The sequence below is a fragment of the Bacillus sp. 1NLA3E genome (genome assembly GCF_000242895.2).
Lineage (GTDB): Bacteria > Bacillota > Bacilli > Bacillales > Cytobacillaceae > Bacillus_BU.
In genome coordinates this window covers 3229600-3286362 of sequence record NC_021171.1, presented here as the reverse complement: position 1 = coordinate 3286362, position 56763 = coordinate 3229600, and the positions used below count along the sequence as shown (strand labels likewise).

64 protein-coding genes and 2 pseudogenes (2 of these 66 cut by a window edge) are annotated in these 56763 nt (G+C 37.2%); 55 read left to right on the top strand and 11 right to left on the bottom strand.

The window, feature by feature from the left end; translation table 11 throughout:
- Both B1NLA3E_RS15700 and B1NLA3E_RS15695 read left to right on the top strand, forming a co-directional pair.
- On the top strand, positions 1 to 331 hold the 3' portion of the coding sequence (locus tag B1NLA3E_RS15700; RefSeq protein WP_015594817.1) for an APC family permease. Its footprint begins 1493 nt before the window's first position; the window shows 331 of its 1824 coding nt (coding positions 1494-1824); its start codon lies beyond the left edge, outside the window; the stop codon is at positions 329 to 331.
- 485 nt (positions 332 to 816) lie between these two features.
- The gene (locus B1NLA3E_RS15695; RefSeq protein WP_015594816.1) at positions 817 to 1182 is read left to right on the top strand and encodes a GNAT family N-acetyltransferase; all 366 of its coding nucleotides are present in this window, start codon (positions 817 to 819) and stop codon (positions 1180 to 1182) included.
- On the opposite strand, the gene B1NLA3E_RS15690 is transcribed toward B1NLA3E_RS15695, so the two are convergent.
- On the bottom strand, positions 1183 to 1713 hold the full coding sequence (locus B1NLA3E_RS15690; protein WP_015594815.1) for a DUF309 domain-containing protein: 531 nt from the start codon (positions 1711 to 1713) through the stop codon (positions 1183 to 1185).
- A gap of 148 nt (positions 1714 to 1861) precedes the next feature.
- The gene (locus tag B1NLA3E_RS24190) at positions 1862 to 1951 is read right to left on the bottom strand and encodes a YjcZ family sporulation protein (RefSeq protein ID WP_083935117.1); all 90 of its coding nucleotides are present in this window, start codon (positions 1949 to 1951) and stop codon (positions 1862 to 1864) included.
- 199 nt (positions 1952 to 2150) lie between these two features.
- Here B1NLA3E_RS24190 and B1NLA3E_RS15685 point away from each other — a divergent pair, with 199 nt between their 5' ends.
- The 5 genes from B1NLA3E_RS15685 to B1NLA3E_RS15665 all read left to right on the top strand — a co-directional run bounded on the left by B1NLA3E_RS15685 (position 2151) and on the right by B1NLA3E_RS15665 (position 5534).
- Positions 2151 to 2897 carry a segregation/condensation protein A gene (locus B1NLA3E_RS15685; protein WP_015594814.1) on the top strand — a complete coding sequence of 249 codons (747 nt, stop codon included), beginning with the start codon at positions 2151 to 2153 and terminating at the stop codon, positions 2895 to 2897.
- Between the two features lie 4 nt (positions 2898 to 2901).
- Positions 2902 to 3489 carry an SMC-Scp complex subunit ScpB gene (gene scpB, locus B1NLA3E_RS15680; protein ID WP_015594813.1) on the top strand — a complete coding sequence of 196 codons (588 nt, stop codon included), beginning with the start codon at positions 2902 to 2904 and terminating at the stop codon, positions 3487 to 3489.
- A 107-nt stretch (positions 3490 to 3596) separates the two neighbouring features.
- On the top strand, positions 3597 to 4016 hold the full coding sequence (locus B1NLA3E_RS15675) for a hypothetical protein (protein WP_015594812.1): 420 nt from the start codon (positions 3597 to 3599) through the stop codon (positions 4014 to 4016).
- 27 nt (positions 4017 to 4043) lie between these two features.
- Positions 4044 to 4532: a YpuI family protein gene (locus B1NLA3E_RS15670; RefSeq protein WP_015594811.1), complete on the top strand. Its 489-nt coding sequence runs from the start codon at positions 4044 to 4046 to the stop codon at positions 4530 to 4532.
- A gap of 111 nt (positions 4533 to 4643) precedes the next feature.
- Positions 4644 to 5534 (top strand): superoxide dismutase, encoded by an 891-nt coding sequence (locus tag B1NLA3E_RS15665; RefSeq protein WP_041580601.1) that lies wholly within the window; start codon positions 4644 to 4646, stop codon positions 5532 to 5534.
- Here the strand turns inward: B1NLA3E_RS15665 and B1NLA3E_RS25390 are convergent.
- The gene (locus B1NLA3E_RS25390; protein WP_041580600.1) at positions 5514 to 5957 is read right to left on the bottom strand and encodes a hypothetical protein; all 444 of its coding nucleotides are present in this window, start codon (positions 5955 to 5957) and stop codon (positions 5514 to 5516) included. The genes B1NLA3E_RS15665 and B1NLA3E_RS25390 overlap by 21 nt on opposite strands.
- Before the next feature lie 682 nt (positions 5958 to 6639).
- On the opposite strand from B1NLA3E_RS25390, the gene B1NLA3E_RS15655 reads away from it, so the two are divergent.
- The 12 genes from B1NLA3E_RS15655 (at position 6640) to B1NLA3E_RS15600 (ending at position 18991) form a co-directional block, all read left to right on the top strand.
- Positions 6640 to 7788: a D-alanyl-D-alanine carboxypeptidase family protein gene (locus tag B1NLA3E_RS15655; RefSeq protein ID WP_015594808.1), complete on the top strand. Its 1149-nt coding sequence runs from the start codon at positions 6640 to 6642 to the stop codon at positions 7786 to 7788.
- Positions 7781 to 8374, top strand: a complete 594-nt coding sequence (locus tag B1NLA3E_RS15650; RefSeq protein WP_015594807.1) for a nucleoside recognition domain-containing protein — start codon at positions 7781 to 7783, stop codon at positions 8372 to 8374. Before B1NLA3E_RS15655 ends, B1NLA3E_RS15650 begins: the two co-directional genes overlap by 8 nt.
- A 1-nt stretch (position 8375) precedes the next feature.
- Positions 8376 to 8912: a spore maturation protein gene (locus B1NLA3E_RS15645; RefSeq protein WP_015594806.1), complete on the top strand. Its 537-nt coding sequence runs from the start codon at positions 8376 to 8378 to the stop codon at positions 8910 to 8912.
- Between the two features lie 203 nt (positions 8913 to 9115).
- Positions 9116 to 9844, top strand: coding sequence for a pseudouridine synthase (locus B1NLA3E_RS15640; RefSeq protein WP_015594805.1), 729 nt, complete (start codon positions 9116 to 9118; stop codon positions 9842 to 9844).
- A 108-nt stretch (positions 9845 to 9952) separates the two neighbouring features.
- Complete coding sequence (gene resA, locus B1NLA3E_RS15635; protein WP_015594804.1) at positions 9953 to 10477, top strand: thiol-disulfide oxidoreductase ResA; 525 nt, start codon at positions 9953 to 9955, stop codon at positions 10475 to 10477.
- 20 nt (positions 10478 to 10497) lie between these two features.
- Positions 10498 to 12126: a cytochrome c biogenesis protein ResB gene (resB, locus tag B1NLA3E_RS15630; RefSeq protein WP_041580599.1), complete on the top strand. Its 1629-nt coding sequence runs from the start codon at positions 10498 to 10500 to the stop codon at positions 12124 to 12126.
- 34 nt (positions 12127 to 12160) lie between these two features.
- Positions 12161 to 13345: a c-type cytochrome biogenesis protein CcsB gene (gene ccsB, locus B1NLA3E_RS15625; RefSeq protein ID WP_015594802.1), complete on the top strand. Its 1185-nt coding sequence runs from the start codon at positions 12161 to 12163 to the stop codon at positions 13343 to 13345.
- Positions 13346 to 13567: 222 nt separating this feature from the next.
- Entirely contained in the window at positions 13568 to 14284 is a 717-nt protein-coding gene (locus B1NLA3E_RS15620) for a response regulator (protein WP_015594801.1), read from the top strand.
- Complete coding sequence (locus B1NLA3E_RS15615; protein ID WP_015594800.1) at positions 14281 to 16071, top strand: ATP-binding protein; 1791 nt, start codon at positions 14281 to 14283, stop codon at positions 16069 to 16071. The genes B1NLA3E_RS15620 and B1NLA3E_RS15615 overlap by 4 nt, the downstream gene beginning before the upstream one ends.
- A 226-nt stretch (positions 16072 to 16297) precedes the next feature.
- Positions 16298 to 16831 carry an RNA polymerase sigma factor SigX gene (gene sigX / locus B1NLA3E_RS15610; RefSeq protein WP_015594799.1) on the top strand — a complete coding sequence of 178 codons (534 nt, stop codon included), beginning with the start codon at positions 16298 to 16300 and terminating at the stop codon, positions 16829 to 16831.
- Complete coding sequence (locus tag B1NLA3E_RS15605; protein ID WP_015594798.1) at positions 16824 to 17990, top strand: GerMN domain-containing protein; 1167 nt, start codon at positions 16824 to 16826, stop codon at positions 17988 to 17990. The genes sigX and B1NLA3E_RS15605 overlap by 8 nt, the downstream gene beginning before the upstream one ends.
- A 215-nt stretch (positions 17991 to 18205) precedes the next feature.
- Positions 18206 to 18991 (top strand): peptidoglycan DD-metalloendopeptidase family protein, encoded by a 786-nt coding sequence (locus tag B1NLA3E_RS15600; RefSeq protein WP_041580598.1) that lies wholly within the window; start codon positions 18206 to 18208, stop codon positions 18989 to 18991.
- Between the two features lie 163 nt (positions 18992 to 19154).
- On the opposite strand, the gene serA is transcribed toward B1NLA3E_RS15600, so the two are convergent.
- Together serA and B1NLA3E_RS15590 are read right to left on the bottom strand one after the other, a co-directional pair.
- Entirely contained in the window at positions 19155 to 20729 is a 1575-nt protein-coding gene (serA, locus tag B1NLA3E_RS15595) for a phosphoglycerate dehydrogenase (protein WP_015594795.1), read from the bottom strand.
- Between the two features lie 383 nt (positions 20730 to 21112).
- Entirely contained in the window at positions 21113 to 21361 is a 249-nt protein-coding gene (locus tag B1NLA3E_RS15590) for a ferredoxin (protein ID WP_015594794.1), read from the bottom strand.
- A 286-nt stretch (positions 21362 to 21647) separates the two neighbouring features.
- On the opposite strand from B1NLA3E_RS15590, the gene B1NLA3E_RS15585 reads away from it, so the two are divergent.
- The 5 genes from B1NLA3E_RS15585 (at position 21648) to B1NLA3E_RS15565 (ending at position 26335) form a co-directional block, all read left to right on the top strand.
- Positions 21648 to 22712 carry a helix-turn-helix domain-containing protein gene (locus B1NLA3E_RS15585; protein WP_041580597.1) on the top strand — a complete coding sequence of 355 codons (1065 nt, stop codon included), beginning with the start codon at positions 21648 to 21650 and terminating at the stop codon, positions 22710 to 22712.
- A complete protein-coding gene (locus B1NLA3E_RS15580; RefSeq protein ID WP_015594792.1) occupies positions 22703 to 24199 on the top strand; it encodes a RecQ family ATP-dependent DNA helicase in 1497 nt (498 codons plus the stop codon). Before B1NLA3E_RS15585 ends, B1NLA3E_RS15580 begins: the two co-directional genes overlap by 10 nt.
- A 13-nt stretch (positions 24200 to 24212) precedes the next feature.
- The gene (locus B1NLA3E_RS15575; RefSeq protein WP_015594791.1) at positions 24213 to 24821 is read left to right on the top strand and encodes a CPBP family intramembrane glutamic endopeptidase; all 609 of its coding nucleotides are present in this window, start codon (positions 24213 to 24215) and stop codon (positions 24819 to 24821) included.
- Positions 24814 to 25557 (top strand): LysM peptidoglycan-binding domain-containing protein, encoded by a 744-nt coding sequence (locus B1NLA3E_RS15570; protein ID WP_015594790.1) that lies wholly within the window; start codon positions 24814 to 24816, stop codon positions 25555 to 25557. The genes B1NLA3E_RS15575 and B1NLA3E_RS15570 overlap by 8 nt, the downstream gene beginning before the upstream one ends.
- A 319-nt stretch (positions 25558 to 25876) precedes the next feature.
- Entirely contained in the window at positions 25877 to 26335 is a 459-nt protein-coding gene (locus tag B1NLA3E_RS15565; RefSeq protein ID WP_015594789.1) for a YpbF family protein, read from the top strand.
- Between the two features lie 75 nt (positions 26336 to 26410).
- Here B1NLA3E_RS15565 and B1NLA3E_RS15560 read toward each other — a convergent pair whose 3' ends face one another.
- The 3 genes from B1NLA3E_RS15560 to B1NLA3E_RS15550 all read right to left on the bottom strand — a co-directional run bounded on the left by B1NLA3E_RS15560 (position 26411) and on the right by B1NLA3E_RS15550 (position 27582).
- A complete protein-coding gene (locus tag B1NLA3E_RS15560; protein WP_015594788.1) occupies positions 26411 to 26980 on the bottom strand; it encodes a manganese catalase family protein in 570 nt (189 codons plus the stop codon).
- Positions 26981 to 27094: 114 nt separating this feature from the next.
- The gene (locus B1NLA3E_RS15555; RefSeq protein WP_015594787.1) at positions 27095 to 27355 is read right to left on the bottom strand and encodes a spore coat protein CotJB; all 261 of its coding nucleotides are present in this window, start codon (positions 27353 to 27355) and stop codon (positions 27095 to 27097) included.
- Positions 27352 to 27582 carry a spore coat associated protein CotJA gene (locus B1NLA3E_RS15550; protein ID WP_015594786.1) on the bottom strand — a complete coding sequence of 77 codons (231 nt, stop codon included), beginning with the start codon at positions 27580 to 27582 and terminating at the stop codon, positions 27352 to 27354. Before B1NLA3E_RS15550 ends, B1NLA3E_RS15555 begins: the two co-directional genes overlap by 4 nt.
- A 187-nt stretch (positions 27583 to 27769) precedes the next feature.
- Here B1NLA3E_RS15550 and B1NLA3E_RS15545 point away from each other — a divergent pair, with 187 nt between their 5' ends.
- From B1NLA3E_RS15545 to ypeB, 8 genes are all read left to right on the top strand, one after another.
- Positions 27770 to 28402, top strand: coding sequence for a CBS domain-containing protein (locus tag B1NLA3E_RS15545; RefSeq protein ID WP_015594785.1), 633 nt, complete (start codon positions 27770 to 27772; stop codon positions 28400 to 28402).
- 451 nt (positions 28403 to 28853) lie between these two features.
- Positions 28854 to 29633 carry a metallophosphoesterase gene (locus B1NLA3E_RS15535; protein ID WP_041580595.1) on the top strand — a complete coding sequence of 260 codons (780 nt, stop codon included), beginning with the start codon at positions 28854 to 28856 and terminating at the stop codon, positions 29631 to 29633.
- A gap of 84 nt (positions 29634 to 29717) precedes the next feature.
- Positions 29718 to 30296 carry a genetic competence negative regulator gene (locus B1NLA3E_RS15530; protein ID WP_015594783.1) on the top strand — a complete coding sequence of 193 codons (579 nt, stop codon included), beginning with the start codon at positions 29718 to 29720 and terminating at the stop codon, positions 30294 to 30296.
- A gap of 95 nt (positions 30297 to 30391) precedes the next feature.
- A complete protein-coding gene (locus B1NLA3E_RS15525) occupies positions 30392 to 31669 on the top strand; it encodes a Glu/Leu/Phe/Val family dehydrogenase (RefSeq protein ID WP_015594782.1) in 1278 nt (425 codons plus the stop codon).
- Between the two features lie 252 nt (positions 31670 to 31921).
- Positions 31922 to 32893 carry a YpdA family putative bacillithiol disulfide reductase gene (locus tag B1NLA3E_RS15520; RefSeq protein WP_015594781.1) on the top strand — a complete coding sequence of 324 codons (972 nt, stop codon included), beginning with the start codon at positions 31922 to 31924 and terminating at the stop codon, positions 32891 to 32893.
- Between the two features lie 307 nt (positions 32894 to 33200).
- The gene (gene prsW / locus B1NLA3E_RS15515; RefSeq protein ID WP_015594780.1) at positions 33201 to 33890 is read left to right on the top strand and encodes a glutamic-type intramembrane protease PrsW; all 690 of its coding nucleotides are present in this window, start codon (positions 33201 to 33203) and stop codon (positions 33888 to 33890) included.
- Positions 33891 to 34059: 169 nt separating this feature from the next.
- Positions 34060 to 34992, top strand: coding sequence for a spore cortex-lytic enzyme (gene sleB, locus B1NLA3E_RS15510; protein ID WP_015594779.1), 933 nt, complete (start codon positions 34060 to 34062; stop codon positions 34990 to 34992).
- 14 nt (positions 34993 to 35006) lie between these two features.
- Entirely contained in the window at positions 35007 to 36356 is a 1350-nt protein-coding gene (gene ypeB, locus B1NLA3E_RS15505) for a germination protein YpeB (protein ID WP_015594778.1), read from the top strand.
- Positions 36357 to 36539: 183 nt separating this feature from the next.
- On the opposite strand, the pseudogene B1NLA3E_RS26040 reads toward ypeB, so the two are convergent.
- Positions 36540 to 36665: pseudogene (locus tag B1NLA3E_RS26040) on the bottom strand (transposase); the annotation flags it as partial.
- 226 nt (positions 36666 to 36891) lie between these two features.
- Positions 36892 to 37077, bottom strand: a pseudogene (locus tag B1NLA3E_RS25685) (IS5/IS1182 family transposase); the annotation flags it as partial.
- Positions 37078 to 37448: 371 nt separating this feature from the next.
- On the opposite strand from B1NLA3E_RS25685, the gene B1NLA3E_RS15500 reads away from it, so the two are divergent.
- The 5 genes from B1NLA3E_RS15500 to fni all read left to right on the top strand — a co-directional run bounded on the left by B1NLA3E_RS15500 (position 37449) and on the right by fni (position 41401).
- Entirely contained in the window at positions 37449 to 37628 is a 180-nt protein-coding gene (locus B1NLA3E_RS15500; RefSeq protein WP_041580594.1) for a YpfB family protein, read from the top strand.
- Between the two features lie 161 nt (positions 37629 to 37789).
- A complete protein-coding gene (cmk, locus tag B1NLA3E_RS15495) occupies positions 37790 to 38464 on the top strand; it encodes a (d)CMP kinase (protein WP_015594776.1) in 675 nt (224 codons plus the stop codon).
- Between the two features lie 3 nt (positions 38465 to 38467).
- A complete protein-coding gene (locus B1NLA3E_RS15490) occupies positions 38468 to 39049 on the top strand; it encodes a lysophospholipid acyltransferase family protein (protein ID WP_015594775.1) in 582 nt (193 codons plus the stop codon).
- A gap of 148 nt (positions 39050 to 39197) precedes the next feature.
- A complete protein-coding gene (gene rpsA / locus B1NLA3E_RS15485) occupies positions 39198 to 40337 on the top strand; it encodes a 30S ribosomal protein S1 (protein ID WP_015594774.1) in 1140 nt (379 codons plus the stop codon).
- Positions 40338 to 40348: 11 nt separating this feature from the next.
- Positions 40349 to 41401, top strand: coding sequence for a type 2 isopentenyl-diphosphate Delta-isomerase (gene fni, locus B1NLA3E_RS15480; protein ID WP_015594773.1), 1053 nt, complete (start codon positions 40349 to 40351; stop codon positions 41399 to 41401).
- Between the two features lie 39 nt (positions 41402 to 41440).
- Here the strand turns inward: fni and B1NLA3E_RS24170 are convergent, their stop codons facing one another.
- Positions 41441 to 41584 carry a YpzI family protein gene (locus B1NLA3E_RS24170; protein WP_015594772.1) on the bottom strand — a complete coding sequence of 48 codons (144 nt, stop codon included), beginning with the start codon at positions 41582 to 41584 and terminating at the stop codon, positions 41441 to 41443.
- 110 nt (positions 41585 to 41694) lie between these two features.
- On the opposite strand from B1NLA3E_RS24170, the gene B1NLA3E_RS15475 reads away from it, so the two are divergent.
- From B1NLA3E_RS15475 to hisC, 18 genes are all read left to right on the top strand, one after another.
- Positions 41695 to 42303, top strand: a complete 609-nt coding sequence (locus B1NLA3E_RS15475; protein WP_015594771.1) for a YphA family membrane protein — start codon at positions 41695 to 41697, stop codon at positions 42301 to 42303.
- Entirely contained in the window at positions 42300 to 43181 is an 882-nt protein-coding gene (locus B1NLA3E_RS15470) for a YIEGIA family protein (protein ID WP_041580593.1), read from the top strand. Before B1NLA3E_RS15475 ends, B1NLA3E_RS15470 begins: the two co-directional genes overlap by 4 nt.
- A gap of 30 nt (positions 43182 to 43211) precedes the next feature.
- Entirely contained in the window at positions 43212 to 43397 is a 186-nt protein-coding gene (locus tag B1NLA3E_RS15465) for a capping complex subunit for YIEGIA (RefSeq protein ID WP_015594769.1), read from the top strand.
- 346 nt (positions 43398 to 43743) lie between these two features.
- Positions 43744 to 45054 carry a ribosome biogenesis GTPase Der gene (gene der, locus B1NLA3E_RS15460; RefSeq protein WP_015594768.1) on the top strand — a complete coding sequence of 437 codons (1311 nt, stop codon included), beginning with the start codon at positions 43744 to 43746 and terminating at the stop codon, positions 45052 to 45054.
- Between the two features lie 17 nt (positions 45055 to 45071).
- Positions 45072 to 46124, top strand: a complete 1053-nt coding sequence (locus B1NLA3E_RS15455) for an NAD(P)H-dependent glycerol-3-phosphate dehydrogenase (protein ID WP_041580592.1) — start codon at positions 45072 to 45074, stop codon at positions 46122 to 46124.
- A gap of 223 nt (positions 46125 to 46347) precedes the next feature.
- Positions 46348 to 46548, top strand: coding sequence for a DUF2768 domain-containing protein (locus B1NLA3E_RS15450; protein WP_015594766.1), 201 nt, complete (start codon positions 46348 to 46350; stop codon positions 46546 to 46548).
- Positions 46549 to 46575: 27 nt separating this feature from the next.
- A complete protein-coding gene (locus B1NLA3E_RS15445; RefSeq protein ID WP_015594765.1) occupies positions 46576 to 47286 on the top strand; it encodes a hypothetical protein in 711 nt (236 codons plus the stop codon).
- Positions 47287 to 47757: 471 nt separating this feature from the next.
- Positions 47758 to 49236 carry a stage IV sporulation protein A gene (spoIVA, locus tag B1NLA3E_RS15435; RefSeq protein ID WP_015594764.1) on the top strand — a complete coding sequence of 493 codons (1479 nt, stop codon included), beginning with the start codon at positions 47758 to 47760 and terminating at the stop codon, positions 49234 to 49236.
- Positions 49237 to 49653: 417 nt separating this feature from the next.
- Complete coding sequence (locus B1NLA3E_RS15430) at positions 49654 to 49926, top strand: HU family DNA-binding protein (RefSeq protein ID WP_015594763.1); 273 nt, start codon at positions 49654 to 49656, stop codon at positions 49924 to 49926.
- 274 nt (positions 49927 to 50200) lie between these two features.
- Complete coding sequence (mtrB, locus tag B1NLA3E_RS15425) at positions 50201 to 50437, top strand: trp RNA-binding attenuation protein MtrB (RefSeq protein WP_015594762.1); 237 nt, start codon at positions 50201 to 50203, stop codon at positions 50435 to 50437.
- Positions 50438 to 50651: 214 nt separating this feature from the next.
- Positions 50652 to 51473 (top strand): heptaprenyl diphosphate synthase component 1, encoded by an 822-nt coding sequence (locus B1NLA3E_RS15420; RefSeq protein WP_041581150.1) that lies wholly within the window; start codon positions 50652 to 50654, stop codon positions 51471 to 51473.
- Positions 51474 to 51476: 3 nt separating this feature from the next.
- Positions 51477 to 52181, top strand: a complete 705-nt coding sequence (locus tag B1NLA3E_RS15415) for a demethylmenaquinone methyltransferase (protein WP_015594760.1) — start codon at positions 51477 to 51479, stop codon at positions 52179 to 52181.
- A 75-nt stretch (positions 52182 to 52256) separates the two neighbouring features.
- On the top strand, positions 52257 to 53219 hold the full coding sequence (gene hepT / locus B1NLA3E_RS15410; RefSeq protein WP_015594759.1) for a heptaprenyl diphosphate synthase component II: 963 nt from the start codon (positions 52257 to 52259) through the stop codon (positions 53217 to 53219).
- A 91-nt stretch (positions 53220 to 53310) separates the two neighbouring features.
- Positions 53311 to 53757: a nucleoside-diphosphate kinase gene (ndk, locus tag B1NLA3E_RS15405; protein WP_015594758.1), complete on the top strand. Its 447-nt coding sequence runs from the start codon at positions 53311 to 53313 to the stop codon at positions 53755 to 53757.
- A 233-nt stretch (positions 53758 to 53990) separates the two neighbouring features.
- Positions 53991 to 55163: a chorismate synthase gene (gene aroC, locus B1NLA3E_RS15400; protein ID WP_015594757.1), complete on the top strand. Its 1173-nt coding sequence runs from the start codon at positions 53991 to 53993 to the stop codon at positions 55161 to 55163.
- Positions 55163 to 56233 carry a 3-dehydroquinate synthase gene (aroB, locus tag B1NLA3E_RS15395; protein WP_015594756.1) on the top strand — a complete coding sequence of 357 codons (1071 nt, stop codon included), beginning with the start codon at positions 55163 to 55165 and terminating at the stop codon, positions 56231 to 56233. Before aroC ends, aroB begins: the two co-directional genes overlap by 1 nt.
- A gap of 20 nt (positions 56234 to 56253) precedes the next feature.
- Positions 56254 to 56625, top strand: a complete 372-nt coding sequence (gene aroH / locus B1NLA3E_RS15390) for a chorismate mutase (protein WP_015594755.1) — start codon at positions 56254 to 56256, stop codon at positions 56623 to 56625.
- A 90-nt stretch (positions 56626 to 56715) separates the two neighbouring features.
- A protein-coding gene (hisC, locus tag B1NLA3E_RS15385) for a histidinol-phosphate transaminase (protein ID WP_041580590.1) crosses the window boundary here: on the top strand, positions 56716 to 56763 show its beginning. The gene runs 1059 nt beyond the window's last position; only the first 48 of its 1107 coding nucleotides appear in the window; the start codon lies at positions 56716 to 56718; the stop codon falls past the right edge of the window.

Here is a 56763-nt window from a genome sequence, read left to right as displayed (position 1 = left end):
GGACCAAGTCATCGCAGTATATGTTTCCTTTGACAGAGAAGATGAAAAGTTGTTTGAACAAAAATGGAAAAATTGGCAACCTGATGTTAGGTTAGTGACGTTGCATTCTCATTATCGGAGTATTATTCATCCATTGACAAAGTTCATTGATACGGTAGAGCATAAGGCAAGGGAGTCTAATTACTGGGTGACAGTATTAATTCCACAATTTATTCCAAAAAAGAGCTGGCACAACATTCTTCATAATCAATCTAGTATCCTGATTCGAACTTTCTTGTTATATAAGAGAAATGTCGTTGTATCAACCGTTCCCTATCATTTTAGAAAATAGTTTTTAAAAATAAGGCTGTGTTAAAGCTCAATGTTGATTGGAGTGGAAGGCGCGAAGACTCCTGCGGGAGCAGCGGGACAGGTGAGACCCCGCAGGCGCTTAAGCGCCGAGAAGGCTCACCGCCCGCCCCGCCGGAAAGCGAAGCGTCTGGAGCGGAAATCAACATTCTAGTTTATCAGAGCCAAAAAAGAATGGAATCGTTACATCATAAACCCATGCCAGTTAATTACCCTTTGCATGGGTTTTACATGTGATAAAGAATTTTTGCCGGTCAATGGCATAAATGTGGAGTTTAGTGTAGAATAGGTTTTATTAGATTTTTTGTTGAAGAAAACGAACGAATTTTGTATGATGAGAACAATGATGTTTGTTTGCAACAAACAACAACTGATTACATATAATGTCAAGAAAATAAAATGGATGACGTGGGTTGCTGATCAAAATTTATTGTCTGGACATGTTATTTAATTAATGAGGGATACTTTATGTTGATTCGCTATAAAAAAACGTTTGAGAAAATAGCAATGGGTTTATTATCATTTATGCCAGCTGAAAAAGATTTGAAAAAGTTACAACAAACCATGAAACAGTATGAGACGGATGAGCATTGGCAGCTCTTCTTATGGAAAGAGGAAGATATCATCGGTTTAATAGGTGTTATTATTGAAGAGAGTTGTTTGAGAATTCAGCATATCTCTGTCAATCCTTCCCATCGCCATCATGGAATCGGTAAAAAAATGGTAGCGGCTTTAAAAGAAATGTACCCAGAAAAAGGATTAATACCAAATGAATATACATCTTCTTTTATTGAGAAGTGTATAAATTGCGAAGGCGCAAAAGGCGGGGAATGATTATTCCTCGCCTTTTTTATGTGCTTTTTCTTTTTTTGCAATTTCCCGTTCTTGGATAACTTCACTTCTGTCACGTAATAAATGACGATGTATCAAATTGTCCTCTTCTAGATTACTTTCCATACCCCAGGCATGCCCTTTCTCCTTACAAATCGTTTTACATTTAGCAAGTAAGTTTTGATCTATTAATGGGATGTTAAAGCTTGTGTATGGTAAACCAGAGTGTATATGTATGACTCTATTTGGTAAAAAAATTAATAATTCATCCATATCAATTCCAAGAGTGCAACCTTCCTTTTTTTTGTTCTCGAAAATGGATATAGCTTTTTGCAAGGTTCGTTGAGCGCCACTGTTGTTGTTCCTTCTAAAATGATAATTGGAGACGGCAAGCATTATTAAACCTACCCAAATTGATTGTTTATCCCCTTTGATGGTTTCTTTCCAGTATTCTTCTAATATTTCATGACATTCAAAATAATCACGGTCCCCGTGAAAATGAACTAAAAATTGAATGTAGGCGTCTGGATACATATCATACCTCCTTCGTTCACTAAATTAAATGTAACATAAACGATGTTCATATGAATATTCATAAGAAAGCCCAGCTAATTGCTGGGCTTTTTTAATATTAGATGAATCATTGGAAATCATAATATTGTGTCATGGGCGCTTCTTTTTTTTATAACCAAGCAGCCCCGACAATGATTAATAAAATAAATAGGACAACAATTAACGCAAATCCTCCACCGTAACCAAATCCACCGGACATGAATCATTCCTCCTCTAAGCTGAGTTTTACTTATTACATTGTCATCATATGTGGGGGATATCTAAGACGTTTGGGCGTTTGTCACCATTTTTGTTAACAAAATTCAACAGGTCTAAATTTCTATTGGATAACTTATCTTAATCCTCTATACTAAATATAGTCATTTTTGATATAGACTTAAGAAATTTTGGTGAGAACAATGCAATATAATGTTAAGATAGACGCTTTTGAAGGACCACTTGATCTACTACTTCATCTAATTAATAGTCTTGAAATAGATATTTATGATATCCCTGTTTCAGAAATTACGGAACAATACCTTTTGTATATCCATGCGATGAAAGAACTACAGTTAGATCTGGCCAGTGAGTTTTTAGTAATGGCTGCGACCTTATTGGCAATTAAAAGCAAAATGCTTTTGCCAAAGCATGAGGAAGAAATGTTAGATGAAAACTTTGATATCGATTTGGAAGAAGACCCGCGTGAGGAATTAGTCGAGAGACTAATTGAGTATCGAAAATATAAAGAAGCAGCTCAGGATTTAAAATCTTTAGAAGAAGAGCGTAGCCTTATTTATACAAAGGCCCCAAGTGATCTTTCTGATTACATCAATAAAGGGAAGCCGGATATAAAAGATCTAGATGTTTCATTGTATGATATGCTTGGAGCTTTTCAAAAACTGCTTAGAAGGAAAAAACTACAGAAGCCTTTAGCAACAAAAATTACAAAACAAGAAATTCCAATCCAAACAAGGATGACCGAGATTTTAGCGGAACTTAAACACTTAAAAGGTCGGAGAAGTTTTTATGATTTGTTCCCATACCTCGATCGAGGTCATATAGTTGTGACTTTTTTGGCTATATTGGAATTAATGAAGCAAAAGGAAATTTTTGTAGAGCAAGAACAAAATTTTGCAGATATCTTTGTCTCGGTAGGGAAGGAGTGACTGATTGGATATGATTCAATTAAAAGGAATCGTTGAAAGTCTAATGTTTGCAGCAGGAGACGAAGGACTGACCATTAAACAGGTAGCGGAAGTGTTAGAAGTTACTGAACAAATGGCATTGAATTTGGTTGAGGAAATGAAGCAAGAATACGATAATGATTCAAACAGAGGCATTTCAATCGTTCAGCTTGCAGGTACGTTTCAGTTAGCAACGAAGAAGGAAAATTCTCAGTATTTAAAAAAGCTTGTTGAATCACCAGGGACGAGCCATTTATCGCAAGCTGCGCTTGAAACCTTGGCCATTATTGCATATAAACAACCAATAACTAGGATTGAAATTGAGGAGATTCGTGGAGTAAAAACAGAGCGTCCACTGCATACCTTAGCTGCAAAAGCACTGATAAAAGAAATTGGTAGAGCGGAAGGGCCAGGGCGAGCTTTTTTATATGGAACAACAAAAGAATTTCTCGATTATTTTGGTTTGAGGAGTCTTGATGAATTACCACCGCTTCCTGACCGGGTAGAGGATGAATTTATTCAGGAAGAGGCTGATTTATTTTTTGGGAATTTCCAAGAAGCCATTGATTCGTAACTTTTCTGTCACATTTTATTATAGGATATGTTAAAATAAAATTGTTATTTCAATAATGATATTTTTTACTATTTTCTGATGTGTGATGTTTAGAGGAGGGAGCAATTTTGCTTTTAAAAAAATGCAAAGGCTATGAATTGGAAAAAGAAAAGCCTAATACTTCGGAGGATTTTTTTAACCGTAGTGAAGTTGTCTATATTGAAAATGGTGAAGAAAAAACCTTACATGTCTTATATGTCCGATTCTTTGATGAACAGATCAGTGAATTCACACCATATAGTAAAGACCCAATTTTTCATGTAGGTTCAAAGGAAATAAGTTTTAAAGATATTGTTGCACTTGCCTGTATTATAAAAAATCCTGGCTTTCGCCACCGGAAACGAGTATACATAAATAATAGGGTTGAGTTTGCATCCTACTTTCAGGATATTGATTTTGCGAAATTGCCAGAAATTTTTCAATCAATCGAAGAAAAACAGGGATATGAACTAAAATCTCCCTTGGAGTTTATCGTTCAACCTCAATAAAAATAAAAACTAATAAGGGGGATATACATGGGAAATACAATTGTTAAAGCTCAAGTAGAAGATATTAAGCATTTTTTAGCAAAAGCAATCGTTGGACTTGAGGAGTATTTAAATGAAAACACTCTTTCTAGTTTATTGGAAGAAAAACCAGGTAACCGTGAATATTATAAGCTTCTTCTAGGTAACATTCGGAAGTTACTTGTTTATAGTGAAGAAAGTTTAGATGCTTGTAAAGTTATTTTACAAACGGAAACTTTTCCTAAAGCAGCAGCTGAAAAGGCACTTTATCGCATCTACCATCAGTGTATTGAAGAGTTTTTCTCTCCAAAAAGTGATGTTTGGTTTGAAGATAGCCGTTCTGCATACACGGGTAAAAATTCGATTAAGCTACGCCAAGAGGCTCCAGAAAATTTAGTTCGCCTTCTTGCAAGTCTTGAGGGTGAGTTCCAAAGAGTAAGAGAAGAGTTACAGTACTATGAAACAGATTATCGAACAAAAATGATGCAATCGAAATAAAAGGAATAGTAGAAGGGGTGGCCATTAAATTGGTCACTCCTTTTTTTATGGGTCACTTTTGACTTTTTGTTCATATGATAGAAACAATAGCAAGGAAATTGGGGGGATATGATGACAAAGTTCGAAGGCTATGTGAGGGATATTATGGGCTGGAACAAGCAACTAATGAGTTTCTTGGAATCTGAACAGGTTGAAAAAAACGAGGAAATATGGGGGAAACTTGAACGTTTTACAAATATAGTAGAAACCCTATCCTCATCACCAAACCAGAACCAGCTTTCAGACATACAATCACAAGCAGAAACCCTTCAAGCGGAAATGGAAAGCTATTTTTCAGCGAGACAACAACTTGGGTCAGTTTGGATGAAGGAACCAGTCATCCATGTAGGAGGGCATTCCCTTCCACCATTACCATACCCTTACGATGCACTTGAACCATTTATTTCTAAGGAAATAATGGAACTGCACCATGATAAGCATCATCGCTCCTATGTTGAAGGCCTGAATAAAGCAGAAAATATGCTAAAGAAAGCCCGTGAAACAAATGATTTCTCCCTTGTAAAACATTGGTCAAGAGAATTAGCCTTTCATGGATCAGGCCATTATTTGCATACAATCTTTTGGAATAATATGAAGCCTAAAGGGGGGGGGAAGCCTTCAGGAAAACTTGTAGCGGCGCTTGAATCTTATTTTGGAACCTTCGAAGCCTTTAAAAAACAATTTACCGAGGCGGCTAAACAAGTTGAAGGCAGTGGCTGGGCAATTCTTGTGTGGTCTCCTAGGTCACTTCATCTTGAGATTCTACAATCTGAAAAGCATAGTAACCTAACTCAATGGGACACGGTTCCTATTCTCGTTCTTGATGTTTGGGAACATGCCTATTATCTTCAATATAAAAACGACAGAGGAGAATATTTAAAAAACTGGTGGATGGTTGTGAATTGGAAGGATGTAGAAAAAAGATTTGAGGAAGCCAGCCAATTAAAATGGAAGCCTTATTGATATTTTTAATATAAGATTGTCCATGCTAAGGGCCTGTTGATCTCCGCTCCAGGTGCTTCGCTTTCCGCGGGGCGGGCGGTGAGCCTCCTCGGCGCTAAAGCGCCTGCGGGGTCTCACCTGTCCCGCTGCTCCCGCAGGAGTCTTCGCACCTTCCGCTCCAATCAACAGGGCGCTTCCATACAGATCTTCCACTTCACCAATAAATAATAAAAAAAGTGGTGAAATCAATGTTTTTTTCGTTTCTTCTTGAAAAAGTCCTTCCTTATTATAGCGATGATAAGGGAATTGTAGAAGGGCTCTTTTCGTGATTTTTTGTTGCTCTCCGAACTTATTTCTTCCAATTAAGCTGCGATTTCGTACAGCAATAGTGAATTCATGGGCAGTCTTGGGGAAATGGGAATCAAAGAGCTTCAATGATGCCAAAAAATTCAAGAGTCACGAAAAATGGGAATCAAAGAGCAGCTATGATCCCCAAAATCCGATGAGTCGTCCGAATGAGTGACGTATTCGGACAGCTTTGGTGATTTCGAAGAAGGACGTGCCCAAATCCGAGGTTGCTAGGTAAAAACAATTAAATTTGTTCGAAAAACAACAATCTTTGTGAAAACAGCATTTAGAAAAGAAAAAATTGAGCGAAGGATTGAAGAATGTAAGTGAACAGGTTCTCCTTATTGCAGCCTGCCAAAATATAAAAAAATTGCAACACATTTAGCCAGGTTGGATAAGGTGTGTTGCAATTCTTTAGGTTGATTTGCCCCCTGTTGATTGGAGTGGGGCGCGAAGACTCCTGCGGGAGCAGCGGGACGAGACCCCGCAGGAGCGTTAGCGACGAGGAGGCTCACCGCCCGCCCCGCGGAAAGCGAAGCGCCTGGAGCGGAAATCAACAGGTTGATTAGTATAGACAAGCCCATATTAAAAATCGTCATTTAATGTTCTGAGAAAATGGAAAATTGCCGAGAAAATAACCTTTCTCGAAAATCTGAACACACAGCACTATGTGTGTTTTTTTAGGTCAGATCTGTGAGTAGCCTTCCTTATTTCTAGTCATATTGGTTTTGAAGTTGCATAAACTTGTACAAACCCTTAAAGGAGACGAGGTTTCTATATGAAAAAGATTTGTAAGCTTGTGCTCTTTGTCTTCATACTTTCAATATTTTTAATAAATCTACCGCCCACAGCCGAAGCTTCTGTTTCCGTTAGCGCAAGAAGTGCTATATTAATTGAACAAAATTCTGGGCGTATTTTATATCAGAAAAACGCATTTGAGATCAGTAAGATTGCAAGTATCACCAAAATCATGACAGCCATTTTAGCGATTGAATCTGGAAAAATGGATGAAACAGTGACCGTTAGCGATCGGGCGGTGAGAACAGAGGGATCATCTATTTATTTAAAGCCTGGAGAGAAAATTAAACTAAAGGACCTCGTCTATGGGTTAATGCTTCGGTCTGGGAACGATTCTGCTGTAGCAATTGCAGAGCATGTTGGTGGCAGTTTAGAAGGGTTTGTTTTTTTAATGAACCAAAAGGCCGAGGAAATCGGAATGAGAAAAACTCACTTTGATAATCCACATGGACTCGATGACTCAAAGGACCATTATTCTACCGCTTATGATATGGCTAAATTAACGAGATATGCAATGATGAACAGTACATATCGAACAATAGCTGGGACTAAAGTCCATCGTGCCCATAATCCAAACGAAGGCTGGGACAGAGTGTGGAAAAATAAAAACCGCTTGCTAACAGAAAAATATAAATACTGTACGGGAGGGAAAACTGGTTATACCAAAATCGCCAAGAGGACACTTGTAACCACTGCCACAAAAGGTGATATGAACCTAATTGCAGTTACTTTGAATGATGGAGATGATTGGAATGATCATATTTCGATGTATGAAAATGCCTTCAAGCAGTATGATCTCGCCGAAATTATTTCGACTGGAAACATTCCAGCGATTAAGAGTTCGTTTTATAAAAAGAATATTTATTTTAAAAAACCCTTTTTATATCCTATTTCCTCAAATGAAGAAAGTAAAATTAACATTCAATATAAAATGGTAAAACCCGAAAAGGAATGGCGTCACGTGGAAGATATTCCAGATGTGGTAGGTCATGCTACGATTTATTTTGACGGCGAAAAAATTAAGAGAGTCCCAATCTATTATCTTCATAAACAAAGTAAAGAGGATTCAATTTTCAAATTGTTTGAAGATGTATTTATGTCATTCGTTGGCCTGAAATCAGATGGTTAACTATATTTGGGTAGGAATGACACTGGTGGGAATTATTTTTGCCTTTATCAATGGAACGATAAATGAAGTAAATGAAGCTATATTTAATGGTGCAAAGGAGGCGGTTACCTTATGTATCGGATTAATCAGCATTTTAGTTTTTTGGTTAGGGATGATGCGAATTGCTGAAGATTCAGGGTTATTGTCTAAACTGTCCGCACTATTTCGCCCCATCATTGTAAGATTGTTTCCAGAAGTTCCTCCAAATCATCCAGCGATGGGTTATATTTTATCAAATATGATGGCGAATATGTTTGGCTTGGGAAATGCGGCAACCCCGTTAGGGATTAAGGCAATGGAACAATTGAAAAGGTTGAATGGAGATAAAGACAATGCCAGCCGGTCAATGATCACGTTCTTAGCCTTAAATACAGCAAGTATTACCATTATCCCAACAACCGTGATAGCGATTAGGATGAATTATCACTCAGCTTCTCCAACTGATATTGTTGGTCCCACACTCGTAACTACAGTAATTTCTGCAATCGCTGCTATCATCATTGACCGTTTTTTTTACTTTCGAAGAACTCGCAAAGGAAGAGAATGAAATGGAACTTATTTCGATTATTTCTCTGTGGCTGATCCCAATCTTAATAGGGACGATTCTAATCTATGGAACGATTAAACAAATTCCTACGTATGAAAGCTTTGTTGAGGGTGGGAAAGAAGGAATCAAAATCGCAATCTCAATCATTCCATATCTAGTTGGGATGCTTGTTGCAATTACTGTGTTTCGTGCTTCTGGTGCACTTGATTTTTTGATGAAACTCATGGGCCCAGGGATAAAAGCCCTTGGAATTCCCTCGGAAATTATTCCGTTAGCGATTATCCGTCCTATTTCCGGGACAGCGGCACTTGGAATGACAAGTGACCTTATCGCCACATATGGACCAGATTCCTTTATTGGAAGGTTAGCATCTGTTTTGCAAGGGAGTACCGATACAACGTTCTATGTGTTAACGGTTTATTTTGGGGCTGTCGGAGTTAGAAAAATGGGGGATGCTTTAAAGGTGGGATTGTGGGCAGATTTGGTAGGTATTATTGCTGCAATTATTGTTGTAGTATTGGTATATGGAACAAATTAAAATATCTTTTGAGATAACCTTGTGTTTTTCAAAGGTTATTTTTTTTTGTGCTGTTCCAATTTATTCGATGAATTCGACACTTTTTCATTTTCTTCTACAATTAAGGATTGCTTACTTTGAAATTTGACGAACTTATGTCATAATTCATTAGGATAGAATCGTTATAAAATGTTTTAATGAAATAACTATAGAGGTGGCATTTAATGGAACGTTTACAAAAAGTCATAGCCCATGCAGGATTTGCTTCAAGGAGAAAAGCTGAGCAACTCATCCTTGAGGGAAAAGTAACCGTAAATGGAAAAGTGGTCAAAGAACTTGGAATAAAGGTATCACCTAATGATAAGGTGGAGGTCCAAGGAATACCAGTTGAACGTGAAGAACCCGTTTATTATCTTATGTATAAACCAAGAGGGGTTATCTCCAGTGTTAATGACGATAAAGGTAGGAAAGTAGTAACTGATTTTCTGCCGCACGTTAAACAAAGGGTTTACCCGGTTGGAAGACTTGATTATGATACATCCGGTGTATTATTACTCACAAACGATGGAGAGTTTGCTAATTTACTTATGCATCCAAGAAATGAAATTGAAAAGGTTTATGTGGCGAAAATAAAGGGAGTTCCATCCAAGGAAAAACTTAATATTTTGCAAAGAGGCGTTGTACTTGAAGATGGGAAAACTGCTCCTGCGAAGGTCAAAATGATTTCTTCGGATACGAAGAAGGAGACCGCTATCATTGAAATTTCGATCCATGAAGGCAAGAATCGCCAAGTGAGAAGGATGTTTGAGGCGATTGGCCACCCTGTTTTAAAATTGAAAAGGGAACGATATGGTGGTATCAACTTGGGTGGATTAACAGCAGGGGATGTTCGTGAATTAACACCTCATGAAATAAAACAGATTAGAACCATCGCAACTAGTAAAAGTTCATAAATATGTCAATATTTTCTTAAGGTTTACAATATACTCATGTTGTTAAATGGTATAATCTATTAGAATTTATTTGAATTGCTTTTAATTCGTACTAAGGAGGGGAGTACAGTGAAAAAGCAGCGATTAGTCATAAGAACAGTGATCTTGCTTATCTTGGGAGCAGCTGTGGCCTATACGCTTTATGCTAATTTTACAAAAGATGATGTGCAGAAAATTGAAGTTGGAAAAAAAGCACCTGATTTTGCTTTGGTGGATTTAAATGGTGAGAAGCATCAGCTCTCAGACTATAAGGGACAGGCAGTATTTCTAAATTTTTGGGGAACATGGTGCAAACCATGTGAAAAAGAAATGCCCTACATAAATCACCAATACATCCAATTTAAAGATAAAGGTGTCCAAGTTTTGGCAGTAAACGTTGGAGAATCTGAGCTGGCAGTGAAAAAATTTAGAGATCGATACCAGCTCACTTTTCCAATCTTAATTGATAAAGATAGCCAGGTGATGAATGCCTATGGTGTGAATCCTTTACCAATTACTTTTCTGATAGATAAGAATGGAAAGGTTGTCCAAACGCACACAGGGGAATTAACGGAAGCGAAGGTAAAAGCTTTTATGGAGCAAATTAAACCATAAAAAATGGGGAGTATATGAACATGAACGATGTTAAGTGCGAATGTGGACACGTCAATCCACACGGTACAATCCTATGTGAAGCATGCGGGAAAGTACTTGGGGAAGAGGAGATTAATAGCGAGATATTAGTAGATATGCGTTATGAGGGAAGTGCAAGGCGTTCACAAACGTATAACAAAACGGTAATAGATAGGATTTGGAACTTTTTTTCTTCGGTCAAAGTAGGGGTATCGTTAATTATCATAACCTTAATTGCCTCAGGAGTTGGGACGATTTTCCCACAGGAAATGTATATTCCACCTGTTATGCCTGCGGCTGAGTATTATCAAGATCAATACGGGTTACTTGGAAAATGGTATTATCAATTAGGATTCAATAATTTATACAGCTCCTGGTGGTATTTAATTCTTATTGCTTCAATTGGAGTATCATTAGTAATTTGCAGCCTTGATAGGGTCATCCCTTTATATCGTGCTTTAAAAAAACAGAGTGTTACCCGTCATCAAGGATTTTTAAAGCGTCAACGCCTTTTTGGGACTAGTAAGGTAAAAAATGAGGGCGAAGCATTTGATAAAATATCAGAAAATTTGAAATTGAAGCGCTACCGAGTCAGTGAAGAGAATGGTGATATTTTAGCGGAAAAGGGACGTTTTTCGAGGTGGGGCCCATATGTAAATCATATCGGCTTAATCATTTTTTTAATCGGTGGAATGTTACGATTTATCCCAGGTATGTATATCGATAAAATTCTTTGGATTCGTGAAGGGGAGACAAAAGTTATTCCCGAAACAAAAGGACAATATTATCTAACCAATAATCAATTTCTTCTTGAAACCTATCAAAAGGGAAAAGAGGATAAGGTATTTGATCAGGCTATTGACCAAAAAGGAATGATGGCCAAAAACTATCAGTCTACTGTTACATTGTATAAAAAACAAGGGAATACTGTGGCTGGTGAAAAACCTGAACTAAAAAAAGAGAAGGTTTATAAAATTCGTGTTAATCACCCCTTGAAGTTTGATAAATTTGCTTTGTACCAGGTTGATTATAAATTAGATGAAATGAATAAAATGTCCTTTAAACTGATAAACAAAGAGACAAATGAGGCATTTGGCGATTTAACTATTGATTTGTATAATCCGAAGGATCAATACGATTTGGGAAATGGCTACAAAGTTGAAATTTTGAGTTATTTTCCTGATTTTGAGTTTGGAGAAAATAGTCAGCCAACAACAAAATCGAGGATACCAAACAATCCTGCTTTTGTATTTAATATGATTACCCCGGATAAACCAAAAGGGGAGTCAAGTTTTGTTGCCATTCGCCAAACGATTGAACCATCAGGCAAAAACGAATATAAGATGGCGTTTAATGGAATTGAAACAAAGAATGTGTCTGCTTTAACTGTTCGAAAGGATTTAACGATTTGGGTCATTATTTTAGGCGGAATCATTTTCATGATTGGTGTCATTCAAGGGGCCTATTGGAATCATCGACGTATTTGGTTCCAAAGAGTGAATGGCGAAATTTGGGTTGCAGCACATACAAATAAAAACTGGTATGGGCTAAAACGTGATATTCAGGTAGTGCTAAAAGATACTGAAATCAGTGAACCGATAGATCAATCAGGACTTGATAATAGTAAATAAGGATGGAGAAATACGGATAAGGGGGAAATTTGGAGTGGTCAGTGCAAGTGCAAATTTGTTATTTACGGCGTTTATTCTTTATTTAGTCGCCACTTTGTTTTTTGGCGGGGCAATAAAGGAAAAAAAGGGGTTAAATGATAGTGAAAAACCGAATAATTGGGCGAAAATAGGGATTGTTATAACCCTCATTGGATTCCTTGCACAAATAGGTTACTTTGTTACTAGATGGATTGCTTCAGGACATGCACCTGTAAGTAATCTGTATGAATACACAACTTTTTTTGGGATGGCATTAGTTGGTGCGTTTATCGTTATTTATTTTATATATAAAACACCTTTATTGGGATTATTCACCCTGCCAGTTGCTATCCTAGTGATTGCCTATGCTAGTATGTTTCCAAAAGAAATTAATCCACTCATTCCATCATTGCAAAGTTACTGGCTTCATATCCATGTAACGACTGCGGCAATGGGTGAGGCCATATTAGCCATCAGTTTTGCAGCAGGTTTGATTTATTTAGTAAAGGTCGTAGATCAAACAAAGGCCAGCAAGAGAACTTTTTGGCTGGAAGTTGTGTTATTTGGTTTAATTAGTACGCTTGGTTTTGTGGTAGCTTCAACCGCTTTTACTGCTGTTCATTATGATGCGAGCTTTACTTGGGTCGACAAAAATGATAATTCAGCAGAGTTGGTATATGATATGCCCGCTTTAGCAGGACCACATCAAGGAAAGCTAGAAACAAAGGGTGCGTTTGAGCCTTTAGTTGAAATGCCCGCTTTTATTAATGCGAAAAAGATGAACACTGTTGTGTGGTCACTAGGAGCAGGAATTGTTTTGTATGGACTAATTCGGTTAATCCTAAGAAAACGGATTTCTGCTGCGTTACAACCGTTAGCGAAAAATATTAATATGGATTTGGTAGATGAAATTGGATATCGGTCCGTTTTAATTGGATTTCCTGTATTTACTTTAGGTGCATTGATTTTTGCGATGATTTGGGCGCAAATTGCCTGGACAAGATTTTGGGGTTGGGACCCAAAAGAAGTATGGGCGCTCATCACGTGGTTGTTTTATGCAGCTTTTTTACATTTACGTCTGTCTAAAGGGTGGCATGGTGAAAAATCTGCATGGCTAGCAGTTATAGGTTTTGTCATCATTATGTTTAACCTAGTAGCAGTCAACCTAGTAATTGCTGGACTTCATTCTTACGCAGGATAATAATCTTTAAAATGGAGGCTGCCTGAATAGGTCTGACCCTATTCAGGCAATTTCAGTTTAATTTTTGGTGAATTGACTAACAATAACAAGAATATTATCTATTTTCATTGGAATAAACCTTGCTTACATCATGAAATTTGTTGTGTTCACAATACTGTAAGAAAAATCATAGTAAAATTAGACACTCATTCGTTACAATATCTTGCAAGGGGGATTAAATCTATGGATAAAGAAGTAAGGATTTTAGTAGTAGATGATGAAGAAAGAATTCGCCGCTTATTAAAAATGTACCTTGAGCGCGAAGAATACATAATTGATGAAGCTGAGGACGGTAACGAAGCCCTCGTAAAAGCGATTGCAAATGACTATGATGTCATTTTGCTTGATTTAATGATGCCGGGTAAAGACGGTATAGAAGTTTGTCGTGATCTCCGGGAGAAAAAATCAACTCCCGTTATTATGCTGACTGCAAAAGGTGAAGAAATAAACAGAGTGCAGGGTTTTGAAGTAGGTACAGATGATTATATCGTGAAACCGTTTAGTCCACGTGAAGTTGTCCTACGAGTTAAGGCATTGTTGCGTCGGTCTTCTCAAACAAGCTACCTGCAAACAGAAACAACTACCAAAGATGTGATCGTTTTCCCACATTTAACAATTGATAATGATGCCCACCGTGTTACTGCTGATGGCAAGGAAGTGAGCTTGACTCCAAAGGAATACGAACTTTTGTATTTCTTAGCAAAGTCTCCAGACAAAGTGTTTGATCGTGAGCAATTGTTAAAAGAAGTCTGGCATTATGAATTTTTTTGTGACCTGCGAACTGTAGATACCCATGTAAAACGTTTGCGTGAAAAATTAAATAAGGTTTCAGAACAAGCGGCGCGAATGATCGTTACAGTTTGGGGAGTCGGCTACAAGTTTGAGGTCATCAATGAATGATGTTCTGGCGAAGTGTTGTAGGTAAACTTTGGTTTACGATTCTTTTACTTGTTTCTTTTGTATTGTTTATCCTTACCGTTATGTTGCTGGAATTTTTTGATAACTACCATATTCACGAAATGGAAACAGGGTTGAAGAATACTGCCGTACAAATGTCAAAAATAATTGAAAACCTGGATGAAAAAAATCAATCATTAGGAATTGACATTGCTATGGAATTGGTGGATAAGGACTCAAGCGCTGTAGTCCTTAAGGACAAGAAAAACTTTTACTACTCTCCAAACACTAATTCAGCAGAGAAAATACCTGTTGATTTCTTATTAAAAGATAAGGATTTTTCAAAGGTTTTTAATGAGAAAACCGTTGTTAAGCAAATTTCTTCCCAACAAAAAAGTACGAAGAGTAAAGAGGATGTTTCGCAAATATTAGTGATTGGAGTTCCTTTAACTAGCCAAAGTGGTGAACATGGTGCAGTCTTCATTTATCAGCCGTTAGAAGTGATGCAAGAAACAACGCAGGAAACAACAAAGTTTATTTTGTTGGCGGCAGGAGTTGCAATAATCTTAACTACTATTTTTGCATTCTTCTTATCAACAAGAATTGCCGCTCCACTTCGGAAAATGCGTGAAGTAGCATTTGAAGTGGCAAGGGGAAAATTTGATACAAAAGTACCCATTTTATCTCATGATGAAATTGGTGAATTAGCAACAGCTTTTAATCAAATGGGACGACAATTAAAATTTAATATGAATGCACTTAGCCAAGAAAAAGAACAACTAACTAGTATTTTAAGTAGTATGGCTGATGGCGTTATAACTTTTAATCGAGATGGGACCATTCTTATTACAAACCCACCTGCTGAAATTTTTCTGCAAAACTGGTATTTTAATCAAAATGAAAACAATTCAAGTATTGATGAGATTCCATCTGAAGTAATGGAATTGTTCCAGCTTGCTGTAAATACTGAAAAAGAGCAGATAGGTGAAGTTTCAGTTCAGGGTCGATTTTGGGTGATTCTCGTCAGCCCGTTATACAATAAAAAATTCATTCGAGGTGCGGTTGCTGTTATTCGTGATATGACAGAGGAGCGGAGATTGGATAAGCTTCGCCAGGATTTTATCGCTAATGTTTCTCACGAACTTAGAACTCCAATATCAATGATGCAGGGCTATAGTGAGGCCATTGTGGATGACATTGCTGGATCTGATGAGGAGAAAAAAGAGCTAGCAAAGGTCATTTATGATGAATCGCTAAGAATGGGTAGACTTGTTAACGAACTCTTGGATTTGGCTAGGATGGAAGCTGGACACATTCAATTAACGGTGGACATGATAGAATTTAAGCCGTATATTAATAGAATTATTCGGAAGTTCCAAGGTCTTGCAAAAGACAAAGATGTGACCTTGAATGTTGAAATGCAAAAAGAAGATGAAAGCTTTTGTTTTGATCCAGATAGAATGGAACAAGTGTTAACAAATTTAATTGATAATGCGATTCGCCACACTCCGAGTGGTGGTAACGTTACCGTTTTAGAGAAAAGCGATGAACGTGGGATTAATATTGAAGTATGTGATACTGGCTCTGGAATACCAGAGGAGGATCTACCTTTTGTTTTTGAACGCTTTTATAAAGCTGATAAAGCTCGAACAAGAGGTCTTTCCGGTACAGGATTAGGTTTAGCCATAGCAAAAAATATTATGGGTGCCCATAAGGGTCAAATTTCTGTACAGAGTAAGTATGGTCATGGTACGACATTTTCTATTTTTTTACCACGAAATATCAACTAAAATTACGATATATGCCGATTGTTCTTGATACACGGGAAACAATTCCTCGAAAAACCTATCTCTTTTGGGATAGGTTTTTTTATTTTTTGAGCCGACTTTTTAGGGGATTAAGCTATTTGAATTTGTGAAAATTCTACCTTTTTTTTTCTAAAACCACTATAGTTAGAGATGAAACTTTTTTATGATGAAAACGACTAATTAAATGAACGGGGAGGGGAACCCTTTAATGGACTCCGTTTTTGAAGATTTATATACAAAATATCACCATGACGTTTTTCAGTTTTTATTTTATATGGTCAAAAACCGTGAACAAGCAGAAGATCTTGTTCAAGAGGTTTATATAAGGGTGTTAAGATCCTATTCAAGATTTGAAGGTAAAAGTAGTGAAAAAACTTGGCTGTTTTCAATTGCCCGCAACGTTGCAATCGATTATTTTCGGAAACAAAAAGGTTGGAAGCAAAAGCTTATTGAGAAATTTGATTGGTCAACCCAACAGGTTAAAGATCAATACCCTATACCAGAAGAAATAGCAATGGAAAGAGAGGACCTACAACTAATGTACAGGAGCCTTAACTTATGTACATTAGATCAACGAATGGTTATTGTTATGCGTTATTTGCATGATCTTTCAATTTCTGAAACAGCGGCTGTTTTAAATTGGACAGAAAGTAAAGTAAAAACAACCCAGCATCGAGCACTCAAGACTTTAAAAAAATATATGGAAGATTTGGAGGAAAAGGAGGGATTCGTAAGTGAGTAAAACAGAACGGACTAGAGAACATCTGGAAGTATTGCTCAGACAGCTGCCCAAAGTAACTGATAATCGAGATCCTCATGACCTTTATCATCAAATATCAGCAAAAATAAATAGAAAAAAAGGAACAGGATGGTTAGTTCCCGGCTTAGCAAGTATTGCTGCTCTTATTCTCTTTTTTATTTTGGCGCCAGGACTTTCTGGGTCAATTCATCATTCTAACCCTAATTCAGGACAGGAATCAAAGTCAATTGAACAAAGTGAAGATCCTGTTGTTAGTTTAAAAATGGAAAAGGATAAAAGTGATCAAAGTGGGGCAATCCAATATAATAAACATGAAATGGCTAAAACAGCCGTATATAAGGAAGATCTACAAGGTAAAGAAATACTCATATATGGGATCCCAGATTCAAACGCTATGAATATTGCTCCGGTTAGTGTTCTTGTTGCTAAGAAAGAAACAAAAAGTTGGTTCGATCAATTTATTGAAACGATGCCAAAGTTATTAGAAGAAAAGTGGGGATTAAGTGATTATTTTCCACTGAAAGGAACTTTAACGTTTAATAGTGAAGAAAAGGTGGTTAATATTGATCTTCCTTCCGATCACCAGTATGGTTGGGGTTCAGCAAATGAGCTGACCTTCCAAAATTCACTGAAAACATCCTTTGGAAATCGAAGTGAGGTAAATCGAATTACTTTTTCGACAATGCATAAGCCAGGTATTATTCTTGGAAATGATGAGTTACTACAAATAGATCTTACATCTGATCAAGATGATGAACACCCATACTTACTTCTATACACAAAAAATCAGGAACGCCCACTTCTTGTTCCAATGGAGGCAACAGCAGCTTCACCTGAGGCTGCTTTTGCGGAAATGAAGAGGGGATTTCCAACTCAAGGGCTGAAAGCATCTATTCCCGAGGAATTTCAATTTGATAAGGTTGTTCCGAATAATAGAACCCTAACAATTAAGATTAGAAAAGGGGTAGAAATACCACAAACCCAAGAAATGATGTATGGTCTTGAAGCAATTTTATTAACTGCGAAGGAATTTGGTTTTACTGCAGTAGAAATAAAGAATGGGAGTGCAGACCATATTGGTCCATTTCATTTGGATCAACCAATTGAGGTGCCCGTTGCACCAAATAAACATGAAATTTAAAAGGGTTATTGTAGAGACTAGCAAACGGCTAGTCCTTTTTTTTTGCATAGGCTGTTTAAAGCTCAATGTTGATTGGAGCGGAAATCAAGATTCTAATTTAACACAGTATTTGCATAAAATATTAAAATTTTGCCAAATAATAACGAGGTGCTTTTGGAAGGTAATTTGGGGCAGACAGTCATCGGTGGAAGGAGATATTACTAAGGAGGAGAAGGATGCAAGATTTTATCCAGCGGTATCTGATACCCAGAACCATGGCATTACTATGCATTTGCCTATTATTTTCCGGTGGAATACATTCGGATGCTCAAACTTTGACTATTAAAGAGCAAACTGCTCATTGGATATGGCCGTCAAATGGTGTTATTACGGACTTATATGGAACAAGAAAAGGAGTACACAAAGGAATTGATATAGCGGCAGAAATGGGATCTCCCATTTATGCAGTTGCTAAAGGAGTAGTAAGCAGGTCTTACTATTCAGACTCATATGGAAATGTTGTGTTTATCAAACATAGTAATCTGTTTGAAACAGTTTATGCCCATTTGAAATCACGTAATGTCTTTGAAGGAAAGGCTGTAAAACAGGGTGAAGTTATTGGGAGAATGGGGAATACAGGTGATTCATCTGGAGTCCATTTGCATTTTGAAATACATCAAAATGAATGGACATTTGAAAAACAAAATGCCATTGACCCAGTAATGGCACTAGGTGAAGTTGGAATTGGGAAATATGTTTTCGCAGATATAGCCAAGTCATTGGAGGTGTCAGGGCGAAGTCAACTACAACCACAACCTAATGGTCAGTTGCCAGCTGCCGTGAATGAAAGTAATCTAGGGGCTGGGTATCAAGGAAATGGTGAGATCGTCCATAGTGTAAAACCCGGGGAAACACTTTGGTCAATCGCAAAAAGGTATGGAACAAATGTAGAAACAATATCGGCGATCAATCATTTAAAATCAAATCAAATTATTCCACAGCAAACATTAATTGTTCAGTGAATCAAAAAAATCAGAGAAAAAAACTCTGATTTTTTTTGATCCTGATTATAAGCCTTAGCTAATCCACCAAGAGTTCAAATGTGGCATGAAGGTGTTTAGGCGATTCCTAATGTTTAAACGCTGTATACAGCCTTTAAACACTTCTCATGCGGTCTATGTCGAATTAGAGAGTAATGCGTCTTACAGTTACGATGTCCCCATTTTCAGATAAATTCTTCAATAAATCATCGGTTAATGGTTTATCTGAAGATAATACCATGATTGCTTCTCCACCAGCTTCTTTTCTACCTACCTGCATAGTAGCAATATTCACTTCGTGGTCGCCTAAAATTTTACCTACACGGCCGATAACCCCAGGACGGTCCATATGTTTCACCACTAATAGGTTACCTTCAGGAAGGAAATCAATATTAAACTCATTTAGATTAACAATTCTAGGTCCATAATGGTCAATATACGTTCCTCTTACGGTAAAGTTTTGATTATCACCTTTGACGGATACAGAAATGCTGTTTGCATAACCGTAGGTAGTTGTTCCAATTTTCTCCCCTATCGTAATTCCGCGTTCCTTTGCAGTAAGAAGGGCATTTATTTCATTAACAGAAATATCGACGCGATTTTTAAAGAAGCCAGAAAGGATTGCTTTTGTTAAATAGGAGGTCTCTAAATCATTAACAGTTCCAGCATAAGTGACCGAGATTTCTGTAACACCTTCTTTAACACTCTGTGAAATAATAGAACCAAGTTGTTTACATAAGTTATGAAATGGTTGAATTCTTTGGAATATATCTTTAGACATAGAAGGAAGATTAATCGCATTCGCAACAGGTTTGTCTTCTAAAAATAGCCGAACTTCTTTTGCCACTTGAAAAGCAACATTAAGCTGAGCCTCTTTGGTTGATGCCCCCAAATGTGGCGTGAAAATGATATTATCAAATTTTAATAGTGGGTTTTCTCCAGGTGGTTCAGTCACAAATACGTCTAAAGCCGCACCGGCAACATGACCGTTACCAAGGTATAATGCTAATGCTTGCTCGTCGATAATTCCGCCTCTAGCACAGTTAAGAAGGTACACACCTTTTTTTGTTTTGGCAATTGTTTGTTCGTTAAGAAGTCCTTTTGTTTCAGGAGTAAGAGGAGTATGTACGGTGATAATATCAGCGCTTTCCAATACTTCGTCCAAAGTACAAGAAGTTACACCAAGTTGGTTTGCACGTTCCTTAGTTAAAAATGGATCAAATACGTTAACGGACATACCGAAAACTCTGGCACGTTTAGCAATCTCAGAGCCAATTCTACCCATACCAACAATCCCCAATGTTTTTCCGTATAGTTCCGTACCAACAAAAGCATTTCGGTTCCATTCTAAATTTTTAATGGATGCGTATGCTTGTGGAATATTTCTCATTAAAGATGCCATCATAGCAAAAGTATGTTCTGCAGTTGAGATGGTGTTACCATCTGGAGCATTTATGACCATGATTCCTCTTTTGGTTGCAGCGGGAACATCGATGTTGTCTACGCCTACACCTGCACGGGCAATAATTTTTAAACTTGGCATTTTTGCCATTAAATCATCCGTTACCTTAGTTCCACTCCGAACCAATATTGCTTCAATTTGATTTAACTGAACGTCTGAATCAGTAACTTTTTTTTGGATAAGATTTGCATCGGGCATTTCCAAAAGTGGTTGTAAACCTTCGGGGCTTATAGCATCTGCTACTAATATTTGGAACATTTTTATTCATCTACCTTCCCTTAAGTATAAGAATAATATTCTGATAATTTCACAAGAGGACTGATTACGTGTCAATTTATATCATATTGTGCTTTTAAAGATAGGGTTTGTTAAAAGTGTCTGTTGATTTCCGCTACAGGCGCTTCGCTTTCCGCGGGGCGGGCGGTGAGCCTCCTCGGCGCTAAGCGCCTGTGGGGTCTCACCTGTCCCGCTGCTCCCGCAGGAGTCTCGCGCCTTCCGCTCCAATCAACAGAAAAATCACCAACGTTCTTTAACATAGCCTAAAGATAAATATTATAAAGTGATAAAAATGTTTTGAGGATACATAGAAAAAACCTCTTCTTTATTTCGAAGAGGTTTTTTCTATGTAGTAGGATTAAATTTTATTCGAATTTTGTTGCGTTTCCATCAAATGACTCTTCAGCCACTTTAATAGAATCTGTTGGACAACCTTCGAATGCATCCATCATATCATCAACTAATACATCTGGAATTTCTACAATCCCTTGGTTATCGTCAAGTGTAACAAATGCGATACCTTCATCATCATAATCGTAAATATCTGGTGCAGCTGCGCCACAAGCACCGCAAGCAATGCAAGTTTCTTTGTCAACAATAGTAAATTTCGCCATGAAAAATACCCTCCCATTTAGTTCAAAAAATATTAAAATCGCTTCCATCATGATAATGGAAGGCGTTCCCACACTCTATTTTAAAACTGTAAGGACAACTTTTCAATAGTAAATTAAAATAGAGAACCTATAACTTGTTACTAGAGCGTCTGTTTTATTCTGAAACAATATTACAGTAACCATGCATCTTAATTCATGGTAAAATAAAACTTAATTTAAAATGCAAAAATTTTATTGGAATATTAAAATAAATCTTCCTAATTATAGGATTATAAAAGGTGGAAAAATGTTAGGTACATACCTAGAAACCGTCATCCTTTATTGTTTAAATCAAATAAATGGAGAAAGAAGTATTTATTCTGTGTACCACCTTTTAAAGGGAAAAAAATCTTCTCAAACCATTCAAGATGCACATTTATTTCAATTGACAAAATTCTTTCAGGCTTACCACTTTCTAACAAGGGAAGAGCTCGAGGAAAGAATAGTAGGATTTCATACAAAACATTTGGTTAAGAAAGTCTCTGACCAACATTTTCTTTTAACAAATGAAGGAAAAGAGGTTTTAAAAGAGCAATTGAAGGCGAGATCGATTCCAATCTTTATTAATGGGTGGGGCTATCATTCGATGACTGGGTTTTTTTGGGGGAGGCTCTCCCTTCTTGTACAGGTTTGTTCAAACTTAGTCCATCATCATACAGAGTATATTCCCGTTCAACGAAAGTCTGATGTACAGGTTTGGATAAAAAAATTCATTCAGAATTCACCAACTCCAAGGGAAGAATTAGCAAGCCGTCTTTATTTGGAAATGGTCAGATGCTTTGAGTCTGAACCTTTAATAGATCCATCCATTTTAGTTATTAGATTAACGGGGCATGATCGGATTGGTTTAACTTCTCACCAAGCTGCGGGTTTTCTACAACAAGAATATACGTATTATCACTTAAACTTTCTTAGTTTAATTCATTTAATGATTAAAACCGTTCAAAGTGATCCAGATCAATACCAGCTATTGAACGCAATCATTGCAGATGTAAGAAACCCACATTCCTTTACTTTTTCTACACAAAAAACGTACGCATTGTTAAATAAGGGCTTGAATATAGATGAGATCGCTGTAATTAGGAACTTAAAACAGAGCACGATTGAGGATCATATTGTGGAAATTGCTTTTATGGATGAAAAGTTTGATATTACCCCGTTTGTCCAGGTGGAAAAGCAAAAAATGATTCTTATTGCTGCGAAACAATCAGATTCTAAACAATTAAAACAAATTCGGGACCTAACAAGTGGGATTGAATATTTTGAAATAAGACTCGTTATGGCAAAGTATGGTGAATCAAAATGGAATTAGAAGGTTTATTGCATAAACACTTTCATTACGATAAGTTTAGACCTGGTCAAAAGGAAGTTATTTCTTCTCTTCTAACTGGTAAGCATACACTTGCTATGCTTCCAACTGGGACAGGGAAATCTTTATGTTATCAATTACCCGGTCATTTACTCGAAGGTCATGTTCTCATCGTTTCTCCTTTATTATCACTAATGCAGGATCAAGTGGAACAAATGAAAATGAACGGTGAAAAAAGGGTGATAGCATTAAATTCCTTTTTAACCTATCAAGAAAAACAAACAGCATTTTTGAATTTAAGAAAATATAAGTTTATTTTTATCTCTCCTGAAATGTTAGGAGTGGAAACAATCATCCAATCCCTACAAAAACTGTTGATCTCATTATTTGTAGTAGATGAGGCCCATTGTATTTCCCAATGGGGTTATGATTTTCGTCCTGATTATTTAAAATTAGGTGATATTCGTCAGAAACTTAATAATCCGACGACATTGGCACTAACAGCAACGGCTAAGCAGGAAGTTAGAAAAGATATTATGCAATCATTAAATACCGGACAATGGGAAGAAATCGTCCACTCAGTAGATCGTCCCAATATCACCATCACTGTGGAAAAAATAACGAATTCGTCAAGAAAACTGGAGCGTTTGTCTGAGTTGGTTAAGGATTTGAAGGGTCCGGGCATCATTTATTTCTCAAGTAAGCGATTAGCTGAACAAACAGCTTCGTATCTACATGAACAGGGAATGAATAAAGTGATGGCGTATCATGGTGGGATGGAACAAGAGCAACGGATTTTAATCCAACAACAGTTTCTATATGGGCAGTTGGATGTAATCTGTGCAACAAGCGCATTTGGAATGGGGATTAATAAAGAAAATATTCATTTTATTATTCATTACCATATGCCCTTACAAATGGAGTCTTATCTACAAGAAATTGGTCGTGCCGGTCGAGATGGATCTCAAAGTATTGCTATTTTAATGTATGCGCCTGGAGATGAGTTTTTAGCTACTCAGCTTTCAGAGGGAGAACTGCCAACCAAAGATCAAGTTGAATATTTATATTCATTAATGAAGGGTCATAACCATCCCACAAGTGAAGTAAGTGTATTGGAGGAATGGAAAAGGATGCCTGGTTTTTCAGACGTTCAGTGGAGAATTGTTGCTGACTTCCTGAATTTAACTGGGACGAACAACATTGGAATTGAAGAATCAGTCCCAAAATTGATCAACTTTGTAGAGAACCGCTTAGCGTTCAAACGGTCCAATATTGCCAATATGATGGATTGGATAATTTCACAAAGCTGTAGAAGGCAAGCAATCCTGACATATTTTTCTGAAGAACAGCTTAGTTCAAAGAATATATCAAATTGCTGTGACTGCTGTGGTGTAGATAACAAGCTGTTCCATAGTGATGGCTTAGTAAAGAATAAAGATGATAAATATAAGGATTGGAAACATTATTTGTCTCAAATTCTATTAAAATAAGTGAGAGAAAAAGATGAAAAATCGTTATAATGAAGTGGTAAAGGAACTTTCTGATAAAGAATTATTATTCCATCTGTATGGAACGCAAATTCTGCTTTTATCGATTTCTGCTATTTTAGCTTTTATATTGTTTGATAGTCTTCCAGATTTCGTACATTTATTTCAATGGAATGATCCAACAATTTGGTTCATTGGCGGAGGCGCTGGTTTAACAGTGGTAATGGTGGATTTGCTGTTAACAAAAGTACTTCCTGATCATTATTATGACGATGGTGGATTAAATGATAGAATCTTTCAAAACCGAAACGTTATCCATATCGCATTTATTGCTGGGGTTGTTGCCTTTAGCGAAGAGGTGCTATTTAGAGGGGTTCTGCAAACTCATTTTGGGCTTTTAGTTACCAGCACTATCTTTGCTCTCATTCATTTTCGTTATCTGTTTAACTGGTTTTTATTTATAAACATCATATTATTAAGTTTTTTTATAGGATATATTTACGCTTTTACCGACAACTTATCCGTTACAATTTTTATGCATTTCCTAATCGATTTTCTATTAGGGTTAGTGATTAGAATGAAACAATATAAAATAGACAGAAATGGACGGGATGTTCATGAATAAAGAGGATCCTTATCGACAAAAAACAGATTCTACACGGCTAAGAGTTGATCGTCCCGTGAGAGTTGATCACTCAAACATTGAGAGGAAAGTGGATGAAACAAGCTTACCACCGCGTGGAGAGCATCATCAGCAACGTAGAAGTAGAAAAAAAACGCAGGGAAAGCAAAGTTTTCCATTAATCCGGCTCCTTGTTTTGTTTTTTATTTTGCTACCTGTAACTATTTATGCTGTTTATAATTACCGGGATGTAATTTTTCCACATCAAAACAAGCAAGTCTTTGAGGAAAAAGGAGGATACGAAAGGATTTCGATTGATCACTCGGACTCCAAGAAAAAAGCCTCAAAGGAAACTACTAAAAAAGAAAAAGACGACACAACAACAGTAAAAGATAACACTACGTCTTCTACAGTAACCGAAACAGCACAAGCAGAAACTGTAACGACTGAAACAACACCAGCCGAAAACACAAATGTTTCCGATGCTACTTCAACAGGGAATGTTAGTACAGGTAATGTCGCACCTCCGCCAGTACAAAATGATTCAACCGAGACGAAACAGCCAACTAACACTGTTGAGTTCAAACAACATACTGTTAAAACGGGTGAAACTTTGTACAGGATTGCGATGAATTATTACCATTCCCAATCAGGAATTGAGATTATTAAACAGGCTAATCATATGAATAATAATGAAATTCATGTTGGACAAGTTCTCAAAATTCCTATCCAAAAATAAAGAAAAGCAATACTTATAACTCATAAGTAGTGCTTCAGGCTGTCGAAAAACTTTCGATAGTCTTTTTTTATTTTCATAATTTAATAATTAACCGCGTTAATCAGTTAAAACATTATTGAACAGCCTATTTATTAATAATGGTGTTATAACAAACTAACGCGATGAATCACTAAATATTTTTAGGCAAAATAATAGATGGCCGAGCGTCTCTCGACAGCCTGAGCACTACTTAGAACTCATAAGTAGTGCTTTTTTTGCAGATAGTTTCATACTTTCTAGGACAGGAACATAGAATGGTATTGGATGTGGAGGGATTAAGATGGAACAAACCATATTAATGTTGGATGAACGGACTGATCAGGCGACAAAACAAATGCTTCAAAATGTTGTGAAACGCAAAAAAAAATATGACCAATATAAAGCAAAGCATCTTTTCACCATGTCATGCACGTTATTCTTGTTATTTTGTTATTTCATATACTTATATTTCACTGTAGTAAATCCTTATTCATATTCATTCTCAGTGATGTTCTCCGCATACGTAAATAACTCTGCTAATTTTTATTTTCTTATTATCACCTTGGGGACATACGGACTAATGAACATCTTTCGTGAAAAAAAAGAAAAAGCTGAAAAGGAGTTTCATGCTTTAAGATGTGAAATAATCGATAAAAGTAAAGATTTATGGAAAAAGGAGGAGTCATGGACAAGCCGTCACCTTGTTTTCGAGATGATGAAAAAGACATTCGATATTAATCTCTACCACGAAAATAAATGAGGCTGATGTTTTGATGAGACATCTACTAAGTAGTAAATAGCTATATCATTGCGGTCAGCCCCATGCAAAAATGGATTAAAAAAATTGCTTTTTACCTTGTTCTTCTTTTAGTATCTCTACGGCTTCACGAAATCTTTGCGAATGGATAATTTCCCTTTCCCTTAAAAATCTAAGCCCATCGTTAAGATCTGGATCATCACTCATATTAATGATCCATTGATAAGTAGCCCTTGCTTTTTCTTCGGCTGCAATATCTTCATATAAGTCGGCAATTGGGTCTCCTTTAGCTTGAATATAGGTTGCTGTAAAGGGTACTCCTGCAGCATTATGATAAAACAGTGCTTTATCATGGTCGGCATAGTGACCGTCAAGCCCAACTGCAATAAGTTGAGCGGGCGTCGCATCCTTTGTGAGTTTGTAAACCATCGTGGCAATCATTTCCAAATGGGCCAATTCTTCAGTACCGATATCATTTAATAAGCCAATGATCTTATCAGGGATCGTGTACCGCTGGTTTAAATAGCGGAGTGCGGCTGCCAACTCCCCGTCTGCCCCACCATATTGTTCAATTAAAAACTTGGCTAACTTTGGGTTACAAGCACCTACCTTAACGGGGTATTGTAATTTTTTTTCATAAACCCACATATGGACAGTATCCTCCTTTTCAGTAGAGATAGACTCCAGCATGAATGATCTAGTCGGGGCTGGACAAACCACTTCGTTTTAGGTTTGACCCCAATAATCGAGCGCCTTCCGCGTTTATACTTGCCAAGGCCATGGTGCTTCGTTCCAATTCCATGGACAGCTTGAAAAACTATTTCCATACTGCATGAGTGGTCCAAACTGACTTTCAAACAATTTTTTTAACCTTTTTCTTTCCTTAGCATAATGATTGAACTGGGTAATAGATTCTTCATCTTGTGGATGAGTATCCAAATATAAAGTTAACTCGACAAGGACAAAATCAACTGCTTGAAGCTGTTCCAATAATTGATAATACTCAGGAGGGAGTTGTTTCATACCGGGTTATTCTCCTTTGCTCTTTCATATGGACTATACCAAGGATCATAAAACGGCTGCCATAATGTTCCTTTTTTTAAAGCTTCCAGAGGGGAGAATTGTGGGAAATTTGGTGGTTGGAATCCTAAATAAAGATTAGGTGGCGTTGAAAACGACTTAACAGTAATAGGTGGGCAAGGATCAAAGGGACTTACATAAGGATAGTAATTTTTTCTAATCGTAAACATAAAGTCCTCCTCAGTCTTGTGTCAATTAATTCTATGCAGATATTTTTTAATCATGTTCCTTAATCTAATGGTTTGTAAAAGGATTTAATGGAAAATCGATCAGATTGGTTTTTATAAGGGGATTTTTAATAGGTATTTGATGTACTATATATCTATAGAAGATTATTTCTTGAGAGGATGATAAATTATGTTTGTGAAAAGTATCATGATCCCCAAATTTAATTGTATTACAGCAAAGAGTGATGATACATTAAACAGTGCTCTTGAGAAGATGGAACTCCATCAAATTGATGGTTTACCTGTACTAAATGGTGATGAATATGTTGGGGTATTGACAAGATTCAATATATATCAGGGCTTCTTTTTAGGTAATCAAGCACGAGAGGACTACTTACAAAATACAAAAGCTTCCGAAAAGGTATCATTTCAAGAAAAATTTTTGACAGGAACTGAACTATTTGAAACAACTTTAATAGAGTTAAAAGATTTCCCGTTAATTTGTGTTGTTGATGAAAAACGCAGATTTAAAGGGATTGTAACTAGAGTAGATGTGCTTGAGCAATTTCAAAGCGCTTTTGGAATGAAACGGTCGGGAGTTAGAATTGCCTTCACATCCGCTGAAACAAAAGGAAGAATAGCAAGGTTAGCAGAAATTATTAGCTTATTTCATGAGAGTATTATTTCTTTTGTAACATTTGATGAAACAGATAAGCTCGTTCGTAGAATGGTCATGAAAATTGAAAAAAAGGATAATATCGATAAGTTTTTGCAAAAGTTGGAGGATTCAGGATTCCGTATATTGTCAATTGACGAGGATTAGATCTCTTTTAAAAGGAAAAATAAAAAAATCCCTTCATACAATAAAGTATGGGAGGGGTTTTTTTGGTAAACAGTTTTGTCCAACTAATTTTGGGTTTATTATGCGGGATCTTGCTAGTCAAATGGATGCCACTCTCTTATCCATTTTCAATAACAGAGATGTTTTTGAAATTTGTGTTATACCCATTACAATTTTTCGCATCTTCAATAGCATTTATCTTTGGAAGTATAATACATGGTACCTTAATAATGTACATATTCTCCATAACTCCCTCATCGATAAAAAAAAGGTCAAATTTAATCATTCGATTATTGATTCTACTAGGAGTTTTGATTAACTTTTTTGTGTTATGTAACATTGGATTTTGGCAGAGTGGATTTCTTTTATGTTTTTCTATCGTTTATGGTATGATTTCGGTAGTTTTTCAAGATTGATGGTTATAGGAGGAAATATGATTTTTGTTTATTTTTTGATTGGTTTTGGAATTTTGCTTCTTTTATATATGGCCAAAGAAGCATTTGCAAATAGACTTCTTTACCATACACTATTTTTCCCCGAGTTTCCTGAAAGCTTCGAGCAAGTCACGATTTTCTTTATTTCTGATATCCATCGCCGAAACGTATCTGATAAGATCATAACAAAGGCTGTTGGAAAAGCTGATATCGTTATTATTGGAGGAGATTTGACTGAAAAGGGTGTTTCCTTCAACAAAGTAAAAACTAATATTTTAAAACTTAAAAGAATCGCTCCAGTATTTTTTGTCTGGGGAAATAATGACTATGAAGTGGAACCTCACCTGTTGGATACAATCCTTTTGGATTGTGGCGTGAAAGTTTTGGCGAACACTGCTGTAAAATTTGAATCAAATTCAGGGGACTTGTTTAATCTGCTGGGAATAGATGACCTTGCTGAAGAACGTGACCGCCTCGACTATGCCCTGCAGGATGCTGAAAAGAATGGTTTTCGAGTATTGGTCAGTCATAATCCAGAGATCATTCATAAAATAAAGCCAGAGAACAATATCCACCTTGTATTAAGTGGTCATACCCATGGAGGCCAAATTAGAATTTTTGGCTATGGTCCTTATGAAAAGGGTGGAATTAAAAAAATAGGCAACATAACAGTATTCATAAGTAACGGTTATGGTACAACGGCTCTTCCATTAAGGCTAGGCGCAAAGGCTGAAACCCACCTAATTACCATTAAAAACCAAGAGAATCGCCAATATTGATCTCTTAACGGAAAACAAATCACCTTCTAGAAAATGTATCATACATTACCATAAGAGCTTTTGTTCACGGCAGGGGGCTGCGTCATGCGCTTGGAAAGATTGACTTACAATAAAATTAAATTTTTTTTAACATCTGATGATTTATATGACAGAGGTTTATCAAAGGATGATATATGGAAAGATTCTTTAAAATGGCATCAATTATTTCATGACATGCTTGAAGAGGCGAACGAAGAATTTGGTGTTGAAATCCAAGGAACGATTGCGGTGGAAATCTTCTCGTTACAGGCCCAAGGGATGGTTATGATCGTAACGATGGAGGAATTAGACGAAGAAGAAGAATCACTTAACGATGTATTTATTGAGATGCAGGTAACCGTTGAGGGAAGTGAAGAAATCTTATTCGAATTTTCCAGTATCGAAGAAGTTATCCAATTGTCTAAACGTTTTGCCTCAATGAATGTTAGTGGCGGAAGCCTTTATTCAATGAATAGTAAATACTACCTGTTATTTGAGGGTGTTGAATCAGATGATAAAAATAAAACTATTTCAGTACTAGCAGAGTATGGAGACCCTTCTTTGCTTAGTATTCATCGTTTAATAGAATATGGAAAACAAATTATAAAAGACAACACGATAGAAACCATTGTGACATTTTTTTAAAATAGGGGCAGCATGCCTCTTTTTTGTTTTTTAAATGCTAAGTCGGGGAAAACTTAGAAAAATGGGATGGGCAAAACTTTTTAGGAGGATTATCAATGGTAGCCGAGAATGGTTCTGAAGGTAAAAATACAGTAGAAAAACATGATGTATTAAAATCAACTCAAACTGTTATTCATAAAGCTTTAGAAAAACTTGGATATACTGAAGAGGTTTATGAGCTTCTCAAAGAGCCATTACGAATGATGACTGTTAAAATCCCGATTCGGATGGACGATGGTTCTGTTAAAATCTTTACCGGCTACCGAGCCCAACATAATGATGCAGTAGGACCTACAAAGGGTGGAATTCGCTTTCATCCTCATGTTTCGGAGATAGAAGTTAAAGCACTTTCAATCTGGATGAGTTTGAAATGTGGTATTGTTGATCTCCCATATGGTGGAGGAAAAGGTGGGATTGTTTGTGACCCCCGCGATATGTCGTTTAGAGAACTTGAAAGATTAAGCCGAGGTTATGTCAGGGCAATCAGTCAAATAGTCGGTCCAACCAAAGATATTCCAGCTCCAGACGTTTTTACTAATTCCCAAATTATGGCGTGGATGATGGATGAGTATAGCCGAATTGATGAATTTAATTCTCCCGGTTTTATCACCGGAAAGCCTCTTGTTTTAGGGGGTTCCCACGGAAGAGAATCGGCTACAGCAAAAGGGGTCACGATTTGTATTCGAGAGGCGGCTAAAAAGAAAGGCATTAAGATTGAGGGAGCTCGTATTGTCATTCAAGGTTTCGGTAACGCGGGAAGCTATTTAGCAAAATTTATGCATGACGCCGGTGCCAAGGTAATCGGGATTTCTGATGCTTATGGTGCACTTCACGATCCAAATGGTCTTGATATTGATTATTTACTTGATCGTCGCGACAGTTTTGGTACCGTGACAAAGTTGTTTAATAATACGTTAACCAACAAGGAATTACTTGAATTGGATTGTGATATTCTCGTTCCTGCTGCGATAGAGAATCAGATTACTGTGGAAAATGCTCATAATATTCGTGCAACCATTCTGGTAGAGGCAGCAAACGGGCCAACAACACTGGAGGCAACGGAAATTCTATCCGACCGGGGAATTCTACTTGTTCCGGATGTTTTAGCTTCAGCAGGTGGTGTAACGGTTTCCTATTTTGAATGGGTTCAAAACAATCAGGGTTATTATTGGACGGAAGAAGAAGTTGAGGAAAAGCTTGAAAAGGTAATGGTGAAATCATTTAATAATATATACGATACCGCACAAACTCGTAGGGTTGACATGCGATTAGCCGCCTACATGGTGGGAGTCAGAAAAATGGCCGAAGCCAGCCGGTTTAGAGGCTGGATTTAACGAAAAGCGGAAGCGGCTTGACCAGGGGCGACAGGCATAAGACGAATCTCGCAGGAGGCGTTAGCCTCTGGAGAGATTTGGCTTATGACCCCGAGCCCCTAGCCGCTGGAGCTAGACAAACGAAAAGCGGAAGCAGCTTGTTTATCGTTATAAGTGCTCTCCATTGAATAATCGCTAAAAATCTCCTATCATTATATGGGAGATTTTTTATATTAAACAAGACCGGTTTAATTAAAGGAGTGAGTGGTAACGATGCAACATGAAGATGTTATTATTATTGGCGGCGGTCCATGTGGACTTGCAGCTGCGATAGCCTTAAAGGAATCTGAAAAAAACCCATTAGTGATTGAAAAGGGTAATGTCGTTAATTCAATTTATCATTACCCGACACATCAAACTTTTTTTAGTACAAGTGAAAAGCTAGAAATTGGTGAGATACCATTTATTACCGAGGAATATAAACCTAGAAGAAATCAGGCCTTATCCTATTATCGAGAAGTAGTAAAAAGGAAGGAATTAAGAATAAACTCGTATGAAAAGGTGATCGGAGTTACTAAACGAGATGATACACAATTTTGTGTAGTTACTGATAAGCAGGAATATTTATCACCATATATAGTTGTGGCTACTGGGTATTATGATCATCCAAATTTTATGAAGGTACCAGGAGAAGATTTACCGAAAGTGGCACACTATTTTAAGGAGGCACATCCATATTTTGATAAAGATGTGCTCATTGTCGGCGGGAAAAATTCTAGTGTTGATGCAGCAATTGAGTTAGTCAAGGCTGGTGCCCGCGTAACAGTCGTATACCGAGGCGAAGAATATTCTCCAAGTATTAAACCTTGGATTTTGCCGGAATTTGATTCTTTAGTCCGTAATGGAGTAATTAGGATGGAGTTTCAAGCAGAAGTAAAGGAAATTACCAAAGATAAGGTAAAATATTTTGTTGGAAAAGAAGAAAAAGTAGTGCAAAATGATTACGTTTTCGCCATGACTGGTTACCACCCAGACCATAATTTCTTGAAAAATATAGGAATTCAAATTGAGGAAGAAACTGGTCGACCAGTGTTTAATCCTGAAACAATGGAAACAAATATTCCAGGCATTTTTATTGCCGGAGTCATTGCTGCGGGAAATAATGCTAATGAAATCTTTATTGAAAATGGCAGGTTTCATGGGACCCAAATAGCAAGGTCTATTTTAATGAAACAAAATCACTAAAATTTTGGCTGTGTTAAAGCTCAATGTAGATTTTTTGCACAATGTTGATTGGAATGGAAGGCGCGAAGACTCCTGCGGGAGCAGCGGGACAGGTGAGACCCCACAGGCGCTTAAGCGCCGAGGAGGCTCACCGCCCGCCCCGCGGAAAGCAAAGCGCCTGGAATGGAAATCAACATTCTAGTTTAAGCAGAGCCAAAATATTAAATAATTCACTTTATAAGTCCACTTCTTCATCCTCGAAGAAGTGATTTTCATTCTTGGTCATCCATGTTACGATGGAGGAAACAGAATGAAATGAGGACAGTTCATGCTGGGAATATTATCTGCTGGGATTGCTCCTGGTCTAGCACTGCTAAGTTACTTTTATTTAAAAGATCAATATGGCACAGAACCGATCTCAGTTGTTTTTAAAACCTTTTTGTTTGGGGCATTACTTGTATTCCCACTTGCATTCATCCAATATGTTTTAGAAACGGAGAATATTGTTCATTCGGGTATCGTACATGCGTTTTTATTAACTGGCCTTCTAGAAGAATTCTTTAAATGGTTTATTTTAATATACACAGTTTATCATCATGTTGCCTTTGACGAACCTTATGATGGGGTTGTTTATGGGGCATCCGTTTCACTAGGCTTCGCCACTGCTGAAAATATCCTTTTCTTGTTTGGTAATGGAATGGAGCATGCAATTAGCCGTGCTTTTTTACCTGTCTCAAGTCACGCCATATTTGGAGTCATAATGGGGTTTTATATTGGAAAGGGGAAATTTACTTCTCAGTCAAAGCGCAAATGGTTAGCTCTTTCCCTTATTATTCCATTTTTGTTGCATGGAATATATGATTATATTTTGTGGAATCAACAAAATTGGATGATAAAGATTTTTCCATTTATGATTTTTTTGTGGTGGTTAGGAATTCGAAAGGTAAAAAAAGCGAGAGCATTAAGTACTATACACTTCCAGAATCAATTTAAAATAAGGAAGTCGGAACTTTCTTAAATAAATAATATAATTATTAAGTTAAAATGATTAGTCTCATCGAGATTAATCATTTTTTTTTTTTGAAAAAGGGTGGAGCACTGCTAGGAAAACTTATTACATTTTGCATAAAAACCCAGTCACTACGAAAAATAGAATTATAAAAGATTATCATCTGGGGGTAACTTCAATGAAAAGGAAGTTTTTATCAATAACGTGTGTAGTGCTTATTATGCTTTTATGTCAAATTGTCCCTTTTTATGGAGCAAATAAAAAAGTTCAAGCTTTCTCGAGTCAGGTGATTCAAAAAGGTGCCGTAGGTGATGATGTAATTGAATTGCAATCAAGGTTGCAATACACAGGGTTTTATACAGGGAAGATTGATGGAGTCTTTGACTGGAGAACCTATTGGGCTGTTAGAAACTTTCAATATGAATTTGGGCTACCGATAGATGGGATAGTTGGTCATGCGACGAAGGTAAAATTGGCCAAAGCGTCCAAATATAATCAACAATTTGTAAAACAACAAATAAAGAAAGGAAACAATTTTACACATTATGGCGGAGTGGATTTAAAAAAGCAACAAAAACCAGCCAATCCAAATTCATCTTCATCGGCGAAGCGAGCACCCGCAAAGCCGGCACCGGCAAAACCAACGCCGGCAAAGCCGGCACCGGCAAAACCAACGCCGGCAAAGCCAAAACCGGTACCAGCAAAACCAAAGGCACCACCCAAGAAACCAACTGCAGCCAATACTCCAAATGGTTTTTCGCAAAATGACATAAAGCTTTTGGCTAATGCTGTTCACGGAGAATCAAGAGGAGAACCCTATATCGGTCAGGTAGCAGTTGCAGCCGTTATTTTAAATCGGGTCAATAGTGCCGCTTTCCCTAATACTGTTTCAGGTGTCATTTTTGAGCCAGGTGCATTCACAGCCGTCGCTGATGGACAAATCTATTTGACACCGAATGAACTCTCCAAAAAAGCTGTAATAGACGCAATCAATGGCTGGGACCCAACTGGGGAAGCTTTATATTATTTTAATCCCGCTACTGCAACAAATGGCTGGATATGGGGACGACCACAAATTAAGAAAATTGGGAAACATATATTCTGTAAATAAAGAGGTGAAACGCTTTGATTAGAGGGATAATAATTACCGTACTATTTTTAGGAGTCGCAGGGACATCTTATTGGGGTTATCAGGAACACAGAGAAAAGAGTGCGATTCTCATCAATGCAGAAAATAATTATCAAAGAGCTTTTCATGACCTTGCCTACCACGTTGATCTCCTGCACGATAAAATTGGAACGACGTTAGCAATGAATTCGAGAAAATCCCTATCACCCGCACTGGCAGATGTTTGGAGAATCACTTCTGAGGCGCATAGTGATGTAGGGCAATTGCCTTTAACTCTTTTACCATTTAATAAAACGGAGGAATTTTTGGCGAAAATCGGTGATTTCAGCTATCAAACCGCAGTAAGGGATTTAGATAAAGAACCGCTTAATGAAAAAGAGTATGGTGCACTACAAGGATTGTATAAGCAGTCATCCGATATTCAAAGTGAGTTAAGAAAGGTTCAACACCTTGTTTTGAAAAATAATTTGCGTTGGATGGATGTAGAAATGGCGCTTGCTACAGGGAAGGAAGCGGCTGACAATACCATTATAGATGGCTTTAAAACAGTCGAAAAAACGGTTCAAGGATACTCCGAAACAGATTTTGGCCCTGCATTTATCAATATGCAAAAAAAAGATGAAAATTATAAATATCTCAAGGGGAAAACAATTACAAAGCAAGAAGCTATTCAAATCGCAAAAAAATATGCAGGCTTGGGAGACAATGTGAAAACGCAAGTTGAAAAAAGTGGTAAGGAATCAGACTATGGATTTTATAGTGTGTCACTACTAGAAAAACAAAGTAAACAAGAGGCAAACATGGATATAACCAAAAAAGGAGGGTACCCGATTTGGTTTATCCTCTCGAGAGATGTCAAAACTCAAAGCATAGGTTTAAATGATGCAAGTAATAAAGCAATCGAGTTTTTAAAACAAAATGGATATCAAAATTTGGATTTATTTGAAAGTTCCCAATATGATAACATCGGAGTTTTTACTTTTGTTGGAAAAGAAAATGATATTCGTATTTATCCTGAAGCAATAAAAATTAAAGTAGCCTTAGATAATGGCCAATTGTTAGGATTTTCAGCAAATGATTATTTAAAGTCTCACCATACTAGGAAGATTCCGCAGCCAACGATAACGAAAGAACAAGCACGGACAAAAATGAATACAAATTTAAAAATCGAAGAAGATCGATTAGCGGTTATCCTAAATGATCTTAATAAGGAAGTTCTCTGTTACGAGTTTTTAGGAACACTTGGTGAAGACACCTATCGCATTTATATTAATGCTGGAACTGGAATTGAAGAGAAAGTGGAAAAACTTGAAAATGCAGAACCTGTTTATGAAAATGTATTGTAGGAAGAGCTATCTTGCTCAGATTGTCGAAAAAAGGTTATTTTTCATTTTGGCAGAACATTAAATGCAGATTTTTAATATGAGATGGTCCATGCTGAGGGACCTGTTGATCTCCGCTCCAATCAACAGGGGCAAATCAACCTAAAGAATTGCAACACACCTTATCCAACCTGGCTAAATGTGTTGCAATTTTTTTATGTTATGGCAGGCTGCAGTATGGAGAGCCTGTTTACTAACATTCTTCAATCCCCGTAACCGACAGTAGCGAGGCCCATGCATCTCTTTTGAGCCTGCGAAGTTTCGCTCAATTTTTCTTTACTTAACTTATAAAGTATTTTTCTACATTCAGGGTGTATTTTACTTACTAGAATTTACTTATTTTCTTTCTCTTTCTCCTTTTCTTTTAATGGTTTTTTTCCGTGTTTGATTCTATCCACTTCAATTGCCTAGTTTAAGTCATAAAAACATTCCCGAGTCTTGAATTTCAAACCTAAAAACAGCGTTAGGTGACGTTTGTTCTTATTTTCCTTTCTAATTAACGTTCAGAACGAATGCCATAAAGATAACCAATAAACATCATTTTAAAAAGAATAAGGGGATCAGTAGGGTGTCCGTTATCATCGCAATAATAAGGACGGACCTTTTCAAGAAGAAACGAAAAATAGATTTATTTGTCATTCAAGCGAAGACGGTGATCCTTTGCAACTAATTCATCAATATTCACAAATTCATATTCACTATTACTATTATTTATTGCTTGAGTGGAAGGTTTGCATAGGAACCACCCTGTTGATTGGAGTGGAAGGCGCGAAGACTCCTGCGGGAGCAGCGGGACAGGTGAGACCCCGCAGGCGCTTAATCGACGAGGAGGCTCACCGCCCGCCCCGCGGAAAGCGAAGCGCCTGGAACGGAAATCAACAGACCTATTGAACAACCTAATTAGTTTATCACTAAAGCGTTTAGGCGAAATAATAGACTGTCGAGAGTTTCTCGACAGCCTGAGCTATCTTGCTTTTCCTTTTTTTGCATCAAATGAATAAAAGCTTAGATAATATAACAATAATAATAGTAACTATTGATTATTGGAGCGAGAAAATGAAAACTTTTGAAAGAATTTTAATTAAGATCGTCATGGTTCAGTTTATTTTTTTAGTTCTAAGCCAAGTGGTACTTCACAAATTTCATGTGCTCCCAGAGTTAAGTCAATTGACGCAATACGAAGGGGTAACAGAAAATAATTTTTCACAAGTTCTTGAAACATTTAAAGGAAAGTAAGAAAGCAGAATTTAACCTGCTTTCTTTCCCATGGAAAGTAAACATTAAAGTATTTTTTTTATAAATGCTCAATAATAATTTCTTAGAATCAAACCATATTGTGTTAAAATATATAGGTGCATTTAATAAATGGTATATCTTCGTGGTAAGCAGGAGGAATTATGACTAAAAAGATTTCAATTGCAATTGACGGGCCTGCAGCAGCAGGAAAAAGCACCGTTGCAAAAATAGTAGCAGAAAATCTATCGTACATTTATATTGATACGGGGGCAATGTATCGTGCATTAACCCTTAGAGCTATTGAAAAAAATATTGATTTGCAAGATGAGTCATCCTTATTGGCCATCTTACATGATGTAAAGCTCACTTTGTTACCTGGGGAAAAAGGACAATTAGTTTTTCTTGACGACAAAGATGTTACAAACGATATTCGGACTTCAGCCGTCACTAATTCTGTTTCAATTGTGGCCAAACATCGACTTGTTCGGGAAGAAATGGTCGCAAGACAACAACAGTTTGCTGGAGACGGTGGTGTTGTAATGGACGGGCGAGATATTGGCACCCATGTTCTTCCAGATGCGGAAGTGAAAATATTTTTACTAGCTAGTGTGGAGGAAAGAGCCGTGCGCCGTCATAACGAAAACCTTCTTAAGGGTTTCCCTACCGATTTAGAAGAATTGAAAGAGGAAATTTCCCTTCGAGACAAGCTGGACTCTGAAAGGGAAACGGCACCTTTAAAAAAGGCAGATGATGCAATAGTAATCGATACAACATCGCTTTCCATCAATCAGGTTGTGGAAAAAATCTTGTCATGTGCCTATGAGAGGACTAGATAAATTTTGACCTTTTATTCATTTGCTAGATCTGTTTGTAAAATCATTTTAACCCCAATTTACAGGTTTGAAGTAATTGGAAGGGAAAATATACCCAAGGATGGAGGCGTGTTATTATGCACGAATCATATTCATGCTTTTGACCCTCCAATCGTAGGGATTAACACCCCACGTCCTGTTCTTTTTATGGCAAAGGATGAGTTGTTTTCTATTCCAATTTTAGGGAAAATCATTAGTATGGTTGGATCTTTTCCAGTGAAAAGGGGATTAAGTGATCGAGATGCTTTGAGAAAAGGGCTGTTTGTGCTTAAAGAAGGGCATGTCTTGGGATTATTTCCAGAAGGAACGCGGAGCCAGACTGGTGAACTTGGTAAGGGACTAGCAGGTGCGGGATTCTTTGCATTACGTTCTCGGGCAGAAGTGGTTCCTTGTGCGATTATCGGTCCTTATAAACTGTTCAAAAGACTAAAAGTTGTTTTTGGTAAGCCAATCGATTTGGAAAAAGCTAGAAATACAAAAATGTCCCCAGAACAAACAACTGAATTAATTATGGATGAAATTCGTAAACTGATAAATGCTTATAAATAGGTGTTCATGCTTGACAAAAACAGCTATTTATAAGAAGTTAGATAAAAGGGCTTTTTTTCAGAATATTTCAGCCTACATGTTTTCACGGTGATGATTTTATCACATCACATATACTTTGAAGCAGTCATTGGATTAAGGAGGAGTACATATGGTAGAAGATATGAATCAAGTTGAAGTTTCAAATTTTGAAGTTGGTGACAAAGTTAAAGGCCAAGTAACAAAAGTGGAAGAAAAACAAGTTCTTGTGAATATTGAGAACAGCAAATTGGATGGGATTATCCCAATTAGCGAACTATCTAGCCTCCATGTAGAAAAAGCGTCTGATGCGGTTGCAGAAGGCGATGATTTAGATCTTGAAGTCATTAAAGTTGAGGAAGAAGCACTAATCTTATCAAAACGTAAAGTTGATGCTGAGAAAGCATGGGATGATTTAGAAGCAAAATTTAATAGTGGAGAAGTTTTTGAAGCTGAAATTAAAGACGTTGTTAAAGGCGGCTTAGTGGTTGACCTTGGTGTTCGCGGGTTTGTTCCTGCATCACTCGTTGAGGCCTTCTTTGTTGAAGACTTTTCTGACTATAAAGGGCAATCGCTTGCTTTTAAAATTGTTGAACTTGATAAAGAAAAAAATCGCCTAATCCTCTCTCATCGTATTGTTGTTGAAGAGCAAAAAGGTAAACAAAAGCAAAACTTGATTGATTCCTTGGAAGCAGGTCAAGTTATAGAGGGTACAGTCCAAAGAATTACTGATTTTGGGGCATTTGTAGATATCGGTGGTGTGGATGGACTTGTTCATATTTCTCAATTATCACACCAACATGTTGACAAGCCTTCTGATGTTGTACAAGAAGGTCAGAGTGTTCAAGTTAAAGTATTAAGTGTAGACCGCGATAATGATCGAATTTCGTTATCTATTAAGGATACTTTACCTGGACCGTGGACAAATATTGCTGAAAAAGCACCAAAAGGTAGTACTTTAACTGGTGTGGTAAAACGAATTGTTTCTTATGGAGCATTTGTTGAAGTATTCCCAGGAGTTGAAGGACTGGTCCATATTTCACAAATTTCCCATAAGCACATTGCTACTCCACATGAAGTATTAAAAGAAGGTCAAGAAGTTCAAGTTAAAGTGCTTGAAGTAAGCGAACAAGACCAACGTCTTTCTATAAGCATTAAAGAACTATTAGAAAAAGAAGATGATCAAAACTTTGATTATGAATTGCCTGAGGAGTCAAAAGGTTTTCAACTTGGAGAAATGATCGGAGATAAATTAAAGAATCTTAAGAACTAATGGTGATAATGGTGACGAGATCAGAACGAAAATGGGATCATATCCGATACGCTTTAAAAACAATTCAAGAACGAAAAAACAGTTTTGAGGATATCACCTTTGTTCATCGAAGTCTCCCGAACAGTAGCTTAGACCAAATTGAATTATCAATAAAAATTGGTGAACTTTTGTTGAGTTCACCAATTTTTATAAATGCTATGACGGGTGGCGGGGGTGATCGTACCTTTGAAATCAATCAGAACTTGGCGATCGCCGCTAAAGAAACAGGCTTAGCAATGGCGGTTGGTTCGCAAATGGCTGCCATAAAAGATAGTAAGGAAAAAGAAACTTATAAAATTGTTCGCAGAATGAATCCAAATGGAATCGTCATCGGAAACCTCGGCTGGGAGGCCACAGTTGAACAAGCAAAACTAGCTGTTGATCTCATTGAGGCAAATGCCATACAGATTCATGTTAATGCCATCCAAGAATTAACGATGCCTGAGGGTGATCGTGATTTTCGCGATGCATTATTAAGGATAGAAGCCATAGTTAACCAAGTTGGTGTCCCTGTCATTGTGAAAGAGGTTGGATTTGGAATGAGTAAGGACACCGTCCATAATTTAGCTTCAATCGGGGTGACCGCAATAGATGTTGGCGGAGCTGGTGGGACTAATTTCGCAAAAATCGAAAATGAACGCCGGAAACAGCCCTATTCATTTTTTAATGATTGGGGTATTTCAACACCTGCATCTATTGTTGAAGCAAAGGAATGTAAAATCCCCGTTACTATTATTGGTTCTGGAGGAATCCAAACAAGCATTGAAATTGCTAAAGCGATTGCTTTAGGTGCAAATGCAGTGGGAATGGCTGGATCATTTTTGAAAATATTATTGGAAGAGGGGATAGAATCCCTTATTCAAGAGATTAGGAATTTACATGATGAGCTTTCTGTCATCATGACTGCTCTTGGGGCCAGTACAATCGAGGAAATACAGACTGTCCCTGTGGTACTATCCGGTGAAACATACCATTGGCTTAGTGAACGAGGTATCAATACAAAACAATATAGTCAAAGAGGCTGACCTACAATTGGTCAGCCTTTTTTGTAGTAAATATTGAAATTAACTATATTTAGAGTCGTTTAGCTTTCTTGCTTCTTCGGGACTTTCGAGCTTGGTTGCTCCAGGATAGTGAAGTGCTTGATCACGATCTGATTCGAGCCTTCTGCTAGCCTTTAATTTTTTTTCTTGGCGATCTTTGCCCATGTAAACCACCTCCTACCTCTTAACATGAATCAAGGCTGAAAGTTTCATTCACATATGAATGAATTACATAAATTCAACCGATAATGGAAATGTTAGGAGGTAGTTAGACAATGGAAGGAATCGTTTTTTATTGGGTAGCCTGGTCCTTTTGGGTAATGGTCACTTTTTTTACAAAGAAATCATCAAATTATCGCTTCAAGGCAAGTTTTTGTATTCTTGTACTTATCATCCTAAAGCCATTCGATATTATGTTTATGGATTTGAAAATAAATTCGGCTATTATATTCCTTTATTTGTTTACCTTGTTTCAAGTTATGATGTTGAACAGAAGGGCTAATTTTTATATTTTCATTACTTCTTTTATTGTGATGTTAGCTTACGATAGTTTCCTTTTATTTGAATTATATGATCCGGTTTGGGTTATGTTTAACCGCAATTGGATGATTGCTTTACTTCTTGTCTATTTGTGCGTCTTATTGCATTCAGATAGGGTGCACCGCTTTTATACAGTGTTAATTGGAGTTGCACAAGGAGAATGTTTGTATTCGATGATTTTAAAAAAATTAAATTTTTCCTATCCCATCGGAACAGATTTATTTTTTGATGCAGTAGCAGCGGTTCTTGCACTATTATTTCTTTGGATTTTAATTGAATCAGTGCTGGTAATGGTTGAACATCATACGAGTCAGCAGAGAAGGGGGCGGGAGAAATCCACATAAATCAATATACATGGCCGATTGCATTTGGAGTGATGATTGGAACAATTAGTAGAATTTATATGTTAAAAACCGATTATCGTCAGTACCCAACCTATTTGCATGGGAAAATAATCCACATTGCATTAGGGTTTATTGCCGCAGGTCTTGGAACAGTGGCCATTCCTGCAATATTAAAGGAGGATTTTACAGCCATTACCTTTCTGACTATTGCTGCTTCACAATTCCGTGAAGTTAGGAATATGGAAAGAAATACTTTAACAGAGTTAGATGGATATGAAATGGTACCACGAGGAAGTACATATATCGAAGGGATCGCCATAGCGTTTGAAAGTAGAAATTATCTGGTCATCTTAACGTCATTAGTAACTACGTTGGGCTATTTAGTTTTTAATATTTGGGTGGGACTTGCTGCAGGAATCATTTCTATTTTAGTTTCTAAATCGCTAATGGCGGGAGGGAAAATAAAAGATATAGTGGATATTGAATATATTCAACCCAGATTTGATGGTCCTGGTCTTTTTGTTGGGAATATTTATATTATGAATATTGGTATAGAAAAAAGGCGGGAAGAAATATTGAAATACGGTATGGGTTTTATCCTTAAACCAAAAAATTTTAATGCTAGGACCACGATTGCTAATCTGGGGCAACGACAAGCCATCCTTCATGATGTCTCAACTGCATTAGGTGTTTACAGGGACTCAGGTACACCAGCTCTTGTTCCGCTAGCAAAAAGAGACTTAGATGATGGAAGGATAGGAGTGTTCGTCCTGCCCCAGGAAAAAAACATTGAAAGAGCAATTGACATTATTGGAGCGGTGCCTACCTTAGAGAACGCCATAAGGATGCCCACGGAAAGAAAAACTGGGAAATCTTAAGGGGAATATAAAAAGATGACGGTGGAAAAAATGATGATGGAAAAAACTATATTGGCTGTTGTTACTACAAAAATAAATAAAGTATCTTTTGGGGCTACTGTTTTTCATTGTGATACAAAAGAAGAAATGGAACATATTGGTGCAAGCTTGGAAGCAATTCTTGATGGAATCGCTCATGCTCTTTCAGAAGATTTACTCATAATCGTAAAACATTGAGGTCGAAATCCAATGTTTTCATTGCTTGGAAGTTTTCTCTTTGTTAAACTATTGAAGTTAGACCCTTCTATTTTTTTAAGAAGGGTTCTTTTCATACTTTTAAAAAGTATAGAATGTTTAACTTAGATGAGTGTCTAGCTCCAGCGCCCAGCGCCTAGTGTACTTCACTCTCCTCCCTACGATAAGTCAACATCGGATCGCTTCCGCTCTCCGTGTTTCCTTTATCTCAGTCGGAGAGCTCCAGTCCATACGTCGCTAACCGGGCGCTTGCGCTTTTCTCATATTTGGTATAATTAATAATTATTGTCATAATGAAATTAGGCAAGGAAAAGAAAGGGTGGTTTTTTTGGTAAAACCAGTTGTTGCCATTGTTGGGCGCCCGAATGTTGGTAAGTCAACAATTTTTAATCGCATAGTCGGAGAACGAATTTCAATTGTAGAAGACATTCCCGGTGTAACTCGTGACCGTATTTATAGTTCTGCAGAATGGTTAACTCATGATTTCAATCTTATTGACACAGGCGGAATTGATATCGGTGATGAACCGTTTTTAGAACAAATTCGTCTTCAAGCAGAAATCGCCATCGATGAAGCAGATGTTATTATTCTGATCACAAACGGTAGAGAAGGGGTAACAGCGGCAGATGAAGAAGTTGCAAAAATCCTTTACAGATCAAAGAAGCCGGTTGTTCTAGCTGTTAATAAAGTGGACAACCCGGAGATGAGAGAACAAATATATGATTTTTACTCACTAGGATTTGGTGAACCAATAGCTATATCTGGTTCACACGGCTTAGGCCTCGGTGATCTTCTTGATGAAGCAGCAAAGCATTTCCCTAATAAAAAGGATAAAGACTATGATGATGACATTATCAAATTTAGTTTAATTGGAAGACCAAATGTCGGGAAATCATCACTTGTTAATGCTATTTTAGGGGAAGATCGTGTAATTGTCAGTGATATAGCAGGTACCACAAGAGATGCAATTGACTCAGGTCTAACGTATAACGGACAAAGATACATGATTATTGACACTGCAGGGATGAGAAAAAAAGGAAAAGTATATGAAAGTACAGAAAAATATAGTGTCCTGCGAGCATTGCGAGCAATAGAGCGCTCCGATGTGGTTCTAGTGGTTCTAGATGCAGAAGAAGGAATTATTGAACAGGATAAAAAAGTTGCCGGTTATGCCCATGAAGCGGGTCGTGCTGTTGTAATAGTCGTCAACAAGTGGGATGCAGTTGAAAAAGATGAAAAGACAATGAAGGAATTTGAGACAAAGATCCGTGAACAATTTTTATATTTAGATTATGCACCGATCGTTTTCCTTTCCGCCAAAACAAAGAAGCGGATTCATACATTAATTCCAATGATTGATATGGCTAGTGAAAACCATTCAAAACGGGTATCGACTACTGTATTGAATGATGTGATTATGGATGCCGTCGCAATGAATCCAACCCCTACAGATAAGGGTAAACGTTTAAAGATTTATTATGTGACGCAAGTTTCAGTTAAACCACCGACATTTGTTGTATTTGTAAATGATCCAGAATTACTTCATTTTTCTTATGAAAGATTTTTAGTAAATAGAATTCGTGATGCCTTTGGATTTGAAGGGACACCTATCAAAACCTTTGCTAGAGAAAGAAAATAAAAAAGGGTGTGATTTTGATGAAACGAAAGAGGGAAAAGGTGGCAGTTATTGGTGCTGGTAGTTGGGGGACCTCATTATCAATGGTTCTTGCTGATAACGGTCATGAAGTTCGGCTTTGGGGACATAGTGAAGCACACATCGATGAGATCAATCAAACCCACACGAACCAAAAATACCTACCTGGGGTTCAGCTTTCTGATGTTATAGTGGGCTATTTCTCGCTAACAGCTGCATTAGCTGGAGTTGAAACCATCGTTTTAGCAATACCAACAAAGGCCATAAGAGAAGTGATCCGGAAAATTGTTGAATTCAGATCAGAACCATTAATGATCGTTCATGTTAGCAAAGGGATTGAGCCAGATACATTGCTTCGTATCTCAGAAATTATTGAAGAAGAAATGCCAAAATCCTTATTAAAAGATGTTGTTGTCCTATCCGGTCCGAGTCATGCAGAAGAGGTTAGCCTCCGTCAGCCAACAACCGTCGCGGTATCATCAAAAAATATGGCCGCCGCCGAAGTCATTCAGGACTTGTTTATCAACAACAATTTTCGTGTCTACACAAACCCAGATATCGTTGGGGTAGAAATTGGTGGAGCGTTAAAAAATATTATCGCTTTAGCTGCTGGTATTTCTGATGGTCTTGGATACGGTGATAATGCAAAGGCTGCTTTAATGACAAGAGGTTTGGCAGAAATCGCTAGACTTGGAACAAAGATGGGCGCCAATCCACTAACTTTTTCGGGTTTAGCTGGGATTGGTGATTTAATTGTAACCTGTACAAGTGTTCATTCACGGAATTGGCGAGCTGGTAACTTGCTTGGGAAAGGCCAAAGCCTTGATGAAGTATTAGCTAATATGGGGATGGTTGTAGAGGGTGTCAGAACAACCAAAGCCGCACATCAGCTGTCAGAAAAATACCATGTAAGCATGCCTATTTCAAATGTACTATATGATGTCCTTTTTAATAATCTAAATTCAAAAAATGCAGTTGATTCATTAATGGGAAGAGTAAAAACATACGAAATGGATGATTTGGTAAATATTTTGGATGAAAGATTAAATGATTAGATTAATTTTTAAAAAATAGGCATTTGATGATACGATTTTTATTTATTTGCATACAATGCATCGAAACAACTGGTAAATTGAACCGGTGTTTTGGGTGATTTAGTCGCGTAGACTGAAGTAAAGATTATGCCCCATCTTTACTTCAGTTTTATTTTTTTATTTTGAAAATTCTCTTTAATGAAAACGTGTGATATAATACATTTCGAACAAAGGAGTGTTGAGAATGTCACCGTCTTTAGTTAAAATGTGGATTTCGTTAGCTGGCATGGGTTTTATGTTTTTGTCTCTTATTTTTATTTATTTTAGTCGCTTTAAGCTTAAGGGTATATTCCGGATTTTTACTGCTATTATAGCGTATGCTTTAATGATAATGGCGGGCCTCCTCATTTTATTTGTGGTTCTAAGCGGACCAACGATAGATTAAAATACATAGATTGTAAGGGTTGAGAAGATGAAAAAAATCATTTCTTTTTTCTTAATTGTACTAGTAAGTTCACTATTATCTGGATGCATGTATCCTGAAGATGAATTGGCGAAAAATCAAGTTCCCTACGAGGATCAACTAAAGTCTGTGCAATCTGCTGTAAACCAATTCAGTGCAGCAAATGGCGGGATTTTGCCGATCAAGACAAAAAAAGTTGATACTCCGATTTATCAAAAGTACCCAATCGATTTCAAAAAAATTGTCCCTGCCTTTTTGGCGGAGACTCCTGGAAACGCATATGAAAGTGGAGGGATTTTTCAATATGTCCTTGTTGATGTTGAGAAAAGCCCAACAGTAAAATTATTGGATTTAAGAATGGCAGAAACGATTCGTGAAATTAAACTTCGAATTGAAACGCAAGGTTATCCTCCCTATAAAGATAAGCTAGGAGATAATATATTTTCATTGAATTTCAAAAAGCTAGGGTATAAGGAGGAGCCGTTTGCGGTGAGTCCTTTTACGCAGAAAAATCTTCCTTTTATTGTGGATGGGAATGCCGAAATCTATGTGGATTATCGTAGTGATTTATTTGAAAAACTCAAAAAAACAGATCGAGTATATAAACAAGGGGATGATATAAGAGATCTTCTTGTAACTGATTCTCCTTTTGTTCCGTCCTATTCCTTGCCCTATACCATCGATGAAAAGACGAACGAACCAATCTTTTTAGAAAAATAGTAGTCATAACCCTTTTTCTACAAAATATATTGTAGGAGAAGGGTTTTTTTATTTTTGGCTGTGTTAAAGCTCAATGTTGATTTTTGCACAATGTTGATTGGAGTGGAAGGCACGAGGACTCCTGCGGGAGCAGCGGGACAGGTGAGACCCCACAGGCGCTTAAGCGCCGAGGAGGCTCACCGCCCGCCCCTAAGGTGCGCGAGTGCCTGGAACGGAAATCAACATTCTAGTCTAACACAGCCTAATTTTGTGAGAACCAACAAAGAGAAGTCCATTCCCTAGGATGCTTTTTAAACACCAATAATAGTAAATGAGTGTTGGAGATTTAAGGCAAGGAGGTAAAAAATTAAACAAAACAGTCATAAGATGGTAGGACAACATCATAAACATATATTGTCTAATAGTATCTTATAGAAAGTTCAACAATAGGATAATATTTCCCACTAACTCAAGATTGCAGGAGGGGATCACTTGGAAAAGGTTGATATTTTTAAAGATATCGCCGAACGGACTGGCGGTGATATTTATCTAGGGGTTGTTGGAGCTGTGCGCACCGGCAAATCAACATTTATTAAAAAGTTTATGGAACTCGTAGTATTGCCAAATATAAGAAATGAAGCAGAACGTGCTCGAACACAGGATGAATTACCTCAAAGTGCGGCGGGGAAGACAATTATGACAACGGAACCGAAATTTGTTCCAAACCAAGCCTGCAGCGTACATGTTGCGGAGGGGTTGGAAGTAAATATCCGTCTAGTCGACTGTGTTGGTTATACAGTACCAGGAGCAAAGGGTTATGAGGATGAGAATGGCCCGAGAATGATTACTACGCCTTGGTATGAAGAACCTATCCCTTTTCACGAAGCGGCCGAAATTGGTACGAGAAAAGTGATCCAAGAGCACTCTACACTTGGGGTTGTCATCACAACTGATGGTACAATCGGGGAAATCCCCCGTTCAAATTATTTAGAGGCTGAAGCTCGTGTAATAGAAGAGCTTAAAGAAGTGGGAAAACCCTTCATTATGATTGTTAACAGTGCCCAACCACATCATCCAAATACAGAACTTTTACGGAAAGAATTGTCCGAGAAATATGACATTCCGGTGTTGGCAATGAGTGTGGAAAGTATGCGCGAAACGGATGTATTAAATGTGTTACGTGAGGCATTATATGAATTCCCTGTGCTTGAAGTAAATGTCAATTTACCGAGCTGGGTGATGGTATTAAGAGAGAATCATTGGCTTCGTGAAAGCTATCAAGAAGCAGTGAAAGAAACCGTAAAAGATATAAAGAGATTAAGAGATGTTGATCGGGTTGTTAACCAATTTAGCGACTATGAATTTATTGATAAAGCAGGATTAGCAGGGATTGAGATGGGCCAGGGTGTTGCTGAAATTGACTTGTATGCTCCAGATGATTTGTATGATGATGTTTTAAAGGAAATCGTAGGTGTTGAGATTCGCGGGAAGGATCATTTGCTTGAACTGATGCAAGATTTTGCCCATGCAAAAACTGAGTACGATCAGGTCTCCGATGCATTGAAAATGGTGAAGCAAACTGGGTATGGGGTTGCTGCTCCTTCACTTTCTGATATGAGCCTAGATGAACCAGAAATTATTAGGCAAGGCTCTCGCTTCGGTGTTCGTCTAAAAGCAGTTGCCCCATCTATTCATATGATCAAGGTAGATGTTGAATCAGAGTTCGCACCTATTATAGGTACGGAAAAACAAAGTGAGGAGCTTGTTCGCTATCTCATGCAAGATTTTGAAGACGATCCACTATCAATCTGGAATTCAGACATATTTGGTCGGAGTCTAAGCTCGATTGTCCGTGAAGGTATCCAGGCTAAGCTATCATTAATGCCAGAAAACGCTCGATATAAATTAAAAGAAACACTTGAGAGAATAATTAACGAAGGTTCAGGTGGGTTAATCGCCATTATTTTATAAAATATGAGACTGACACAGGAAAGGAAGCCGGGTAGCCTTTCTGTATGTCAGTCTTTTTTGATTGTTAATAATAAAACAAGAGCCTAAATCCCATTAATTATTGTGGAAAAAGGGGGAACTTATTACAATAATGTAGCAGAGATGAAAAGATTCCCATTATTTCGCGGAATCTTCTTGATTAGAACATATGATTTGTGATAATCTTTTAACAGAATTAGCGTTGTGACGTTGTTAAGCCTTAAGAATAAAGGCTTTTGTCATTATTTTTAGGTTATATCCTTCATTTTTTATTTAATAGCTACTAATCATTAAATAAAAAAGCGTTATGACGTATAAAATTCTGTAATTTTGTTTAGAAATGTAGGTAAGAATCCTATTTTTACTGGAACGAACCAATTTTGGGAGGAGGTGAATGGCATGAACAAGACAGAACTAATTAGTGCAGTAGCTGAAGCTAGTGAACTTTCTAAAAAGGACGCTACTAAAGCGGTTGATGCTGTTTTTGATACAATTCTAGAAGCTTTAAAAGGCGGAGATAAAGTACAATTAATCGGTTTTGGAAACTTTGAAGTTCGTGAACGCGCTGCTCGTAAAGGACGTAACCCACAAACTGGAGAAGAAATCGAAATTGCTGCAAGCAAGGTTCCTGCATTTAAACCAGGCAAAGCGCTTAAAGATGCAGTTAAATAATTACATAAACTTGCTTCGAGCGAATGCTTAAGCAGAAGACCGCGGGTTTTACCGCGGTCTTTTTCATTAGTAAGCCGAAAAAACTGAAATTTGCCATAACGCTTCCAATAAGGAAAGTTAACAAATATTTATGGAAGAAGGAAACTTGGTACCTTTTCTTATGATAAAATGGATATGCTAGTATATAAATAAACATGAATCGATAACTTTCAATCCTTAATGATCAATTCAATAAATGAAAAAATACTTTACATAAGCAGGGGGTGTCTTTAAATTGGACAAAAAAAATGGACTTAACGGGGATTATATTGTCATCAAAGCCATTGAAGACGGAGTAAATGTCATTGGATTAACGCGGGGGACAGATACTAGGTTTCATCACTCTGAAAAGCTTGATCAAGGTGAAGTGATGATTGCCCAATTCACCGAACATACTTCAGCAGTTAAAATACGAGGAAATGCGAAAATTTTGACTAGCTATGGGGAAATAGAGAGCGAAGCGAAAAAATAATTAACAATACTCTTTTTCCTTTAATGGTAGAATGCGATTAATATAAATATGCCCAACTCTCGACCTTTTATGATATAATGATTACTGCCTTTATTTGAGGGTAAATTCACTATTTAGAAGTCATTGAATAGGGCAATTTTTTTATGTACGGATAAAATCTCCTTAATTTAAAGGAGTTTAATTTATATATCTTCGGGGAACAAGGGTGATTATTTTGTATGAAATACAATCGAAATTAGCTGAGTTGAAAGAACTTATTGAACAAAGAGCAAATCATCCTTATTTGGTTAAAAATATTGATGCACCTATTATTGATGAAGATAAGCTTTTGTTACTAATCTTGATTTTTGATCAGCTAAATTTAGCGGATATTGAAACGAACACTTATATAACTGCTACGATGTTAATTCAATTGGCCCTTGATACCCATGACTATGTTCGATCTCACTCAATTGAAGAGGATTTGCAGAGTCAGCAGCTAACGGTATTAGCCGGTGACTACTTCAGTGGTTTATATTATAAACACCTCTCGGAAATTAACAATATTTCTTTAATACGTGAGTTATCAAAAGGAGTAAAAGAAATTAACGAGCATAAGATTATGGTCTATGAACAATTCCAATTTAATAATATTGATCAAATACTTAACAGTTTTAAAGTCATTGAAGGTGCATTATTTGAAAAGCTTACTAATTTTTTTCAGGTCAACCTTTGGAGTGACTTTACATTGAACTTTTTGTTAGTAAAAAGATTATTACTTGAAAAAAATCAATTTATTAAAACGGGTTCTTCAGTGGGATTTGAAGCCTTTAAGAAATTAATTACCGATCAAGATGATTTAAATCGGAAGGGAATTTCCCAAAAACAGCAAAAAAATGTGTTACATGTTTTCGATCAGGCTATAAACCATGCTATGCATTTGATGAACCTAGGAGAAGGGGATTTCCCTCATTTAAATGATCTGCTAAAGCAGAGGATTCATTCTATCGTGGACCGGCATCAAGCCATGATCAAAACTTTTGTGGAAGAAGGGTAAGTAATGCAACAATCCAAAGAAGAACGTGTCCATAATGTGTTTGAAAAAATTTATCATAATTACGATAAAATGAATTCTGTTATCAGCTTTCAACAACATAAAAAATGGCGAAAAGACACAATGGGTCGGATGAAGGTTCAAAAAGGTTCGGTAGCCCTTGATGTATGTTGCGGTACAGCTGATTGGACAATCGCAATGGCCGATGCTGTTGGCCCTACGGGTGAAGTGGTTGGTCTTGATTTTAGTAAGAATATGTTGAAAATTGGGCAGGATAAGGTTAATGAGCTTAAATTGAAAAATATAACCCTGATCCATGGGAACGCGATGGAATTACCATTTAAAGATAATCACTTTGATTATGTAACTATTGGATTTGGATTAAGAAATGTACCTGACTATTTGCAGGTGTTAAAAGAAATGAATCGGGTATTAAAACCCGGAGGAATAGCTGTTTGTTTAGAAACCTCACAACCAACGATGTTTGGGTTTAAACAGCTTTACTACTTTTACTTTAGATTTATCATGCCGTTATTTGGTAGGGTCTTTGCAAAAAGCTATAAAGAATACTCATGGCTGCAAGAGTCCGCACGTGATTTTCCTGGTATGAGAGAGTTGAAAAAGATGTTTGAAGATGCTGGTTTTATCAATGTTCTTTTTAAACCTTATAGTGGTGGAGTGGCTGCGTGCCATATTGGGGAAAAGAAATAAAAGCAAGTAAAATATTGTGGCACAGTTTACAATTGCAACGAAAAATAGATAGATTCAAAGCTGGGTGGATACAAGATGAAATTTAAGATGGTGTATTCATTTTTGAATTCGGATATCAATGTCATTGAAAAAGAGCTTGAGGAGACAATGGACACACAAGCTCCTTTATTGCGCCAAGCATCCTTGCATTTGCTAAAGGCCGGGGGGAAAAGAATTCGCCCAGTTTTTGTTTTACTTGCAGGGAGGTTCGGTGACTATGATATTAACGTAATCAAAAATGTTGCAGTTACTTTAGAACTTATACATACGGCCAGTTTAGTGCATGATGATGTCATTGACGATGCAGAACTGAGACGGGGCAAGCCTACCATAAAGGCTAAGTGGGACAATCGGATCGCGATGTATACAGGAGACTATATTTTTGCCCGTGCACTTGAACTTATGACCAACATTAATAATCCATTGGCACATAAAATTTTATCAAATACAATGGTTGAATTATGTCTAGGTGAGATCGAGCAAATAAAAGATAAATACCGATACGATCAAAATATGAGAGATTATATGCGTAGAATTAAACGGAAGACTGCTTTACTTATTGCTGCGAGTTGCCAGTTAGGTGCTGTAGCATCAAATGTTGAAGAAGAAATCCATAAAAAATTGTTCCGGTTTGGATATTATGTTGGGATGTCATTTCAAATTATTGACGATGTGTTAGATTTCACTTCTACAGAAAAAGAACTTGGAAAGCCTGCTGGTGGGGACTTGATACAAGGAAATATTACTCTTCCTGCTCTTTATGCAATGGAAAACCCACAGATTAAACAGAAGATCGTTAATGTCAATGAGCATACTGGACGGGTTGAAATCGAACAAATTATTCATCTAGTAAATAACTCGGACGCCATTAAACGCTCATTAGCATTAAGCGACCGCTATTTGGATAAAGCACTTACTATTCTTGAAGATCTTCCTCAAAACAAAGCCAAGAAAGCCTTACGTGAAATAGCATTGTATATCGGAAAACGAAAATTCTAATATTTGCGATATTTCTAAAACAATGTTAATATTTTCATGGACTGCTACAAACTGGCAGTCCACTATACATAAGATTCTAGGAGTGGAGTATATGGAAAAAACTTTTTTAATGGTAAAGCCAGATGGAGTTCAACGTAATTTAATCGGTGAAATTGTTTCACGTTTTGAGAAAAAAGGTTTTCAACTTGCTGGAGCAAAATTGATGAGCATCCCAACTGAACTTGCTGAGCAACATTATGGAGAACATAAGGAGCGTCCTTTTTTTGGAGAGTTAGTTGAATTTATTACATCTGGACCAGTGTTTGCAATGGTTTGGCAAGGAGAAAATGTAATTTCTACTGCTCGTCTTATGATGGGTGCAACGAATCCTAAAGATGCTCTTCCAGGAACGATTCGTGGTGATTTCGGGGTAACTGTTGGGAAAAATATTATCCATGGTTCAGATTCACCAGAGAGTGCGGTCCGCGAAATCGGTTTATTCTTTAAAGAAACTGAGTTAGTAGAGTACACTAAGTTAGTTAATGAGTGGATTTATTAAATTATTTTCTAGAAAAGCACTTGTAGCTATTACAGGTGCTTTTTTTTGTATCCGTTTCCAGTTAGGTGAATGGATTGTTGGTTTTTACAGGACCTGTCGGTCGTGTTAAAATGAATACTATCGTGATATTAAATTTTGCAATTTTTAAATTTTTACTATTTTTATTTTAGGTGTCGTGTGTTATATTAATCCATAATCCATAATCCTTTAATGAGTTGAAGGAGGAAAGAATAATGAGATATTTGACAGCCGGGGAATCGCATGGTCCCCAATTAACTACCATTTTAGATGGTGTTCCTGCTGGGATGCCTCTTGTTGCAGAAGACATAAATGATCAACTGCATCGGAGACAAAAAGGCCATGGAAGAGGCCGCAGAATGCAAATCGAAAAGGATACTGCTGAAATTATGGCAGGCGTACGACATGGATTAACACTTGGTTCTCCAATTGCACTTGTTGTTGAAAATAATGACTGGAAGCATTGGACAACCATAATGGGACAAGCGCCATTGGACCAAGAAGATGAAAATGATGTGAAAAGGAAGATTTCTAGACCGAGACCAGGACATGCCGATTTAAATGGGGCTTTGAAATATGGTCACCGTGATATGAGAAATGTTTTGGAAAGATCTTCGGCCAGAGAAACTACCGTAAGGGTTGCTGCTGGGGCAGTTGCCAAAAAACTTCTGTCATTACTAGGAATTGAAATTGCATCTCATGTAATTGAAATTGGCGGAGTTAAAGCAACAGAAACACACTATCAATCTATTGCTGAGTTAGCTGAAAAAACAGAGAACTCTCCTGTTCGTTGTATTGACCCAGTCGCAGAGAAAAAAATGATGGATGCGATTGATAATGCCAAACAAAATGGTGATTCAATCGGTGGAGTGGTTGAGGTAATAGTAGAAGGAATGCCATCTGGTGTGGGAAGTTATGTTCACTATGATCGCAAACTAGATGCAAAAGTCGCTACTGCAATCATTAGTATTAATGCTTTTAAAGGTGTAGAGTTTGGGATTGGCTTTGAGTCAGCAAGAAAACCAGGCAGTGAAGTTCATGATGAAATTATTTGGGACAAGGAAAATGGCTATTCTCGCAAAACTAACCGCCTTGGCGGTTTTGAGGGTGGAATGACAACAGGAATGCCAATTGTTGTCAGAGGAGTCATGAAACCTATTCCAACATTGTATAAACCGTTACAAAGTGTTGATATTGAAACAAAAGAACCTTTTTCTGCTAGCATTGAACGTTCCGATAGCTGTGCAGTTCCTGCTGCTGCTGTAGTTGCAGAAAGTGCCGTTGCGTGGGAGTTAGCAGCAGCAATCGTTGATCAATTTTATTCTGATCGTTTTGATACTCTTGCCGAGCAGGTTCGCCAGTATCGAGAATATGCGAGGAATTTTTAATGGAAACGGTACAGATCCAAACCAAATCAAAACAATATTCCGTTTATATTGGTTCGGGTGTTACCTCAGGTCTGCAAACCTTTATAAAAGAAAACATACCTGAAGTTTCTTCCATATTAATCATAACCGATCAAACAGTTGGAAACCTTTATTTATCTACACTAAAATCTGAGCTGTCTGATTTAGAGACAGCTTGTTTTCTAGTTCCAAGTGGAGAGACGGCCAAAACATTTGAGGTTTATTATGATTGCTTAACCTATGCACTAGAGCAGAAGTTAGATCGTAAGTCTTTAATTATCTCCTTTGGTGGTGGAGTGGTAGGTGATTTGTCAGGATTTGTTGCGGCAAGTTATATGCGAGGAATCCCGTTTATTCAAGTGCCAACGACCATCCTAGCTCATGATAGTGCAGTGGGTGGGAAAGTTGCCATTAATCATCCATTAGGAAAAAATATGATTGGTGCCTTTCATCAGCCAGAAGCAGTATTTTATGATTTGAATTTTCTAAGTTCCCTTCCAATTAAAGAGAAAAGGTCAGGATTTGCCGAAATTATTAAACACGCATTAATCCAAGACCCAATCTTTTATGATTGGATTCGTACGAATATTGTAGGTACAAATGATTTAGCAGGTGACACTCTTCAACGCGCATTAGTACGGGGAATTGAAATTAAAGGTTCTATTGTTACTGAAGATGAGAAGGAAACAGGTGTTAGAGCCTTTTTGAATTTTGGTCACACACTAGGTCATGCAATTGAAGCAGAATGTGGGTATGGAGTAATTAGTCATGGAGAAGCAGTTATCATTGGGATGGTATTTGCTTTAAAATTAAGTAAGCAAATAACTGGGTTGATTTTTAATGAGGAAGAATTTACTTCATGGCTCGAAAAATTAGGTTATCTAATCACTTTACCAACTGGATTGTCTCCTGAACATTTACTAAGCAGGATGAAACAAGACAAAAAATCTGTCGGGCAAAAGGTGAGATTTGTTTTGTTAAACCGGGTTGGAGAAGCAAAATTGTATGAAGTTACAGATAATATGTTATTAAAAAGTTTGACTGATTTTTAGGAACAAAGGGGGAAATTTGAATGATCCGTGGGGTGAGGGGAGCTATCACCGTTAAAGAAGACAATGATGGGGAAATTGTCTCGGCTACAGAAAGATTATTAAGGCAAATGATTCAAGAAAATCAGATTTCTTCTAATGATGTTGCTTCAATATTTATCTCAGTTACAGAAGATGTCAGCGCTACTTTTCCAGCGAAGGCGGTACGTCTGATCGAAGGTTGGACATATGTCCCAGTCATGTGTATGACTGAGATTCCAGTGCCAAGTGGATTAAAAAAATGCATCAGAGTGATGATGCATGTTAATACAAGTAGGGTGCAGGAGGAAATCATTCATACTTATTTAGATGGTGCTGAAGTATTAAGACCTGATTTACATACCTCCAAGAACTGATAAAACAACATTCATTTAGACTTCTTCGAACAAAAACCTATTCAAAAAGAGCGTTGTTAGGAAATAAGATTGTTATATGAGGTGAAAAAAATGAAATGGAAAGAACAAATATTAGATTTGCATCCATATCAACCGGGG

Excerpts from the sequence above, each read along its gene's own strand:
- B1NLA3E_RS24190 (WP_083935117.1), bottom strand. The coding sequence starts at position 1,951 with ATGTCCGGTGGATTTGGTTACGGTGGAGGATTTGCGTTAATTGTTGTC.
- B1NLA3E_RS15640 (WP_015594805.1), top strand. The coding sequence starts at position 9,116 with ATGGAACGTTTACAAAAAGTCATAGCCCATGCAGGATTTGCTTCAAGG.
- ndk (WP_015594758.1), top strand. The coding sequence starts at position 53,311 with ATGGAAAAAACTTTTTTAATGGTAAAGCCAGATGGAGTTCAACGTAAT.
- B1NLA3E_RS15530 (WP_015594783.1), top strand. The coding sequence starts at position 29,718 with ATGCGCTTGGAAAGATTGACTTACAATAAAATTAAATTTTTTTTAACA.
- B1NLA3E_RS15655 (WP_015594808.1), top strand. The coding sequence starts at position 6,640 with ATGAAAAAGATTTGTAAGCTTGTGCTCTTTGTCTTCATACTTTCAATA.
- prsW (WP_015594780.1), top strand. The coding sequence starts at position 33,201 with ATGCTGGGAATATTATCTGCTGGGATTGCTCCTGGTCTAGCACTGCTA.
- B1NLA3E_RS15430 (WP_015594763.1), top strand. The coding sequence starts at position 49,654 with ATGAACAAGACAGAACTAATTAGTGCAGTAGCTGAAGCTAGTGAACTT.
- resB (WP_041580599.1), top strand. The coding sequence starts at position 10,498 with ATGAACGATGTTAAGTGCGAATGTGGACACGTCAATCCACACGGTACA.
- rpsA (WP_015594774.1), top strand. The coding sequence starts at position 39,198 with ATGGTAGAAGATATGAATCAAGTTGAAGTTTCAAATTTTGAAGTTGGT.
- B1NLA3E_RS15445 (WP_015594765.1), top strand. The coding sequence starts at position 46,576 with ATGAAAAAAATCATTTCTTTTTTCTTAATTGTACTAGTAAGTTCACTA.
- B1NLA3E_RS15525 (WP_015594782.1), top strand. The coding sequence starts at position 30,392 with ATGGTAGCCGAGAATGGTTCTGAAGGTAAAAATACAGTAGAAAAACAT.
- B1NLA3E_RS15645 (WP_015594806.1), top strand. The coding sequence starts at position 8,376 with ATGGAACTTATTTCGATTATTTCTCTGTGGCTGATCCCAATCTTAATA.
- B1NLA3E_RS15580 (WP_015594792.1), top strand. The coding sequence starts at position 22,703 with ATGGAATTAGAAGGTTTATTGCATAAACACTTTCATTACGATAAGTTT.
- aroB (WP_015594756.1), top strand. The coding sequence starts at position 55,163 with ATGGAAACGGTACAGATCCAAACCAAATCAAAACAATATTCCGTTTAT.
- B1NLA3E_RS15560 (WP_015594788.1), bottom strand. The coding sequence starts at position 26,980 with ATGTGGGTTTATGAAAAAAAATTACAATACCCCGTTAAGGTAGGTGCT.
- B1NLA3E_RS15555 (WP_015594787.1), bottom strand. The coding sequence starts at position 27,355 with ATGAAACAACTCCCTCCTGAGTATTATCAATTATTGGAACAGCTTCAA.
- B1NLA3E_RS15450 (WP_015594766.1), top strand. The coding sequence starts at position 46,348 with ATGTCACCGTCTTTAGTTAAAATGTGGATTTCGTTAGCTGGCATGGGT.
- B1NLA3E_RS15520 (WP_015594781.1), top strand. The coding sequence starts at position 31,922 with ATGCAACATGAAGATGTTATTATTATTGGCGGCGGTCCATGTGGACTT.
- B1NLA3E_RS15455 (WP_041580592.1), top strand. The coding sequence starts at position 45,072 with ATGAAACGAAAGAGGGAAAAGGTGGCAGTTATTGGTGCTGGTAGTTGG.
- B1NLA3E_RS15600 (WP_041580598.1), top strand. The coding sequence starts at position 18,206 with ATGCAAGATTTTATCCAGCGGTATCTGATACCCAGAACCATGGCATTA.
- sigX (WP_015594799.1), top strand. The coding sequence starts at position 16,298 with ATGGACTCCGTTTTTGAAGATTTATATACAAAATATCACCATGACGTT.
- B1NLA3E_RS15500 (WP_041580594.1), top strand. The coding sequence starts at position 37,449 with ATGAAAACTTTTGAAAGAATTTTAATTAAGATCGTCATGGTTCAGTTT.
- B1NLA3E_RS15650 (WP_015594807.1), top strand. The coding sequence starts at position 7,781 with ATGGTTAACTATATTTGGGTAGGAATGACACTGGTGGGAATTATTTTT.
- B1NLA3E_RS15415 (WP_015594760.1), top strand. The coding sequence starts at position 51,477 with ATGCAACAATCCAAAGAAGAACGTGTCCATAATGTGTTTGAAAAAATT.
- B1NLA3E_RS15690 (WP_015594815.1), bottom strand. The coding sequence starts at position 1,713 with ATGTATCCAGACGCCTACATTCAATTTTTAGTTCATTTTCACGGGGAC.
- B1NLA3E_RS15615 (WP_015594800.1), top strand. The coding sequence starts at position 14,281 with ATGATGTTCTGGCGAAGTGTTGTAGGTAAACTTTGGTTTACGATTCTT.
- sleB (WP_015594779.1), top strand. The coding sequence starts at position 34,060 with ATGAAAAGGAAGTTTTTATCAATAACGTGTGTAGTGCTTATTATGCTT.
- B1NLA3E_RS15550 (WP_015594786.1), bottom strand. The coding sequence starts at position 27,582 with ATGTTTACGATTAGAAAAAATTACTATCCTTATGTAAGTCCCTTTGAT.
- B1NLA3E_RS15620 (WP_015594801.1), top strand. The coding sequence starts at position 13,568 with ATGGATAAAGAAGTAAGGATTTTAGTAGTAGATGATGAAGAAAGAATT.
- B1NLA3E_RS15475 (WP_015594771.1), top strand. The coding sequence starts at position 41,695 with ATGGAAGGAATCGTTTTTTATTGGGTAGCCTGGTCCTTTTGGGTAATG.
- B1NLA3E_RS15545 (WP_015594785.1), top strand. The coding sequence starts at position 27,770 with ATGTTTGTGAAAAGTATCATGATCCCCAAATTTAATTGTATTACAGCA.
- B1NLA3E_RS15465 (WP_015594769.1), top strand. The coding sequence starts at position 43,212 with ATGATGATGGAAAAAACTATATTGGCTGTTGTTACTACAAAAATAAAT.
- B1NLA3E_RS15670 (WP_015594811.1), top strand. The coding sequence starts at position 4,044 with ATGGGAAATACAATTGTTAAAGCTCAAGTAGAAGATATTAAGCATTTT.
- aroC (WP_015594757.1), top strand. The coding sequence starts at position 53,991 with ATGAGATATTTGACAGCCGGGGAATCGCATGGTCCCCAATTAACTACC.
- serA (WP_015594795.1), bottom strand. The coding sequence starts at position 20,729 with ATGTTCCAAATATTAGTAGCAGATGCTATAAGCCCCGAAGGTTTACAA.
- cmk (WP_015594776.1), top strand. The coding sequence starts at position 37,790 with ATGACTAAAAAGATTTCAATTGCAATTGACGGGCCTGCAGCAGCAGGA.
- B1NLA3E_RS15575 (WP_015594791.1), top strand. The coding sequence starts at position 24,213 with ATGAAAAATCGTTATAATGAAGTGGTAAAGGAACTTTCTGATAAAGAA.
- aroH (WP_015594755.1), top strand. The coding sequence starts at position 56,254 with ATGATCCGTGGGGTGAGGGGAGCTATCACCGTTAAAGAAGACAATGAT.
- B1NLA3E_RS15695 (WP_015594816.1), top strand. The coding sequence starts at position 817 with ATGTTGATTCGCTATAAAAAAACGTTTGAGAAAATAGCAATGGGTTTA.
- B1NLA3E_RS15590 (WP_015594794.1), bottom strand. The coding sequence starts at position 21,361 with ATGGCGAAATTTACTATTGTTGACAAAGAAACTTGCATTGCTTGCGGT.
- B1NLA3E_RS24170 (WP_015594772.1), bottom strand. The coding sequence starts at position 41,584 with ATGGGCAAAGATCGCCAAGAAAAAAAATTAAAGGCTAGCAGAAGGCTC.
- B1NLA3E_RS15665 (WP_041580601.1), top strand. The coding sequence starts at position 4,644 with ATGACAAAGTTCGAAGGCTATGTGAGGGATATTATGGGCTGGAACAAG.
- B1NLA3E_RS15570 (WP_015594790.1), top strand. The coding sequence starts at position 24,814 with ATGAATAAAGAGGATCCTTATCGACAAAAAACAGATTCTACACGGCTA.
- B1NLA3E_RS15685 (WP_015594814.1), top strand. The coding sequence starts at position 2,151 with ATGCAATATAATGTTAAGATAGACGCTTTTGAAGGACCACTTGATCTA.
- B1NLA3E_RS15565 (WP_015594789.1), top strand. The coding sequence starts at position 25,877 with ATGGAACAAACCATATTAATGTTGGATGAACGGACTGATCAGGCGACA.
- B1NLA3E_RS15535 (WP_041580595.1), top strand. The coding sequence starts at position 28,854 with ATGATTTTTGTTTATTTTTTGATTGGTTTTGGAATTTTGCTTCTTTTA.
- hepT (WP_015594759.1), top strand. The coding sequence starts at position 52,257 with ATGAAATTTAAGATGGTGTATTCATTTTTGAATTCGGATATCAATGTC.
- B1NLA3E_RS15585 (WP_041580597.1), top strand. The coding sequence starts at position 21,648 with ATGTTAGGTACATACCTAGAAACCGTCATCCTTTATTGTTTAAATCAA.